The 56,645-nt window shown below is 71.6% G+C and carries 53 protein-coding genes (1 of these 53 running past the window's edge); 35 read left to right on the top strand and 18 right to left on the bottom strand.

Translation table 11 applies throughout. The annotated features are described in order from the left end of the window. Window positions 1–725, top strand: the 3' portion of a protein-coding gene (locus C2L58_RS06590; protein WP_103336645.1) for a carbohydrate ABC transporter permease. It extends 115 nt beyond the left edge of the window; the window shows 725 of its 840 coding nt (coding positions 116–840); the start codon falls outside the window, past its left edge; the stop codon is at window positions 723–725. A gap of 4 nt (window positions 726–729) precedes the next feature. Continuing rightward, window positions 730–1,911 (top strand): ABC transporter ATP-binding protein, encoded by a 1,182-nt coding sequence (locus C2L58_RS06585; RefSeq protein WP_103336644.1) that lies wholly within the window; start codon window positions 730–732, stop codon window positions 1,909–1,911. A gap of 62 nt (window positions 1,912–1,973) precedes the next feature. On the opposite strand, the gene C2L58_RS06580 is transcribed toward C2L58_RS06585, so the two are convergent. Then, window positions 1,974–2,837: a hypothetical protein gene (locus C2L58_RS06580; protein WP_103336658.1), complete on the bottom strand. Its 864-nt coding sequence runs from the start codon at window positions 2,835–2,837 to the stop codon at window positions 1,974–1,976. Window positions 2,838–3,122: 285 nt separating this feature from the next. Between C2L58_RS06580 and C2L58_RS06575 the strand changes: the two genes are divergently transcribed. Further along, on the top strand, window positions 3,123–3,317 hold the full coding sequence (locus C2L58_RS06575) for a PspC domain-containing protein (protein ID WP_093948666.1): 195 nt from the start codon (window positions 3,123–3,125) through the stop codon (window positions 3,315–3,317). Between the two features lie 198 nt (window positions 3,318–3,515). Here C2L58_RS06575 and C2L58_RS06570 read toward each other — a convergent pair whose 3' ends face one another. Beyond that, window positions 3,516–4,181, bottom strand: coding sequence for a TetR/AcrR family transcriptional regulator (locus C2L58_RS06570; RefSeq protein ID WP_103336643.1), 666 nt, complete (start codon window positions 4,179–4,181; stop codon window positions 3,516–3,518). A 118-nt stretch (window positions 4,182–4,299) separates the two neighbouring features. On the opposite strand from C2L58_RS06570, the gene C2L58_RS06565 reads away from it, so the two are divergent. Next, window positions 4,300–5,799 (top strand): MFS transporter, encoded by a 1,500-nt coding sequence (locus tag C2L58_RS06565; protein ID WP_103336642.1) that lies wholly within the window; start codon window positions 4,300–4,302, stop codon window positions 5,797–5,799. Window positions 5,800–5,838: 39 nt separating this feature from the next. Here the strand turns inward: C2L58_RS06565 and C2L58_RS06560 are convergent, their stop codons facing one another. From C2L58_RS06560 to C2L58_RS06550, 3 genes are read right to left on the bottom strand one after another with little or no spacing between them, the layout of a single operon-like run. Next, entirely contained in the window at window positions 5,839–6,498 is a 660-nt protein-coding gene (locus tag C2L58_RS06560) for a response regulator (RefSeq protein WP_103336657.1), read from the bottom strand. Continuing rightward, the gene (locus C2L58_RS06555; protein ID WP_103336641.1) at window positions 6,495–7,631 is read right to left on the bottom strand and encodes a sensor histidine kinase; all 1,137 of its coding nucleotides are present in this window, start codon (window positions 7,629–7,631) and stop codon (window positions 6,495–6,497) included. Before C2L58_RS06555 ends, C2L58_RS06560 begins: the two co-directional genes overlap by 4 nt. After that, complete coding sequence (locus C2L58_RS06550; RefSeq protein ID WP_103336640.1) at window positions 7,628–8,461, bottom strand: CPBP family intramembrane glutamic endopeptidase; 834 nt, start codon at window positions 8,459–8,461, stop codon at window positions 7,628–7,630. The genes C2L58_RS06555 and C2L58_RS06550 overlap by 4 nt, the downstream gene beginning before the upstream one ends. 173 nt (window positions 8,462–8,634) lie before the next feature. Between C2L58_RS06550 and C2L58_RS06545 the strand changes: the two genes are divergently transcribed. After that, entirely contained in the window at window positions 8,635–9,123 is a 489-nt protein-coding gene (locus tag C2L58_RS06545; RefSeq protein WP_103336639.1) for a SigE family RNA polymerase sigma factor, read from the top strand. Continuing rightward, window positions 9,123–9,866, top strand: a complete 744-nt coding sequence (locus C2L58_RS06540) for a hypothetical protein (protein WP_103336638.1) — start codon at window positions 9,123–9,125, stop codon at window positions 9,864–9,866. Before C2L58_RS06545 ends, C2L58_RS06540 begins: the two co-directional genes overlap by 1 nt. A 61-nt stretch (window positions 9,867–9,927) precedes the next feature. Here C2L58_RS06540 and C2L58_RS06535 read toward each other — a convergent pair whose 3' ends face one another. The 3 genes from C2L58_RS06535 to corA all read right to left on the bottom strand — a co-directional run bounded on the left by C2L58_RS06535 (window position 9,928) and on the right by corA (window position 12,677). Beyond that, complete coding sequence (locus C2L58_RS06535) at window positions 9,928–10,767, bottom strand: chromosome partitioning protein ParB (RefSeq protein ID WP_103336637.1); 840 nt, start codon at window positions 10,765–10,767, stop codon at window positions 9,928–9,930. Next, window positions 10,764–11,414, bottom strand: a complete 651-nt coding sequence (locus C2L58_RS06530; RefSeq protein WP_103336636.1) for a metallophosphoesterase family protein — start codon at window positions 11,412–11,414, stop codon at window positions 10,764–10,766. The genes C2L58_RS06535 and C2L58_RS06530 overlap by 4 nt, the downstream gene beginning before the upstream one ends. A 180-nt stretch (window positions 11,415–11,594) precedes the next feature. Next, window positions 11,595–12,677, bottom strand: coding sequence for a magnesium/cobalt transporter CorA (gene corA, locus C2L58_RS06525; RefSeq protein WP_103336635.1), 1,083 nt, complete (start codon window positions 12,675–12,677; stop codon window positions 11,595–11,597). Window positions 12,678–12,994: 317 nt separating this feature from the next. On the opposite strand from corA, the gene C2L58_RS06520 reads away from it, so the two are divergent. Together C2L58_RS06520 and C2L58_RS06515 are read left to right on the top strand one after the other, a co-directional pair. Further along, complete coding sequence (locus C2L58_RS06520) at window positions 12,995–13,498, top strand: MaoC family dehydratase (protein WP_013223004.1); 504 nt, start codon at window positions 12,995–12,997, stop codon at window positions 13,496–13,498. Between the two features lie 7 nt (window positions 13,499–13,505). Beyond that, a complete protein-coding gene (locus tag C2L58_RS06515) occupies window positions 13,506–14,600 on the top strand; it encodes a DUF2332 domain-containing protein (RefSeq protein WP_103336634.1) in 1,095 nt (364 codons plus the stop codon). A 1-nt stretch (window position 14,601) separates the two neighbouring features. Here C2L58_RS06515 and C2L58_RS06510 read toward each other — a convergent pair whose 3' ends face one another. After that, window positions 14,602–15,015 carry an NUDIX hydrolase gene (locus C2L58_RS06510; protein ID WP_103336633.1) on the bottom strand — a complete coding sequence of 138 codons (414 nt, stop codon included), beginning with the start codon at window positions 15,013–15,015 and terminating at the stop codon, window positions 14,602–14,604. 196 nt (window positions 15,016–15,211) lie between these two features. On the opposite strand from C2L58_RS06510, the gene C2L58_RS06505 reads away from it, so the two are divergent. The 7 genes from C2L58_RS06505 (at window position 15,212) to C2L58_RS06475 (ending at window position 21,791) form a co-directional block, all read left to right on the top strand. Continuing rightward, a complete protein-coding gene (locus C2L58_RS06505; protein WP_199191129.1) occupies window positions 15,212–15,376 on the top strand; it encodes a hypothetical protein in 165 nt (54 codons plus the stop codon). Between the two features lie 20 nt (window positions 15,377–15,396). After that, entirely contained in the window at window positions 15,397–15,957 is a 561-nt protein-coding gene (locus C2L58_RS06500) for a PH domain-containing protein (protein ID WP_003095467.1), read from the top strand. Between the two features lie 49 nt (window positions 15,958–16,006). Next, window positions 16,007–16,879 (top strand): PHP domain-containing protein, encoded by an 873-nt coding sequence (locus tag C2L58_RS06495; RefSeq protein ID WP_103336631.1) that lies wholly within the window; start codon window positions 16,007–16,009, stop codon window positions 16,877–16,879. Between the two features lies 1 nt (window position 16,880). Beyond that, a complete protein-coding gene (locus C2L58_RS06490; RefSeq protein WP_013223009.1) occupies window positions 16,881–17,510 on the top strand; it encodes a MarC family protein in 630 nt (209 codons plus the stop codon). A gap of 124 nt (window positions 17,511–17,634) precedes the next feature. Beyond that, window positions 17,635–20,097, top strand: a complete 2,463-nt coding sequence (locus C2L58_RS06485) for an alpha-L-rhamnosidase-related protein (RefSeq protein ID WP_103336630.1) — start codon at window positions 17,635–17,637, stop codon at window positions 20,095–20,097. A 146-nt stretch (window positions 20,098–20,243) separates the two neighbouring features. Further along, on the top strand, window positions 20,244–21,095 hold the full coding sequence (locus C2L58_RS06480) for a RecB family exonuclease (RefSeq protein WP_199191132.1): 852 nt from the start codon (window positions 20,244–20,246) through the stop codon (window positions 21,093–21,095). A 12-nt stretch (window positions 21,096–21,107) separates the two neighbouring features. Further along, on the top strand, window positions 21,108–21,791 hold the full coding sequence (locus C2L58_RS06475; RefSeq protein ID WP_103336628.1) for a hypothetical protein: 684 nt from the start codon (window positions 21,108–21,110) through the stop codon (window positions 21,789–21,791). Window positions 21,792–21,933: 142 nt separating this feature from the next. Here the strand turns inward: C2L58_RS06475 and C2L58_RS06470 are convergent, their stop codons facing one another. Together C2L58_RS06470 and C2L58_RS06465 are read right to left on the bottom strand one after the other, a co-directional pair. Next, window positions 21,934–23,247, bottom strand: a complete 1,314-nt coding sequence (locus C2L58_RS06470) for an Rv3212 family protein (RefSeq protein WP_199191128.1) — start codon at window positions 23,245–23,247, stop codon at window positions 21,934–21,936. Between the two features lie 26 nt (window positions 23,248–23,273). Further along, the gene (locus C2L58_RS06465; protein WP_103336626.1) at window positions 23,274–25,079 is read right to left on the bottom strand and encodes a DEAD/DEAH box helicase; all 1,806 of its coding nucleotides are present in this window, start codon (window positions 25,077–25,079) and stop codon (window positions 23,274–23,276) included. 230 nt (window positions 25,080–25,309) lie between these two features. Between C2L58_RS06465 and C2L58_RS06460 the strand changes: the two genes are divergently transcribed. The 3 genes from C2L58_RS06460 (at window position 25,310) to C2L58_RS06450 (ending at window position 26,896) form a co-directional block, all read left to right on the top strand. Beyond that, window positions 25,310–25,963 carry a ferritin-like fold-containing protein gene (locus tag C2L58_RS06460; RefSeq protein ID WP_103336625.1) on the top strand — a complete coding sequence of 218 codons (654 nt, stop codon included), beginning with the start codon at window positions 25,310–25,312 and terminating at the stop codon, window positions 25,961–25,963. 119 nt (window positions 25,964–26,082) lie between these two features. Then, a complete protein-coding gene (locus C2L58_RS06455) occupies window positions 26,083–26,313 on the top strand; it encodes a DUF3107 domain-containing protein (RefSeq protein WP_013223016.1) in 231 nt (76 codons plus the stop codon). A gap of 121 nt (window positions 26,314–26,434) precedes the next feature. Further along, window positions 26,435–26,896, top strand: a complete 462-nt coding sequence (locus C2L58_RS06450; RefSeq protein WP_233225588.1) for a pyridoxamine 5'-phosphate oxidase family protein — start codon at window positions 26,435–26,437, stop codon at window positions 26,894–26,896. Window positions 26,897–26,935: 39 nt separating this feature from the next. Here the strand turns inward: C2L58_RS06450 and C2L58_RS06445 are convergent, their stop codons facing one another. Together C2L58_RS06445 and C2L58_RS06440 are read right to left on the bottom strand one after the other, a co-directional pair. Next, a complete protein-coding gene (locus C2L58_RS06445; RefSeq protein ID WP_103336624.1) occupies window positions 26,936–27,253 on the bottom strand; it encodes a DUF4873 domain-containing protein in 318 nt (105 codons plus the stop codon). Then, window positions 27,250–28,020 (bottom strand): TetR/AcrR family transcriptional regulator, encoded by a 771-nt coding sequence (locus tag C2L58_RS06440; protein ID WP_103336623.1) that lies wholly within the window; start codon window positions 28,018–28,020, stop codon window positions 27,250–27,252. The genes C2L58_RS06445 and C2L58_RS06440 overlap by 4 nt, the downstream gene beginning before the upstream one ends. A 55-nt stretch (window positions 28,021–28,075) precedes the next feature. Between C2L58_RS06440 and C2L58_RS06435 the strand changes: the two genes are divergently transcribed. Together C2L58_RS06435 and C2L58_RS06430 are read left to right on the top strand one after the other, a co-directional pair. After that, entirely contained in the window at window positions 28,076–28,984 is a 909-nt protein-coding gene (locus tag C2L58_RS06435) for an AurF N-oxygenase family protein (protein WP_199191127.1), read from the top strand. Beyond that, window positions 28,981–29,874: an alpha/beta fold hydrolase gene (locus C2L58_RS06430; RefSeq protein ID WP_103336621.1), complete on the top strand. Its 894-nt coding sequence runs from the start codon at window positions 28,981–28,983 to the stop codon at window positions 29,872–29,874. The genes C2L58_RS06435 and C2L58_RS06430 overlap by 4 nt, the downstream gene beginning before the upstream one ends. 46 nt (window positions 29,875–29,920) lie before the next feature. Here the strand turns inward: C2L58_RS06430 and C2L58_RS06425 are convergent, their stop codons facing one another. After that, on the bottom strand, window positions 29,921–30,547 hold the full coding sequence (locus tag C2L58_RS06425; RefSeq protein WP_103336620.1) for a TetR/AcrR family transcriptional regulator: 627 nt from the start codon (window positions 30,545–30,547) through the stop codon (window positions 29,921–29,923). Window positions 30,548–30,660: 113 nt separating this feature from the next. Between C2L58_RS06425 and C2L58_RS06420 the strand changes: the two genes are divergently transcribed. The 11 genes from C2L58_RS06420 to C2L58_RS06370 all read left to right on the top strand — a co-directional run bounded on the left by C2L58_RS06420 (window position 30,661) and on the right by C2L58_RS06370 (window position 44,958). Continuing rightward, window positions 30,661–31,638 (top strand): alpha/beta fold hydrolase, encoded by a 978-nt coding sequence (locus tag C2L58_RS06420; RefSeq protein ID WP_103336619.1) that lies wholly within the window; start codon window positions 30,661–30,663, stop codon window positions 31,636–31,638. An 81-nt stretch (window positions 31,639–31,719) separates the two neighbouring features. Beyond that, a complete protein-coding gene (locus tag C2L58_RS06415) occupies window positions 31,720–32,886 on the top strand; it encodes a DUF3152 domain-containing protein (protein ID WP_103336618.1) in 1,167 nt (388 codons plus the stop codon). 92 nt (window positions 32,887–32,978) lie between these two features. Then, window positions 32,979–34,154 carry an adenylyltransferase/sulfurtransferase MoeZ gene (gene moeZ / locus C2L58_RS06410; RefSeq protein WP_093948636.1) on the top strand — a complete coding sequence of 392 codons (1,176 nt, stop codon included), beginning with the start codon at window positions 32,979–32,981 and terminating at the stop codon, window positions 34,152–34,154. Between the two features lie 130 nt (window positions 34,155–34,284). After that, window positions 34,285–35,082, top strand: coding sequence for a TIGR02569 family protein (locus C2L58_RS06405; RefSeq protein WP_103336617.1), 798 nt, complete (start codon window positions 34,285–34,287; stop codon window positions 35,080–35,082). Between the two features lie 266 nt (window positions 35,083–35,348). Next, window positions 35,349–37,397, top strand: coding sequence for a molybdopterin oxidoreductase family protein (locus C2L58_RS06400; RefSeq protein ID WP_103336616.1), 2,049 nt, complete (start codon window positions 35,349–35,351; stop codon window positions 37,395–37,397). Beyond that, the gene (locus tag C2L58_RS06395) at window positions 37,394–38,821 is read left to right on the top strand and encodes an FAD-dependent oxidoreductase (RefSeq protein ID WP_103336615.1); all 1,428 of its coding nucleotides are present in this window, start codon (window positions 37,394–37,396) and stop codon (window positions 38,819–38,821) included. Before C2L58_RS06400 ends, C2L58_RS06395 begins: the two co-directional genes overlap by 4 nt. A gap of 59 nt (window positions 38,822–38,880) precedes the next feature. Beyond that, window positions 38,881–40,239, top strand: coding sequence for a nitrate/nitrite transporter (locus C2L58_RS06390; protein WP_199191126.1), 1,359 nt, complete (start codon window positions 38,881–38,883; stop codon window positions 40,237–40,239). A gap of 1 nt (window position 40,240) precedes the next feature. Then, window positions 40,241–42,763 (top strand): nitrite reductase large subunit NirB, encoded by a 2,523-nt coding sequence (gene nirB / locus C2L58_RS06385; protein ID WP_103336613.1) that lies wholly within the window; start codon window positions 40,241–40,243, stop codon window positions 42,761–42,763. After that, window positions 42,760–43,101, top strand: a complete 342-nt coding sequence (nirD, locus tag C2L58_RS06380) for a nitrite reductase small subunit NirD (RefSeq protein WP_103336612.1) — start codon at window positions 42,760–42,762, stop codon at window positions 43,099–43,101. Before nirB ends, nirD begins: the two co-directional genes overlap by 4 nt. Next, a complete protein-coding gene (locus C2L58_RS06375; protein ID WP_103336611.1) occupies window positions 43,098–44,201 on the top strand; it encodes a uroporphyrinogen-III synthase in 1,104 nt (367 codons plus the stop codon). The genes nirD and C2L58_RS06375 overlap by 4 nt, the downstream gene beginning before the upstream one ends. Window positions 44,202–44,295: 94 nt before the next feature. After that, the gene (locus tag C2L58_RS06370) at window positions 44,296–44,958 is read left to right on the top strand and encodes a DUF4097 family beta strand repeat-containing protein (RefSeq protein ID WP_103336610.1); all 663 of its coding nucleotides are present in this window, start codon (window positions 44,296–44,298) and stop codon (window positions 44,956–44,958) included. Window positions 44,959–45,167: 209 nt separating this feature from the next. On the opposite strand, the gene C2L58_RS06365 is transcribed toward C2L58_RS06370, so the two are convergent. Next, the gene (locus C2L58_RS06365) at window positions 45,168–46,271 is read right to left on the bottom strand and encodes a DNA glycosylase AlkZ-like family protein (RefSeq protein ID WP_103336609.1); all 1,104 of its coding nucleotides are present in this window, start codon (window positions 46,269–46,271) and stop codon (window positions 45,168–45,170) included. Between the two features lie 9 nt (window positions 46,272–46,280). Beyond that, entirely contained in the window at window positions 46,281–46,679 is a 399-nt protein-coding gene (locus C2L58_RS06360; RefSeq protein WP_199191125.1) for a DUF3224 domain-containing protein, read from the bottom strand. A gap of 63 nt (window positions 46,680–46,742) precedes the next feature. On the opposite strand from C2L58_RS06360, the gene C2L58_RS06355 reads away from it, so the two are divergent. Together C2L58_RS06355 and C2L58_RS06350 are read left to right on the top strand one after the other, a co-directional pair. After that, the gene (locus tag C2L58_RS06355) at window positions 46,743–47,711 is read left to right on the top strand and encodes a helix-turn-helix transcriptional regulator (protein WP_103336607.1); all 969 of its coding nucleotides are present in this window, start codon (window positions 46,743–46,745) and stop codon (window positions 47,709–47,711) included. Beyond that, complete coding sequence (locus C2L58_RS06350) at window positions 47,704–48,513, top strand: uroporphyrinogen-III synthase (RefSeq protein ID WP_103336606.1); 810 nt, start codon at window positions 47,704–47,706, stop codon at window positions 48,511–48,513. The genes C2L58_RS06355 and C2L58_RS06350 overlap by 8 nt, the downstream gene beginning before the upstream one ends. Here the strand turns inward: C2L58_RS06350 and C2L58_RS06345 are convergent, their stop codons facing one another. Together C2L58_RS06345 and C2L58_RS06340 are read right to left on the bottom strand one after the other, a co-directional pair. Continuing rightward, on the bottom strand, window positions 48,514–49,329 hold the full coding sequence (locus tag C2L58_RS06345) for a siderophore-interacting protein (protein WP_103336605.1): 816 nt from the start codon (window positions 49,327–49,329) through the stop codon (window positions 48,514–48,516). It abuts the gene before it with no gap. Window positions 49,330–49,357: 28 nt separating this feature from the next. After that, entirely contained in the window at window positions 49,358–49,681 is a 324-nt protein-coding gene (locus tag C2L58_RS06340) for an MGMT family protein (protein ID WP_103336604.1), read from the bottom strand. A gap of 235 nt (window positions 49,682–49,916) precedes the next feature. On the opposite strand from C2L58_RS06340, the gene C2L58_RS06335 reads away from it, so the two are divergent. Beyond that, window positions 49,917–53,090, top strand: coding sequence for an ATP-dependent helicase (locus tag C2L58_RS06335; RefSeq protein WP_103336655.1), 3,174 nt, complete (start codon window positions 49,917–49,919; stop codon window positions 53,088–53,090). 76 nt (window positions 53,091–53,166) lie between these two features. Further along, window positions 53,167–56,409, top strand: coding sequence for an ATP-dependent helicase (locus C2L58_RS06330; RefSeq protein WP_103336603.1), 3,243 nt, complete (start codon window positions 53,167–53,169; stop codon window positions 56,407–56,409). Window positions 56,410–56,645 lie beyond the last annotated feature (236 nt).

Genomic DNA, 56,645 nt, shown 5'->3' with positions numbered 1-56,645 from the left:
CCAAGGACACGATCACCGACGGGAGCTTCATCCCGCAGGCGTGGACCTGGCAGAACTACGCGGACATCTTCCAGACGTCGGAATTCCTGCTGGCGCTGGTCAACTCGATCGGCATCGCGATCATCTCGACGGTGATCGCGGTGGTGCTGGGCACGATGGCCGCGTACGCGGTCGCCCGGCTGGACTTCCCCGGCAAGCAGGTGCTCGTCGGGCTGTCGCTGCTGATCGCGATGTTCCCGCAGGTGTCGCTGGTGACGCCGTTGTTCAACATCGAGCGGAACATCGGGCTGTTCGACACGTGGCCGGGGCTGATCCTGCCCTACATCACGTTCGCGCTGCCGCTGTCGATCTACACGCTGTCGGCGTTCTTCCGGGAAATCCCGTGGGAGCTGGAAAAGGCGGCGAAGATGGACGGCGCGACGCCGGCACAGGCGTTCCGCCGGGTGATCGCGCCGCTGGCCGCACCGGGCGTGTTCACCACGGCGATCCTGGTGTTCATCTTCTGCTGGAACGACTTCCTGTTCGCCATCTCGCTGACGTCGACCACGGCGTCGCGCACGGTGCCGGCCGCGTTGTCGTTCTTCACCGGGTCCTCGCAGTTCGAGGACCCGACCGGGCAGGTGAGCGCGGCCGCGGTCGTCATCACCATCCCGATCATCGTTTTCGTCTTGTTCTTCCAGCGTCGCATCGTGGCGGGGCTGACCTCCGGTGCGGTGAAGGGGTAGCGCTATGGCAGAGATCGTGCTCGACAAGGTGTCGAAGAAGTACCCCGACGGCGCCCTCGCCGTGTCCGAAGTGGACATCATCATCGCCGACGGCGAGTTCATCATCCTGGTCGGCCCGTCCGGCTGCGGGAAGTCGACGACGCTGAACATGGTGGCCGGCCTGGAGGACATCTCCTCCGGCGAGCTGCGGATCGACGGGCAGCGCGTCAACGAGAAGGCGCCGAAGGACCGGGACATCGCGATGGTGTTCCAGTCCTACGCGCTCTACCCGCACATGAGCGTCCGGGAGAACATGGCCTTCCCGCTGCGGCTGGCCAAGGTCGACGACAAGACCGTGCGGGCGAAGGTGGAGGAAGCGGCGACGATCCTCGACCTGACCCCGCACCTGGACCGCAAGCCGGCCAACCTCTCCGGTGGCCAGCGCCAGCGCGTCGCGATGGGCCGGGCGATCGTCCGCAACCCCAAGGCGTTCCTGATGGACGAGCCGCTGTCCAACCTGGACGCCAAGCTGCGCGGCCAGATGCGCACGTCGGTGTCGAAGATCCAGAAGCAGCTCGGCACGACGACGCTGTACGTGACGCACGACCAGACCGAGGCCATGACCCTGGGCGACCGGGTCGTGGTGCTGCGGGGCGGGTACGTGCAGCAGATCGGCTCGCCGCAGTTCCTCTACGACAACCCGGCGAACCTGTTCGTGGCCGGGTTCATCGGCTCGCCGTCGATGAACTTCGTCCCGGCGACGATGGAGAACAACGAGCTGCGCAGCGCACTGGGCGCGACGCCGCTGACCGACCGCGTCCGGCGGCTGGTGGAGCGGGCGAACGCGCCCCGCGACGTCATCGTCGGCATCCGGCCGGAGCACTTCGAGGACGCGGCGCTGGTCGAGGCCGGGCAGAAGACGGGCGGCGGCACGTTCACCGCGCACATCGACGTGCTCGAGTCGATGGGCTCGGAGAAGTTCGCCCACTTCACGCTGGAAGGCGAAGCCGCCACCGCGGCGGAGCTGGCCGAACTGGCCGCGGACAGCGGGTCCGCGGACGTGCCGGGCGCGGAGTCCCAGGTCGTGGCCCGCCTTTCGGCGGAGTCGTCGGCGGCGGAGAACGCCGACCTAGAGATCTGGTACGACGCGGACAAGATCAAGCTGTTCGACCCGTCGAACGGCAAGAACCTCACCTACGAGGACTAGGTCTGCCGCAGCGGTCGTGAGTGGTAAGACGGGTTCTAACCCGCCTTACCACTCACGACCCGTCAGGGCGTGGGGAGGCGGGGAAGGATCGACGCCGCCGCGGTGCGGGCTGCGGCACACGTGCCGTCGCCCGCCATGCCGGCCGTCTCCACGACGCTGATCTCGGCCAGTTCACGGCGTCCCGGCAGGCCCGGGGCCGGCTGGGTGGTGTCGACCACGCAGAACGCCTCGGCCAGCCGGACGCGGGCGTCGCGGCCGCCGAGCTGCTCGGCCGGACCGTCCGGGGGCGTCGTCTCCACCGTCAGCTTCAGGCTCACCTTGCCGCGGATGCAGCTGTGCCCGGACAGCCCGGTCGCCGGCTGGCTGCCGGGCCCGGCGGCCGCGTCGAGTTGGTGGTCGTCGAGCAGGGCGCAGGGCGCCACCCGGCCCCACGAGCGGTCGGGGAACGTCAGCCGGCCGACCCGGTGCGCGGTGATCGCGGCCAGCGCCGAGCCGACGGCGGCGTCCGCCACCTCGCAGCGGGCGGCCTGGTCGCCGGTGTCGTCGGTGACCGAGAGGTCGAGCCGGTTGCCGTCGGCGAAGGTGATCGCGCGGGTGCAGGCGCTGCGGTCGTTGAACATCGACTGCTGGACCGCGACGCCGTCGGGCACCGGCCCGGCGTAGTCGTAGGGCTGGATGTTCGGGTCGGAGTCGAAGGCCAGCGGCCCGACGAGGATCGTGCGCGGGCCGGCGGTGGCGTGGCAGCTCTCGAACGTCGGGACGGCGACCGCACCGGGCGCCACCTTGGGCACGTTCAGCAGGCTGCAGTAGTCGACGTCGCCGAAGTCCCCGAGCGCGCCGGCGGCGGTCAGCGGCGTGGGCCCGGAATCCCGCTCGGGCGCGGCCTGGGTGGTGGTGCACCCAGCGGCGAGGAGGGCGCAGAGCATCGCGACGGCCAAGCTTTTCGGACGCGGGTACACGGGGTGCAAGTATCACCACATCGCGCGGAAAAACCAGCCCTGACGGGGACATCTCTCAATATTCTCCGGATCGCTCCGGCCGAACCCGCAGTTCAGGCGGATTTCGGAGCGGGGGAGCGGGTTTCGCCGCCGTCCCGAATCATTTTCGGCTTTGCCGTCCCCTAAGGGAACGATCCATCGCGCGAGCGATGCGGAAGCGGGTACCCGAGTGGTGAAGTGGAGCTATCGAACTTCGAGGAAAAGGAAACGACGATGAGCGCACCGGTCACCCGACGACTGTCCCGTCCCCGCCACGGTCGCATGATCGGCGGCGTCTGCGCGGGCCTGGCCCAGCGGTACGGCATGAAGACCGGCACCGTGCGGCTGCTGGCCGTGCTGTCGTGCCTGCTGCCCGGGCCGCAGTTCGTGGCCTACCTGATCATGTGGGCGGTCATCCCGTCCGAGTGATGCCGCATTGTCTGGGGCGCCGGTGATCCGAGGGGTCGCCGGCGTAATGCTGCTCGGCGTGCGTTTCCCGCCGGGTAGAACGCCTAGTGTGTTCCGGCCGCTGAGGCGGCTGCGTATCGGTCCGGCAGGGGGTGTGGCCCAAGGGCGGGCCCGTGGTGCGGCTGTGTGCGGGAGGTCCCGCTGGAATGCGGCCTCCGGTCAGGGGCGCCAGCAGGACATCGCCTCGTCGACCTCGTCCACCCCGAGCGGTGGCCTCGGCAGCTTCGATGGCTTGCCGGGCTGTGCGCGCAGGCCGTCGAGGAGCATTGCCAGGCAGCGGCGCCACAGGTCCGGTTCGACCGCCGACGTGAACTCGATCACCGAGCCGATCATCATGTGCAGCAGCGGGGTGTCCGTCGGGGAGAAGTCGGCGCGCAGGCCGCCCGCCTCCTGGGCCCGCTCGACGAGCCGTGTGATCAACGGCACCAAGCGCGCTTTTTCCTCCGCCACGTGCTCGTGGCCGAACTTGTTCGACAGCATGATCTCGCGCAGGCCGCGGTCGCCCGAATGAAGTTCGATCGACTTCCAGGTGAAGCCGACGAACGCCTGCCAGGCGTCCTCGGCCTTCAGCGCTTCCTCCGCCAGCGTGGAGATTTCCTCCATCCGCTCGGCGAACATCGCTTCGACCAGGTGTTCCTTGCTGGGGAAGCGGCGGTAGACCGTGCCGACGCCGAGGCCGGCGTGGTGCGCGATGTCGTCCAGCGTGGCCTCGAGCCCGCGCCGGCCGAACACCTCGCGGGCCGACGCCAGGATGCGACGGCGGTTGAGTTCAGCGTCACGCCGCAGCGGCCGCGCCGGTGCGGCGGGACCAGCGTCCCGTGCCATGCACCCAGTCTAACCCGAGAAGTAGAGGCGCCCTCTCCGGTTCTTGTGTACCTTGGGGCGAGTAAGGGGAGATACCTACTCCACATAGTCTTTTGATCACTTTCTGTGAGGACACTCCATGCCCGAGTCCACACTTGCCGTCGCGCCGTCGGGGGACACGCGCGCCGGCGAAAACCCGCACCACGCCAGACGCTGGCTGATCCTGGTGATGATCGGCGTCGCGCAGCTGATGGTCGTGCTGGACGCGACCGTCGTGAACATCGCGCTGCCCTCGGCCCAGGTCGACCTGGGCTTCTCCAACGACGCCCGGCAGTGGGTCGTCACCGCCTACGCGCTCGCGTTCGGCAGCCTGCTGCTGCTCGGCGGCCGGCTCGCCGACCTCTTCGGCCGCAAGAACACCCTCCTCGTCGGCCTGGCCGGCTTCGCCGCGGTGTCCGCGCTCGGCGGCTTCGCGACCAACATCGAGATGCTGCTGGTCGCCCGCGCGGCACAGGGCGTGTTCGGCGCGCTGCTCGCGCCCGCCACGCTTTCGCTGCTGACCACGACGTTCACCGACCCGAAGGAGCGCGGCCGCGCGTTCGGCGTGTTCGGCGCCATCGGCGGTGGCGGCGCGGCGGTCGGGCTGCTGCTCGGCGGCGTGCTCACCGAGTACCTCGACTGGCGCTGGTGCATGTTCGTCAACATCATCTTCGCCGTCATCGCGTTCGCCGGCAGCTCGGTGCTGCTGCGCAACCAGCGGGACGCCGGCCCGCGGCCGAAGCTCGACCTGCCGGGCACGGTGACGGCGTCGGCCGGCCTGTTCGCGCTGGTCTACGGCTTCGCCAACGCCGAGTCGGACTCGTGGTCGTCGGTGTCGGTCTGGGGCTTCCTGGTCGCGGGGGTGGCGCTGCTGGGCGTGTTCGTCTGGCTGCAGCAGCGCGTGGCGCACCCGCTGCTGCCGCTGCGCGTGCTGCTCGACCGGGACCGCGGCGGCTCCTACCTGGCGATGTTCCTGCTCGCCATCGGGATGTTCGCGATCTTCTTGTTCCTGACGTTCTACGTGCAGCAGAACCTGCAGTTCACGCCGATCCAGAGCGGCCTCGGGTTCCTGCCGATGGTGGCGACGCTGATGCTGGCCGCCACCTCGGCGACGGCCGTGCTGCTGCCGCGGTTCGGCCCCCGGCCGCTGGTGCCGACCGGCATGGCGATCGCCGCCGGCGGCCTCTTCTGGCTGAGCGGGATCGGCCTGGACAGCACGTACGCGTCCGGTGTCCTGGGCCCGCTGCTGGTGATGGGCTTCGGCATCGGGCTGGCGATGGCGCCGGCGATGAGCGTCGCGACGTTCGGCGTCGAGGCGCACGACGCGGGCGTCGCGTCGGCCGCGGTGAACACGATGCAGCAGGTCGGCGGTTCGATCGGCACGGCGCTGCTGAGCACGCTGGCCGGCAACGCGGCCGCGGCCTACATCGAGGGCAAGACCCCGACGCCGCAGCTGGCGGCCGAGGCGTCGATCGAGAGCTACACGACGGCGTTCACCTGGGCCGCGGTGATCTACGTGGCGGGTGCGGTGCTCAGCGGCCTGCTGCTGCGCCCGGGCGTCCCGAAGGGCGAAGCGGCGCCGGGCGCCGTGCACATGTAGTTCCTCCCGTCGAACGGGCCTCCCTCCGGGGAGGCCCGTTCACGTCGCCAGGCCGTGGCGGTAGGCGTAGACGACCGCCTGGACACGGTCGCGCAGGTCCAGTTTGGTGAGGATGCGCGACACGAACGTCTTGACGGTTTCCTGGCTGATCACCAGCCGCTCGGCGATTTCGCTGTTGGACAGGCCCTCGGCGAGCAGGCGCAGGACCTCCAGCTCGCGGGGCGTCAGCGGGACCTCCGGCGCGGCACCCGGCGCCGGCCGGATCCGGGCGGCGTGCCGGCCCACCAGCCGGCGCGTCACCTCCGGGTCCAGCAGCGCCGCGCCCGTGGCCACGGTCCGGATCCCGTGCAGCAGCCGGTCCGGCGGCGCGTCCTTGAGCAGGAACCCGCTGGCGCCCGCGCGCAGCGCTTCGTAGACGTACTCGTCGAGGTTGAACGTCGTCAGCACGAGCACCTTGACCGGGTGCGGCACGCCGGCCCCGGCCAGCAGGCGGGTGGCCTCGATGCCGTCGAGCACCGGCATCCGCACGTCCATCACGACGACGTCCGGGTGCAGCCGGCCGGCGAGGTCGACCGCGGCCCGGCCGTCGCCGCACTCGCCGACCACCTCGAAGCCGGGCTGGGCGCCGATGATCGTCACCAGCCCGGTGCGGATCAGCATCTGGTCGTCGCAGACGAGGACCCGCAGCGGCGCGCTCACGCCGGGTTCCCGGTGGGGATCCGGGCGCACACGGTGAAACCGGCGCCGTCGCGGTCCGCGCTGAAGTCGCCGCCCAGGACGCCGACCCGTTCCCGGAGCCCGGCGAGACCGCGGCCACTCCCGCCGGGTGACGTGCTCCCGGAACCGGCCGTGCTGACCGCCACGGCGATTTCGCGTTCGCCGTGGTGCACCTCGACGGAGGTGCGGCTGCCGCGGGCGTGCTTCAGGGCGTTCGTCAGGGCTTCCTGCACGACTCGGTAGGCGACCAGGTCGGCGCTGCCGGCGGACTCCGCGGGCGTGCCCTCCTCGGTGAACTCCACCGGCTGCCCGGCCTGGCGGGCCTGCTCGACGAGGGCGAGCAGGCCGCCTTCGGCCGGTGCCTTGGCCTCGTGGTCGGGGTTGAGCAGGTCGAGCAGGTGCCGGAGGTCGGTGATGGCCCGCCGGCCGGTGTCGGTGATCGCCGTCAGGGTCCGGTCGAGCCGGTCCGGTGCGGCGGTCAGGTACCGGGCCGCTTCGGCCTGCACGACCATCGCCGTCACGTGGTGGGTGACGACGTCGTGGAGCTCCCGGGCGATGCGGGTGCGTTCCGCGGCGAGCGTGTCCTCGGCGACGCGGCGGCGGCGGTCCGCTTCCGCGACCCGGGTGGAGCGCAGCCAGGCGCCGATGCCCCACGCGAACGCCAGCAGGAGGTAGAACGTGCCGAACTCCACCAGCGGCTCGGAACCGAACCGGAAGAGAACGACCGAGAGAAGCACGTACGCCGCGGAAAACAGCAGTGCGGTGGTGTGCCGGCGCCGGTTCACGTAGGCGCCCGCGCTCACCAGGGCGACGGCGAGCGCGGTGCCCGCGACCGAGTGGTAGCCGCGGAGCTGGTCGAGGGCGAAGCCGAGGGAGACCAGGGCGAGGCACAGCACCGGCCACCGCCGGCGCCCGGCGAGCGGGAGGGTTTCGAGGAGGAGCACCCCGATGGCCGGCGCGTCGAAGGACCGGGCCGGCAGGCCGCCGAGCTCCGTCCCGTGGTTGCGCAGCGCGGGCACGAACGCCGACGCCAGGAACAGCAGGCCGAGCGGGAGATCGCGGAGCACGGGGTCCGGCCGGCGCCAGCGTGCCAGGAGCCGCCGGTGATCGATCACGGGGCGAGTGTAGTGACGGTGTCGACCCGCTCGGCGCGCTTGCGGCGGGGGACCAGGAGGCCGCGCCGGCGCGCGAGCCACAGGAACGCGCACGTCGCCAGGACGCAGACCAGCACCGAGTACAGGCTTCCTTCCGGACCGAAGTCGCCGCCGGTGACGACCGGCGACCCGGACGTCACGGCGTCGAGAAGTCCTTGCGGGGTGCCGTTGCCCGAGACCTCCGTGCCGAAGAGCCCGGCCGCGGCGAAGTTCCAGCCGAAGTGCACGCCGATCGGCACCCACAGCCGGCGCGTCGCCACGTACGCGGCGGTCAGCAGGCCGCCGGCTTCAATGCCGATGGCGATCGCGCCCCAGAGGCTGGCGTGTGGGTTGAACAGGTGCGAAAGCCCGAACAGCACGCCGGTCAGCACCAGCGCGATCCCGGTGCCGGTGCGCTCCTCGACGATCCGGAACAGGATGCCGCGGAACAGCAGCTCCTCCGTCACCGCGGCGGCGGCCATGAAGCCGAGCAGACCCACCGCGCCCGGAACGGAGCCCCAGCCGCGGACCTGGTAGTCGCCGAGGAGGGCGATGTTCGCGATGACCGCGCCGAAGAGCGCGAGCCCGATCAGCACCCCGCGCCCGGTCGCGAGCCCGGCGCCCGGCCGAGCGAGCTCGGTGACCGGCCGGTGCTCGGTCCGCCGCACCACCCACCGGTAGACGACCACCGCGAGCACGGCGGTCAGGCCACCGAAGACCAGCGTGAACCACGGGTTGTCCACCGCGGCAATGCCTTGACTGCCGGCGAACGCGACCGCCGCCACGGCCAGCAGCTGCCAAACGACCCTCATGAAAACCCCTTCGTCCCACCCGCGGCGTCCGCCCCGCGGTCTGTGCCGAACGCTAGGGCCGCGGCGCGCGGGAATCGTCCCCATCGGGTGGGCACCTGCGCGTAGCTCGCACGGGGGACGCTTGAACCTTTCCGGCCCTTCGCGCACTAGTAAGGGGGGAGAAGGAGGGTGGGGTGCCGAGAGACCTCGATTTCAGCGAGTACTTCGCCGCGCGGGTCCAGCGGTTCCGCCGCGTGGCGTTCGCGCTCTGCGGGGACTGGCACGCGGCCGAAGACCTGGTCCAGGCGATGTTCGTCCAGCTGTACCGGCGCTGGCGCCGGATCCGGCCGGGCACGGTCGACGCCTACGCGCGCCGCATCCTGCTGAACCTGTTCCTGGCCGGGCGGCGGGTTTCCGGGCGCGAGTACGTGACGTCGTCGGTGCCGGAGCGGGAGTCGCCGTCGGGCCGGGACACGTCGTTGCGCCTCGACGTGGAGCGCGCGCTGGCCGGGCTGACGCCCCGGCAGCGGGCGATGGTGGTGTTGCGGTTCCTCGAAGACCTTCCGGTGAGCGAGGTCGCGACGCTGCTGGGGATCGCGGAAGGGACGGTCAAGTCCCAGACGGCCCGCGGGGTCGAAGCGTTGCGTGCGGTCCTGCCGTCGCAGACCGGAGAGGAGTGGTGATGGAAGAGGTCCGGTCGTTGCTGACGGCGTACGTGACCGAGGACGAGCCCCCGATCGGCCTGTCCGGGGCGGCGGTGCTCGCCGCGGCCCGCCGGTCCCGCCGGCAGCACCTGCTCACGGCGGCGGTGGCCGTGGCCGTCATCGTGCTGGCACTGGGACTGGCGGTGGTGGTGCTGCCGCACCGGGGCGGGGTCGCGAACGCGCCCTGCCCGACGGCTTCGGACACGCGCGCGGCCCTGGTCGACCGGCTGAGCTGCGCGGTGGGGCGCGCGGTGCGCTCGCTGCTGCCGCCGGACGCGCAGATCACCCGGCTGACGGTCCCGGGGGAGACCCCGCCGGCGGACCCGTTCCACCTGATCGCCGACCCGGCCGGGGACGCGCCCCGGGACGCGTTGTTCCACATGGGGGTCCGGGTGACCGACGCACGCGGCTCCGGATCGGTGTACCTCGTGATCGTGCCCAGCCCCAACTCGGGCGGCCCGCCGTGCAAAGAACCGGAGGAGATCCTCTGCCGCACGGAACCGACCCCGCAGGGCCTGCTGTGGCTGTCGACGCTCAGTTCCGGCGACATCCTGACCCACCGCGTGGCACTGGCCACGCCGGAGGCGGTCGTGCAGTTCTGGTCGAACAACAGCGGAGTCTTGGACCGCGCCGGCGTCCGGTTGCCGAAGCAGCGCCCGGAGCCGACGCTGACCCTCGACCAGGTTCGGCGGCTGGCGTTGACGCCGGGGTTGGGTTTCTAGGACGTGTCTGGCATTGCGGCCGCGGTAGCCCGTCGAGGTGGTGCCCTTTGGTGCTCCACGCCTAGTGCTCCCGCGACCGCAGCTTCTCGATCACGTCGTCGTCCCAGCGGTGGGTCCGGATCAGCCGGTACCGCTCCGCCGCCACCCACATGTACGCCTCGGCGTCCGTCCGGTTGCCGATCAGGTCCGCCTGGCGCAGCATGCCCACCACCGGGACGAACTCCTCCTCGAACCAGCGCTGCGCCACGCTCGGCCGGTCGCTGAACTTGCCCTCGTCCTGCATCAGCCGGAAACCCCAGGCCTCCACGTGCTCGCCCAGCTTCGCGTAGTCCCACGGGTCCGACACGATCACCGACGCGCGCGCGTGGCCGGTCAGCGGCACGCGCTCCAGGAACAGCCTCCGGTAGTCCTTGACGATCAGGTCACCGCGGTGGCGGATGCCGCTCGGGTCCAGTTTGGTGCGGACCACCGTCACGAATGCCTCTATTGTGGACAGTCCCTGCGCGAGCGCGACCGACACGCGGTGGTGGCCGTCGATGATGAAGTGCAGTTCGCCGACGCGGTAGACCTCGATCGGCGGGATCTCCTCGCCGCGGCGGGCGGCCAGGGCCAGGCGTTCCCAGCGCTCGCGGACGCGGGCCGACGTCGGGCGGAAGCGGCGGTCGAAGTCGCGGCTGCGGTCGACCGTGCCGACGATCGACTCCAGCTTGATCACCCGCAGCCCGATCCGGTGCTCGCCGAGGTAGCCGAGCGCCTCCACCACCTCGTGGAACGGCAGCGTGATGTTGACGTCGTCGGGCTCGCGGCGCAGCCACGTCGAAAGCCGCGAGAGCACTTGGCTCCGGCGCGCGCGGAGGAAGTCGTTTTCCGCGTCGGCGCGGGGGAATCCCGTCTCTTTCATGAGAACTCCATGATCCGGTGGCCCACCACGTTGCGGATCCGGGTCGTGCCGACGACCCGGTCCGGCACCGGCTCGCCGTGGGGGTGGATGTGCCCGTGCAGCAGCCACTTCGGACGCAGCGCCGCGATCGTGGGGTGCAGGCACTTGAAGCCGCGGTGCGGCGGGTCCGGGCGGTCGCCCAGGTCCAGCGGCGGCGAGTGGGTCAGCAGGACGTCGACGTCCCGCCCGTCGCGCCACCGCCGCAGCCGGGCGCGCCGGACCAGCCCGCGGGCGCGCCGCGCCTGCTGGCGCTGCGTCCACTGGTTCGGCCCGTCGTTGTAGCGGATCGAGCCGCCGAGCCCGGCGAACCGGAGCCCGGCGACGTCGACGAGCCGGCCGTCGGCGTTGATGCCGCCCGCCGGGCCGGGCCACAATGTGGGGAAACCGTCCTTCATGGACAGCCCGCCGTAGCGGGTGTAGCCGCTCAGGTCCGGGTCGTGGTTGCCGGGCACGAACACGCACGGCACGTCGAGCGCGCTCGCCAGGAACGCCAGGTAGTCGTAGGGCAGGTCGCCGGCGGCGATGACCAGGTCGACGGAGACGGTGCGGACCGCGTCGGTCCACAACCGCTCGTCGACCTCGTCGGAGACGACCAGCGCTTTCGGCATGGACCCAGGGTACGACCCCGGGACGTCACTTCATGCCGTGCGCGAACCCCGGGTCGGCGACGATGACGAAAGTGATGACGAAGATCCAGACGAGGCTGAGCGCGAGCGCCCAGAACTTCAAGTTGGACAGCATGCGAGGCATCACGAATTCTCCGAATCCGGTGGGAAAGAAAGGGGGACCTAGAGCCAGCCGTTCTTCCGGAATATTCGGTACAGCAACAGGCAGATCGCCAGGATCACGGTGATGACCAGCGGGTACCCGAACTTCCAGTGCAGCTCGGGCAGGTAGTCGAAGTTCATCCCGTAGATGCCCGCGATCATCGTCGGCACGGTGATGATCGCCGCCCACGACGTGATTTTGCGCATATCGGTGTTCTGCTGCAGCGAAATCTTCGCGACGGTCGCGTCGACCAGGGTGGACAGCAGTTCGTCGAACGCCGCGACCCGTTCGGACACGGTCGTGAGGTGGTCGGCGACGTCGCGGAAGTACGAGCGGACGTCGTCCGGCACCAGCCGCGTGTAGCCCTCGGCCAGGCGCTGGATCGGCGTGGCCAGCGGCATCACCGCCCGGCGCAGCTCGAGGACCTCCCGCTTCATCAGGTAGATCTGCTCGGCGCTGACCTGCGAGCGGGGCGCGAAGACCTGCGCCTCCATGACGTCGATGTCGTTTTCGATCCGGCCCGTGACGTCGAGGTAGTGGTCGACGACGTGGTCGGTGATCGCGTGCACGACCGCGGACGGGCCCAGCTGCAGCCGCTCCGGGTCCTCGTCCAGTTCGCGGCGCAGCCGCGCCAGTCCCGAGTGGTTCCCGTGGCGCACGGTGATCACGAAGTCGCGGCCGAGGAACACCATCAGCTCGCCGGTCTCGACGATCTCGTTCGCCGTCGTCGGCGACTCGTGCTCGACGTACCGCACGGTCTTGACCACCAGGAACAGCGTGTCGTCGTAGCGCTCCAGCTTCGGCCGCTGGTGCGCTTCGAGCGCGTCCTCGACCGCCAGCTCGTGCAGGCCGAACGTGTCCGCGACGCCCTGGATCTGCTGGGCGTCCGGCTCGTGCAGGCCGATCCAGACGAACCCTTCGTGCCGCTTCCGGACCTCCTTGATCGCCTCGGAGTGGGTCCAGCGGCCGGGCAGGCGCTCACCGCCGACGTACACCGCGCAATCGACGACGTACGCGGACAGCGGCACCGGAATCGGGCGGACCGGGCCGGCGCTCTTGTTGCCGCGGCCGCGAAGGCCGCCGAGCGAGGGAATGGCAGGCATGGGATCTCCTGGTGTCGTGCGTGGTCGTGCGAGACGACGGACCAGGGGCGGGAAACGCGTCCGCCCGGCGACACACCAGCGTTCCCGGAGGAGAAGGCCTACCGAGAGATGAGCCGGCCGGCCGGTGAGGTGGGAACGCTGGGACTACTAGGGAGCGGACTATCGCCACTACTCATCGAGTTCCTCACCTCCTTCGGTCGGGCGGCAACAGTGGTGGGGCTCGCGTTGACGCGCGAACACCGATGGTTGAGGGTACTCCTCACTACGGATGCGTGTCGTACCAGCCTCACACGGCGTTACGGGGACGGAGAGAACGAGTGCAGTTCGGCCGGTACTACGAGGAGTTCGAGGTCGGTGCGGTCTACAAGCACTGGCCGGGCAAAACGGTCACCGAATACGACGACCACCTGTTCTGCCTGATCACCATGAACCACCACCCGCTGCACCTCGACGCGCACTACGCGGAAGAGACGACCGACTTCGGGAAGAACGTCGTGGTCGGCAACTACGTCTACTCGCTGCTGCTGGGGATGTCGGTGCCCGACGTCTCCGGCAAGGCCATCGCGAACCTCGAGGTCGAGTCGCTCAAGCACGTCAAGCCGACCTTCCACGGCGACACGATCTACGGCGAGACCGAGGTGCTCGACAAGACGCCGTCGAAGTCCAAGGACGACCGTGGCGTCGTGTACGTCGAGACGCGCGGCTACAAGCAGGACGGCCTGATCGTGTGCACTTTCCGGCGGAAGGTGATGGTGCCGAAGCGCTCGTACGGGGAGACTCGGGGCGGCGAGCAGCCGGGCCGGCCGGTGCCGCACGAATGAGGCTCTGATGGACCTGGACGGGATCAAGGGAATACTCCGCACGTTCGCGGAAGTCGAGGCCCGCGGGGTCTCGCCGCTGTACGAGCACCTCGCGCTGCAGGCCGCCGCGGACGACGACGTCGCCGGGTTGCTGTCGGTCGCGCGCGACGGCGAGGTGCGCGGGACGCTGCTGATGGCGGTCGCCCACCGCCTCGTGCAGGCCGACCCCATCCACCCGCTCTCGCGCTACTACCCGTCGCTGGGCGGCTTCGACGGCGTCGACTCGGAGACCTGGCCGCTGTTCCGCTCGTTCCTGCTGGAGCGGGCCGAGAAGGCCCGGGCGCTGATTTCGGCGCGCTACACGCAGACCAACGAGGTTCGCCGGGCGGCGCTGCTGTACCCGGGCGTGGCGCGGGCGGCGAAGGAAGCGGGCGGGAAGGTTTCCCTGCTGGAGGTCGGCTGCAGCGCGGGCTTGCTGCTGGGCCTGGACCGGTTCGGCTACCGCTACCAGTGCGACGGCGGCGACCAGCTGACGGCGGGGCCGGCCAAGGCGGCGGTCGGCTTGCACTGCGCGCTCGACCTGGCGCCGTGTGCGGTGGTGCCGAAGCTGCCGAAGAAGCTGGCCCTGCTCGACCGGGCGGGCCTCGACCGGGCGCCGGTGGACCTCTCGGACGAGGACGAGCTGGCGTGGCTGGAGGCGTGCGTCTGGGCGGACCAGCCGGACCGCATCCGGCTGTTGCGCACCGCGGCGGCCGAGCAGGCGAAGCACCGGCCGCGGTTGATCGCCGGGGACGGGGTCGACGACCTGGCCTCGGCGGCGGCGTCGCTGGACGGCCCGCTGGTGGTGCTCACGAGCCACGCCCTGGGGTACTTCCCGGCCGAGAAGCGGGCGGCGTTCGTCTCGGCGTTGGCCGAGCTGGCGTCCTCGCGGCCGGTGTGGTGGGTTTCGGAGGAGTTCTACGGGGCCGGGCTGGAGCTCGTGCTGCCGGGCCGCGACGAGCTTTCGGGCGCGGACGGGCTCGCGACGCTGGGCGTGGTGCGGTGGGAGGACGGGAAGGCCGAGGCGCACGCCTTGGCGCGGACCGCGCCGCACGGGCAGCGGATGACCTGGCTGCCGCTGTAGTTCAGGCGGCCGGGAGGGCATTCCAGTCGCGGAGCGTGACGTAGAGGAGGTCGACGAGCGCTCCGGCGGCCTCCAGCGCGGCAAGGTCTGCCGCATCGGACCAACGTGCCTCCGATGCGTCGTCACCGGCCGTGAGAACGCCGCCCTCGACCTCGCAGGCGTAGTCGAAGATCTCGTACGGCCCCCGCCGCACCGCGCCGACCAGTGTGCCGGGAATCACGTCCAGCCCGGTCTCCTCGGAAAGCTCCCGGACCACAGCCTCTTTGTCCGTTTCGCCCGGTTCGACTCGGCCACCCGGCAGCGACCATTGCCCCGAACCGGGGTTGTTCAAGCGCCGGATGAGCAGCAACCGGCCCTGCGGGTCGAACACGACCCCGCCGACGCAGCGGATTGTGGTGCCGGGAAGGCTCTCCATGTCCCGAAGGGTAGACGTGACCGAGTTGAAAACCGATGTCCTGTACACGGAGAGTAGCCATACGGTACACTTCGGACCGCGTGCTGACCCAAGCGCGGGACTTTCCTCCCCTGCGCCTGTTCAGTGCGGTACAACGTAAAAAGTCAAGTTCTCTGCAGTTGTCCGGTGTCACCGTAAGAGACGGGATTTGATCGCGGTGAACGTGAAGAAGATTGCGGGCCTCGCCGGTATCGCGTTGGTGCTGTTCTTCGTCATCGCCCAGCCTGGGCAGGCCGCCGGCCTCGTCGGCAACATCATCGAATTCCTCCGCAGCTCGGCCGAATCGGTGATCACCTTCGTCAGCAACGTGTTCAAGGGCTGATCGGGGGCTACCCTCGAACCATGTTCGCGCCACGCGACCCCGACGAGTACCTCCTCGACACCGAGCGGCGGGTCATCCGGATCCGCCGCCACTGGGCGGTGCTGCTCTGGGACACCTTCGAGGCGGCCGCGCTGCTGGCCGTCTGCGTGCTGGTGTCCTACCTGCTGCCACCGGCGCTGTACATCGGCCAGAACATCCTCTGGTACGTGGCGCTGCTCGTCGTGCTGCGGTTCGCCTACGTGGTGATGGAGTGGTGGGTCGAGCGCCTGGTGGTCACCGACAAGCGGTTCGTCATGACCACCGGCGTGTTCACCACCAAGGTGCTGATGATGCCGATCAGCAAGGTCACCGACCTCAGCTACGTCCGCACGGCCACCGGCCGCATGATGGGCTACGGCACGATGGTGGTCGAGTCGGCCGGTCAGATCCAGGCGCTGAACAAGATCGACTTCCTGCCGCGGCCCGAAGAGTTCTACGACACGATCTCCGAGCTGGTCTTCGGTGACAAGCAGAAGCAGGCCGAACGCTTCTCCATGATCAAGGCCCAGCGGGCCGCCCGGGGCAAGAAGCCGGTCGGGTGACGTGCGCCGGGGTGTCCCGGCCGCAGTGTGACGCACCGCATCGTCGACAATGGACACGATGCGCATCGACCTGCACGCCCACTCCACCGCTTCCGACGGCACCGACACGCCGGCCGGGCTCGTCGCCGCGGCCGCGAAAGCCGGGCTCGACGTCGTCGCGATCACCGACCACGACACCACCGCGGGCTGGGCGCCCGCTTCCGAAGCGGTGTCACCAGGCCTGACGCTGGTCCCCGGCGCCGAGCTCTCCACGGTGTCGATCGACCCCGAGACCGGCCGGCAAATCAGCGTCCACCTGCTCGCCTACCTCTTCGACCCGACGTCCGAGCCCGTCGTCACCGAGCAGACCCGGCTGCGGCTCGAGCGCCGCACGCGGCTGCGGCGGATGGCCGAGCGGATGGCCGCCGATGGCCTCCCGATCGACATTGACGAGATCTTCGGCCTGCTGCCCGAGGACTCCCCGCCCGGGCGCCCCCACCTGGCCCAGGCGCTGGTCCGGGCCGGGCTGGTCAAGTCCGTCGACGAGGCCTTCGCCGACTACCTCAGCCCCCGCCGCGGCTACTACGTCGCCCGGCGCGACACGCCGGTCGAAGAGGCCATCGACATGATCGCCGCGGCCGGCGGCGTCACGGTCGTCGCGCACCCCTTCGCCTTCAGCCGCGGCGCCACCATCAGCGAGGACACCCTCGCCGGGCTGGCCGCGCGCGGGCTCACCGGCGTCGAGGCCGACCACCCCAACCACGACGCGCCGACGCGGGCCCGCACCCGCGAGCTGGCCGGCGAGCTCGGGCTCGTCTTCACCGGGTCCAGCGACTACCACGGCACCAACAAGACGATCGCGCTCGGCGAGTGCACCACCGACCCCGGGCAGTTCGAGGAGCTCGCTTCACGCGCCACGGGGTTCCAGGTCGTGAAGGGCTGACATGGCGCTCGCCGACGTCTTCGACGCGAAGCTCTTCATGAGTGCGACGATCACCCTGATCGTCATCATGGACCCGCCCGGCACGGTGCCGGTGTTCCTCAGCCTCGTCGGCCGCAAGCCGGTGGCGACCCGGGCGCGCGCCGCCCGGCAGGCCGTCCTGGTGTCCCTGCTGGTCATCAGCCTGTTCGCGGTCGCGGGCCAGGCGATCCTGGCCTACCTCGGCATCGGCATCCCCGCGCTGCAGGGCGCGGGCGGGCTGCTGCTCCTGCTGATCGCCCTGCAGCTGCTCACCAGCAACGGCCACGAGCCCGAGGCGGCGGCCGAGGACGTCAACGTCGCCCTCGTGCCGCTCGGCACCCCGCTGCTGGCCGGGCCCGGCGCGATCGCCGCGACGATCGTGTTCGTCCGGCAGGCCGACGGCCACATCGGCGCGTACATCGCCCTGGCGCTCGCGATCGTCACCACCCACTTCGTCATCTACCTCTGCATGCGGTACTCCGGTCTCGTCATCCGGCTGATCAAGGAAAGCGGCATCACGCTGCTGGCGAAGGTGGCCGGCCTGCTGCTCGCGGCCATCGCCGTGGAGCTCGTCGCGAACTCCGTCCGCGGGTTCATCGCCGGCGGGAACTGACCCGCCACCCGGGTTGTCCTGCCGGACAGGATGCGCCCGGTTCGTTGACATCGTTGGCACCGCTGTCGCAGATTGAAGCTCAGCTCAGCGTTTGAAACGATTCAATGCGCCTGCGGAGGCCTCGATGAAGTGGCTCAGAGCAGTCCTGCCGGTCGCGGTACTGGTGGCGAGCGGCGTGGTCGCCGCGCCCGCCGACGCCGCGCCGGGCTGGCAAAAGTACGTCGTCGCACCGGCGAGCCGGGACGTCCGGCCGGTGAAGGTGCTGTCCACCACCGGAGACGTCGCGAACCCGAACGGCTTGCTCGGCCGCGGGGTGGCGACGTTCAAGCGGCAGGCGCCGCCGCCGAAGCCGGTGTGGCCCGCGGGCACCACCGCGGCCGCGTCGTCGTTCCACGCGCCGAACAACGGCGGGAACGGGCAGCCCCGGACCTACGACCCCGGCAACGCCGTCGACGGCAACACCGGGACGTTCTGGAACGACGACACGATCGGCGGCTACCCCGACGTCCTGACGATCACCGCGGGCGCGCCGGTCACGCTGCCGGGCGTCACCGTGCTGTCCAATGTGGACGGCGTGCCGCAGGACTTCACGGTCGAGGTGCTGGAGGCGGGCGCGTGGCGAGTGGCCGCCACAGTCAGCGGCAACACGGCGGTGCAGCGCGCGGTCACCTTCGACCGGCCGGCGCCGGCCGCGCAGGTCCGGATCACCGTGACCAAGGACCAGAACACCCCGTCCGGCGAGTTCAGCCGCGTCGCCGAGGTGTGGCCCGGCGTGGTCGCCGACCCGCCGGTGCCGACCGCCGTCGTCGACTTCGGCCAGGTGGTCGCGGGATACCCGAAGATCGCGTTCGCGGGCGCCTCGGCGAACCGGCCGGGCGTGCGGCTGGCGTTCTCGGAGACCCTCCAGTACCTGGGCGAACGCTCCGACTTCACCCGCTCGGACTTCTCCGGCGGGCCGGGCACGGACCAGTTCGCCGTGCCCTCGACGCCGACGGTCTGGCGGGACACGAAGGGCTGCGCTTCGGGAACGCAGGTGTGCGCGGACGGCTTGCACGGCTTCCGCTACCTGCGGATCAGCCTCGACGCGCTGGCCTCGGACGCGCCGTCGGCTCAGCCGTCCGGCGAGGTGCGGATCAGCGGCGTCTCGCTCGACTTCACGCCGTTCCTCGGCACGCCGTCGACCTACCGCGGCTGGTTCGAGTCGTCCGACGAGCAGCTCAACCAATACTGGTACGCGGCGTCCTACACGAACGAGCTGGGCATGGACACCTTCCGGGAGTCCGATGTGGACCCGCGGGGCGCGTTCTCGCCGTCGCTGGACGGGAAGCTGGTGCTGCACGACGGCGCGAAACGCGACCGGGACCCGTACGTCGGCGACGTCGCGGTTTCCGGCCTGACGCAGTACCTGACGCACCAGGACGGCACGGCGGCGCGCAACGTCCTCGCCGACCTGGCCGACCACCAGCGCGCGGACGGCTGGATCCCGCCCGCGTCGATCAACGGCTACACGCTGCCGCTGTTCGACTATCCGCTCTGGTGGGTGACCTCGAGCTGGGACTACGTCCTCTACACGGGCGACAACGCGTACGCGGCTTCGTACTACTCGCACCTCGTGAAGACGCTCGACAGCTGGTATCCGTCGGTGACTGATTCGCGCGGGTTGCTCGCGAAGGGCCTCAACGGCACCGGCGGCTACGGCGACTACGCCTTCCTGCCGCGTACGGGCGAGGTGACGTACTACAACGCGTTGTACGTCCGGGCGCTGCAGGGCGCGGCCGGCCTGGCGCGCGCGACGGGGCACCCGGCCGACGCGGATCGGTGGCTTTCGCGGGCTTCGGGCGTCTCGGCGGCGGTGAACCAGTACTTGTGGGACCCGGCGGCGGGCGCGTACCTCGATTCGGCAACGGGCGCGGTGCGCCACGGCCAGGACGGCAACAGCCACGCTGTTCTGGCCGGGATCGCGTCTCCCGCGCAGGCCACTTCGGCGCTGGCGCGGCTCGCGGCGGGTGCGTTGCCGTACGGGAACCCGTTCATGGACAACGACACCTTGGTCGGCGACGGCACGAAGCGCGTGTACGCGTTCACGTCGTTCCCCGAGCTGCAGGCGCGGTTCCGGACCGGGCAGACGGCGTCCGCGATCGACCAGATCAAGCGGACGTACGGCTGGATGGCCACGCACGACCCGGGCATCACGGCGTGGGAGGGCATCGGCGAGGGCGGTTCACACTACGAGCAGGGGTACACCTCGGCCGCGCACGGCTGGTCGACCGGGGTCGTGCCCGCGCTGACGAACGAGCTGCTGGGCGTCTCGCCGACGTCGCCGGGCTTCGCGACCTGGACGGTTTCGCCGCACCCGGGCCCGGTTTCGTGGGCGCGAGGGGCGGTGCCGACGCCGAAGGGCGCGTTGTCGGCTTCGTGGTCTCAGCAGGGTTCGGTGTTTTCGTTGACGGTGACCGCGCCGCGCGGGACCTCCGGTTCGCTGGTGGTGCCCGGTGGCCGGTTGGTGCTGCTGGATGGGCGTCCGCTTCGCGCGGCGGGTCTGCTGACGGTTTCCGGCGGGACGCACACGGTGCTCGTCGTGCGGTGAACCGGCTTTCCGCGCGGGGCAGGCTCGCCCCGCGCGGAAAGTGGCTGTGACATCTGGGGCTTCGCCCCAGGTCGGGGGCTCCGCCACCCGAACCCCCGAAAAAAGTGTCGGTGGTGGTGCGTAGCGTGGGCGCAGTGAGAGACCAGATGGGCTTCGACTTCGGCGTCGCGCAACCGGTGCGGCTCACGAAGGTTTCGCCGGCGCGGCTGGCGACCTTCGACGACTGCCCGCGCCGGTACAGGCTCGCGTACCTCGAACGGCCGACACCGCAGCGCACCGGGCCGTGGGCGCACAGCACGCTGGGTGCGGTGGTGCACAACGCGCTGCGGGCGCTGTTCGACCTGCCCGTGCTCAAGCGGGTGCCGCAGCGCGCGGTGGCGCTGGTGGCCGAGTTCTGGAAGGACGCGGGCTTCGAGACCGAAGAGCAGGCGGCGCGGTACCGGGCAAGGGCGAAGGGGTGGGTGGCGGAGTACGTCGAGGACAACGACGTCTCGCACGACCCGGTGGGGCTGGAGCGGTGGGTGTCGGCGCCGGTCAGCGGGACACCGGGGGAGCGGCCTTCGATGATCATCGAGGGCCGCACGGACCGGATCGACGCGCGCGACGGCTCGCTGGTGATCGTCGACTACAAGACGGGCCGCCGGCCGCCGGACGAGTACGAAGCCCGCGCGTCGCAAGCGCTTGCGCTGTACGCGGTGGCGGCGTCGCGCACGTTGCGGATGCCGTGCACGGCGGTGGAGCTGCACCACCTGCCGACAGGCACGATCGCGGCGGCGGAGCACACCCCGGAGAGCTTGCAGCGGCACCTGCAGCGCGCGGAAGAGACCGCCGGAGACCTACGCCTGGCCACGGATACCCTGGACGCGGGCGGCGACGGGGACGTGTTGTTCCCACCCCGCCCGGACCGCCGCTGCGCCTGGTGCGACTTCAGGCCGAGCTGCGCGGCGGGCCAGGAAGCGGCCCCGCAGGCGCAGCCGTGGGACCTGCTCGCGCCCTGAACGGGAGGGAACGTGGCTTCACCGGACACCGACGAACTGGCGACAGTGCCGTTGCCCGCGGGACAGCCCGAAGCCGGTCAGGTGCCGGCCCGCAGAGCTGCGCCGGAGCCGCGCGAGGCCGGAGCGGTGGGGTCGGAGCTGACCGAGGCGGGTGCGGAGCTGACCGAGGCGGGTGCGGAGCTGACCGAGGCGGCGCCGCGCGAGGCTGAGCGCGCCCGACCTGGGGAACTTCGCGAGGTTGCGGCTGCCCGGCCTGAGGCACTTCGGGAGGCTGAGGGCGCCCGATCCGAGGCGCTCGGTGCGGCCGACGAGCCGACCGTCGAGCAGGAGCGGGTCGCCCCTGAGCGGATCGAGCCGGAGGCTACCGGCTCGGAGGTTACGGCCCCGGAGGCCGAGGCGAGTGCGCCGGCCGGGCCCGCGAAAGACCGCGGCCGCTGGTGGCGCGGGTTCACCGGCTCCCTGGCGGCCGGGCTCACGGTCCTCGCGATCGGCGTGCTCGCGGTGGCGGGCATCTGCCTGTTCACGGGAGCCCCCGGCCCCGGCCCAATGCTGCTGGTCGGCCACCCGGTGGCGGCGGTGCTGGCCCTGCTGGCTCAGCGAGTCGCCGACCGCCGCACCGGCCTCCCGGCAGTGGGAGCAGGCGTGGCGGTGGTCCTGTTCACGGTCTCCGCCCTGACCCTTTTCTGGCTCACCTGACCGCACCCGCCCAAGCACGCCAGTCCCGCCTCCCCGCACGCGACCGGAACTCGCTCGCAGGCCGATCTCGCGTGATCAGGCAGCCATCACGCGTGACTGGAGAGTCATCTCGCGTGATTGGGGAGTCGACACGCGGGGCGGGCTACTTCAGGGCGGTCAAGGTGGCGCCGCGCTGCTCGAGCAGGACCGGGCCGGCCGCGGCCAACCGGACCGCTCCCGGATAGCCGCGGCGCTCGACGCCCACCGTGCGGATCGTGGACCCGTCGTTCTCGTTCAGCACCGCCAAGCCGCCCTTGATGGGGACCACCAGCTGCTGGGCGTACGTGACCCCCGGGCCCAGTGCACTGCTCAGCGTCCAGCGGGGCGAAAGGTCGTCGCGGGACAGGGCCACCACCTTCGACCCGCTGAACCAGTACATGTTCGCCGCCGTCTGGGTGGTTGCCTCGACTCCGGACGGCGGGTCGGCCGCCAGGTCGGCCGCCGGGAGGTCCAGGGGGTACGCCGCGCGCTGGGTGCCGTCGCCGTTGAACGTCACCAGGAGCTTCTGGTCCGGGAGGACCACCGCCGTCAGGTCGCCCGACATCGCGATCACGCGGGCGCGCTTGCCCGCCAGCACCGAACTGAAGCTGACCTGCGGCTCGTCGTCCTTTTCCGGGGCCGCTTTGTACACCGTCAGGCGGTCGGCCGGGTCGCCCGGGCAGCGCTCGATCACGCCGATCTTGCCCGATGCCGCCGCGACCGTGCCGTACGTGCAGCCCGTGCGGGGCTGCTTGCCCGCGTTGACCAGCGCCGGGACCTGGCCGTACTCGGCGCTCTGGACCAGGTCGTCGCGCCAGGTCGTGAGGAGCGTCTTGCCCGTGGCTGTCACGTGGGAGCCGTCGTCGATCAGCTGGGTGCCCAGCTCCGCGTTGCCGTTGCGCTGGGCCGTGATCCGGCCCGTGGCCGGGTCCAGCTGCGTGACTTCGCTGCAGTTGCGGCTCTTGTGGTAGACGGCGTTCAGCCGCCCCCACACCTGGTCCAGCGTGCACAACGGCAGGTCACGCGAGTAGTGCCAGCGGATCTGCCCGGTCAGCGGGTCGCGGGTGGCGACCTCGCCGCCGTCCGCCGTGGCCACCGATTCGCCGGCCACGACCGGGATCGGCGTCGCGCCGCTGGGGGCGCTCCAGATCGCCGCCAGCGACCCGGGGACCTTGTCCGGGGCCGCGGGCAACGCCGGAGGGGGCGCCGCCTCGGTCCGGTCGGTGGCCGCGCTGTCGCTCGTCGTGCCGATGACCAGCGCGACGGCGACCACGGCCACCGCGATCAAGGCGGCGATCACCCTGTCCCGCCCGCGGTTCCAAGGCGAACGACGCGCCTTGACCCGCGGGGCGGGCGGAGTGCTCTCGGGAGCGTCTTCGAGCACGTCCTCGGACCCGTAGGCAGGCGTCTCTTCAGCCGCCTTCTCGACGTCGCTCACGTACCCGAACCCCCGATGGAGAAGCCTCAGTCTGCCGAAGCAGGTGTATCAGAAGTCGCGGCCGGACGGCGACGCCGGCGGCGGCGAGCCGGACGCTCGGCGTTCTCGCCGGCCTCCTTTTCGACGGCCGGGCCGGTCGCCTCCGGGGCGTTGCCGCTGCGGGTGCGGCGGCGGCTCCGGGTGCGGCCCTCCGACGCGGGTGCCTCGGCGTCCGGCGAAGCGGACGCGGCGGCGTTGTCCGCGGCCTCGACCGCTTCGGCCGCCCGCGAGCCACCGCGGGTCCGCTTGCGCGGGGTCCGGCTGCGCTTGCGCGGCGCCTCGTCCTCCGGCGCGGCGGCGGCTTCGCCGGTCCGGCCACGGCCGCGGCCGCGCTTCTTGCCGCCCAGGTCCTCTTCCTCCTCGGCGGCCAGGCCCGCACGGGTGCGGTTGGCCAGCGGCAGCCGCCCGGACGTGCCGGCCGGGATGCCCAGGTCCTCGAACAGGTGCGGCGACGACGAGTACGTCTCCACCGGCTCCGGCTTGTCGAGGCCGAGGGTGTCCGAGATCAGCTTCCAGCGCGGCATCTCGTCCCAGTCGACGAGGGTGACGGCGACGCCGGTCCGGCCCGCGCGGCCGGTGCGGCCGATGCGGTGGACGTAGGTCTTCTCGTCGTCCGGGCACTGGTAGTTGATGACGTGGGTGACGTCGTCGATGTCGATGCCGCGGGCCGCGACGTCGGTCGCGACCAGGACGTCGACCTTGCCGGAGCGGAACGCGCGCAGGGCCTGCTCGCGGGCGCCCTGGCCCAGGTCACCGTGCACGGCGGCGGCCGCGAAGCCGCGCTCGACCAGGTCGTCGGCCACCTTCTGCGCGGTGCGCTTGGTGCGGCTGAAGATCATCGTCAGGCCGCGGTCCTTCGCCTGCAGGACGCGGGCGATGACCTCGGGCTTGTCCATCGAGTGCGCCCGGTAGACGAACTGGGTGGTGCGCTCGTGGATCGCGCTCGCGTCGTTCTCTTCGGCGCGGATGTGCGTCGGCTGGCGCAGGAACGTGCGGGCCAGCGTGATGATCGGGCCCGGCATGGTGGCCGAGAACAGCATGGTCTGCCGCTCGTCCGGCACCATCCGGAGGATGCGCTCGATGTCGGGCAGGAAGCCCAGGTCGAGCATCTCGTCGGCCTCGTCCAGCACCAGGCCGCGGACCTTGCCGAGCACCAGGTGCTGCTGCTCGGCCAGGTCGAGCAGGCGGCCCGGGGTGCCGATCACGACGTCGATGCCCTTGCGGAGGGCCTCGATCTGCGGCTCGTAGGGGCGGCCGCCGTAGATGGCCAGGGTGCGGATGCCCAGGTGCTTGCCGGCGCCCTTGAGGTCGTTGGCGACCTGGATGCACAGCTCGCGGGTCGGCACCACGACCAGCACCTGCGGGGTGCCGTCGCCCGGCACCTCCACGCGGTGCAGCAGCGGGACGCCGAAGCCCAGCGTCTTGCCCATGCCGGTGCGGGCCTGGCCGATGAGGTCGTCGCCGGCCATCGCCAGCGGCAGGGTGAGTTCCTGGATCGCGAAGGTGCGCTCGATGCCGGCCTCGCCGAGGGCCTTGACGATCTCCGGCTTGACGCCGAAGGACGCGAAGGTCGGGTTCTCGGGCTCGACCTCGACGCCCGCCTGCAGCGGGTGCGAGGTGTCGAGCGCGGCCGGGCCGGTCTCGCTGTGTTCCAGCGCGACGGCGGGGGTCTGTTCGGTTGTGGGAATTTCTGCGGTCAGGGTGATCGCCTCTCTCGTGACCAGCGCGCACAGCCGTGGGTCCGCTCGACACTCGACCGGGAGTAAACCCTGGTCCCTGGCGCTGATCTTCAAGCGCGGAACCGGTCCGCCCCGGGAATGCCGGAAGAGGCGTGCACGCACATTGCAGTACGTCGGCAAGCCGCGTGACCTGCCTGTTCCCGTCGCCGGTATGGCGTACGGAAGCTTGTTATCGCACGCCAGTGTACCTGGTCAGCAGTTTTTCGACAGTACCCGGCGCGCCGGAACCAGTGTGATCGGTCTCGTCCCGACACGCCCGGGTGCTTCGGCGATACCCTGCCCCCGTGACCGAGCCCCAAGAGATCTCCGAAGGCGTAGTAGACCTTCTGGGTGTGATCGCCTACCTCGAACTGTCCGCGTTCGACCGGCTGGCGGAGGACGCGCGCAGCGCCCCCACGCTGGCCGGCCGTGCCGCGCTGGCGACCATGGCGGCCGCCGAGATCGGTCACTACGGGCTGCTCGCCCAGCACCTGGCCGCCCAGGACGTCAAGATCGAGGACGCGATGGCGCCGTTCGTCGCCCAGGTCGACGCCTGGCACGCGTCGACGCCCCCGAAGTCGTGGCTGGAGTCGCTGGTCAAGGCCTACGTCGGGGACGGACTGGCCGCCGACCTCTACCGCGAGATCGCCAGCTGGCTCGACCCGGAGACCAAGGACCTGGTGCTGACCGTGCTGGCCGACACCGGCCACTCGGCCTTCGCCGAACGCGAGGTCGCGGCCGGCATCGAGGCCGACCCCAAGACCCGCGACAAGCTCGCCCTGTGGGGCCGCCGCCTGCTCGGCGAGGCCCTGACCCAGGCCCAGTACGTCGTCGCCGAGCGCGACGGGCTGGCCGAGCTCATCGTCGGCGGCTCGGGCGACCTCTCCGGAATTGCCGCGCTGTTCCGGCGGTTGCAACAAGGGCACACGAAGCGCATGCAGGCGCTCGGCCTGGGCTGAACCCGATGGAGTACCCGGAAGTGACAACGCGGTCGGGCGCGGACATGCGCCACCGGAACGAGCCGGTTCGGTTAGCCTTGGCCGGCACATCCCTTACGAATTTCCAGCGGAGGTCCCACGTGGAGGTCAAGATCGGCATCAAGGACACGCCGCGCGAGCTGGTGGTGTCCAGTGGCCAGTCTCCCGAAGAGGTGGAGAAGCTGGTCGCCGAGGCCCTGACGGCCGGTGACGGGCTCTTCCGCATCAACGACGAGAAGGGGCGCAAGTACATCGTCCCCTCCGACCGCATCGCGTACGTCGAGATCGCCCCGTCCGACGTCCGCAAGGTCGGCTTCGGCGTCGGCGACTGACCCACCAGCCCGCAAGAGCCACCTCGGGGCGTTCCCGGGGTGGCTTTCGCGTGCCCGGAGGTTTCACCGGATTGTGGTGTTCTGCTTGGAGTGTCGCTTTTCGGCCGCCTAGCTTCGGCCGGTGACCACTCTCGAACCGACCGCCGTCGCGGATCTCGTGCGGAACACCCTCGCCGCGCACAAGTCGCTGTTCCTCGCCACCGCGGGCAGCACCGGGCCCTGGGTCGGCGGGGTGTACTTCGCCGAACGCGGCGAGTTCACCCTGGACCTCGTGCTCGAGGACCGCGGCCGGACGCTGGCCGCGATCCGGGAGAACCCGGTGGTCTCGGTCGTGGTCTCGACGGGCTCGCCGATGCAGCCGTTCCTGCAGGCCCAGGCGTTCGCCGAGGTCGTCGGCGGTGATATCGGCGGTGATGAGGACGCGCGGGTGCGCGAGCTGCTCGTCGCGAAGGTCCCGGAGGCCGCGGCGTTCCTGGGGGCCCCGGTCACGGCGGTCCGGCTGACCGTGCCGAAGTGGCGGGCCACGGACATCGCGAACGGGGTGCTGCCGGGCGTGGAGCTGCCGGGCCCGCGCATGCCCTGAGCCACCCGGGTCGGCCGCCGCGCGGTGGCCGGGCCGGCGTTATGCGTTCAGCTCCTCCAGCGTCGTCGGCACGTGGAACGGTGGCGTGCTCGTGCCCATGATCCGGTACCGGCCCCACGGGTCCGGATCGGAAAGCTCGCCCGCGGCCGAGTGCGAGCCCGTCTGGAGGGACACGGCCTTCTTCTTGCCGCCCGCCAACCGGGTCAGCTCCTCGTTCACCGCCACCCGGCCGTACCAGCGGTAATAGCCGTCGATCGGCTGGAAGTAGCCGCGCAGCTCGACCGTCACCGGCAGCGACACGCCGTCGACCACCAGGGTGGCCGGTCCGCGGTAACCGTCTTCGTCGTGCTCGCTCATGACGTTTCCTCCAACGACTCGGGGGCGCGGCCCAGCTGGACCACCTTGTTGGCTTCCAGGGGCAGGTTCGGGTCGATGACCACGCCGTTCTGGCGGGTCAGCCCGTCGATGGCCGCCCAGATGATCTGGGTCAGGTACTCGACGACCGCGTCGCGGCTCATCGAACGGCGGTCCAGCCACCACTCGCCGGTGTTCTGGACCATGCCGACGATGCCGTGCGCCCACGGCTCGGCCGCACCGGAGTCCATGTTGAACATCCGCATGTAGTCGCCGAGCAGCGCGGTCAGGGCCGTCGCGATCAGTTCCTTGTCCTCGGCCACGACGTCCGACGACACCGGCTTCTCCGGCCGCCCGTGCGCCAGCAGCCGGTAGAGGTTCGGGTGCTCCTCGATCACGGTGAAGAACGCGTCGAGCGCCATCCGGATCCTCGGCACCGGGGCCAGTTCGGCGTTGATCGCCGGGATCAGGCGCTCGAAGAGGATTTCCGTGCCGCGCTGGCCGAGGGCGACGTACAGGTCGGCCTTGTCGTCGAAGTGCCGGTACAGCACCGGTTTGGTGACGCCGGCTTCCGCGGCGACGTCCTCCATGCCCAGGTCCGGGCCGTGCGTGTCGAGCGCCCGCAGGGCCGCCTCGACGAACTCCTTGCGCCGGGCGATCCGGTGCTTGCGCCAGCGGTCGCGCCGGGCGTCGCCGGTCGCCTCCTCGCCGCGGGAGGACCTGCTGGACGGCTTGCCGGAGCGCTTGACACGTTCGATCACGAGGGTCATGCTACGCACAGGTAACTGTTACCTCAAGTTACATGTCGCGGAAGGGGTGTCGGCGATGACGCGGACGCTGAAGGAACCGGATCGCGAGAAGACCGCGGACCGCCTGCTGAAGTCGTCGGCCAACAAGTTCTACGACCCCGACGTCGACATCGACTGGGCCGCGCCGCTGGTCGAGGGCAAGCGGTTCATCCTCGACGAGCGGTCCTCGCTCTACGGGACCGAACTCTGGGAAAAACTGACCCCCGAGCAGCGCATCGAGCTCGGCAAGCACGAGGTCGCGAGCGTCGCCACCACCGGCCTGTGGTTCGAGATCCTCCTGATGCAGATGCTGCTCAAGGAGGTCTACGAGCAGGACCCGACGTCCGCGCACGCCCAGTTCGCGCTCACCGAAATCGCCGACGAATGCCGGCACTCGACGATGTTCGCGCGGATGGCGTCGCGGATCGGCTGCCCCGCCTACGGCCCGGTGCCGTGGCTGCGGCGCCTCGCGAAGCTGATGCCGACGATCTCCTACGGCCCGGCGCGCTACGGCGCGATCCTGGTCGCCGAGGAAGTGCTGGACCGGCTGCAGCGCGAGCAGATGAACGACGAAGGCGTCCAGCCGCTGGTCCGGATGGTCAACCGGATCCACGTCCTGGAAGAGGCCCGGCACGTCACCTTCGCCCGCGAAGAGGTCACGCGCGGCATGGCGAAGCTGTCGAAGGCCGAGATCGGCTACCAGCAGTTCATCATCGCGGTCATCTCGTACTTCGTGACGCGGGCGTTCATCAACCCGGACGTCTACAAGGCGGTCGGCATCCGGCCGCGCGACGGCGTCGAAGCGGCGCTGAACAACCCGCACTGGCAGGGCACGATCGCGTGGGCGGGGGAGAAGATCATGCCGTTCCTCGAGGAGTCCGGCCTGGTCGGGCTGCCCGGCAAGTACTTCTGGCGCAAGTCGTTCCTGCTCCCGGCGGGCCGATGACCACCGTCCTCTCGCCGGGGCACCGGTTCGTCGCGAGCGACGGCGCCGCGCTGCACGTCACGCAGTCCGGGCCGGCCGATTCGGCCGTGACCCTGGTGCTCGTCCACGGCTGGACGCAGGACCACCGGACGTGGGACTTCGTGCTCCCGCACCTCGACCCCGGCCTGCGCGTGCTCCGCTACGACCTGCGCGGCCACGGCGGCTCGGCGCCGGCCCGGCGCGGCGGCGCCACGATCGCCCGGCTCGCCGACGACCTCGCCGAGCTGATCGCCGAGCGCGTCCCGGCGGGGCCGCTGGTGCTGGCCGGGCACTCGATGGGCGGCATGACGCTGATGGTGCTCGCCGAGCGGCACCCGGCGCTGGTCGCCGACCGGCTGGCGGGCGCGGCGTTCGTGGCGACGTCGTCGGGCGACATGAACCAGCTGACGCTGGGGTTCCCGGGCCTGGTCGGCCGGGGCGTGACCCGCTTCGAGCCACGCCTGGCCCAGCTGCTGGCCCGCCTGCGGAGCGACACGCTGCGGCTGCGGCCGGGGATGGTCCGCTCGGGCGCGCGACGGCTCGTGTTCGGCCTCCACCCGGGGCGCGCACAGGTGGACAGCGTCGTCGAGCAGCTGCTGGCGGTGCACCCGGCGAGCGCCGGCATGTTCCTGGACGCGATCGCGTCGCATCGGGGAATCGGCGGGCTGGGCGCCCTGTGCGACGTGCCGTCGGTGGTGCTGGCGGGGGAGAAGGACCGGCTGTGCCCGCTGCCGCACGCGAAGGTGATCGCGGACGAGCTGCCGCACGCGGAGTTCGTCCGGTTCCCGGGCGCCGGGCACATGCTGCCGCAGGAACGCCCGTACGAAGTGGCCCGCCGGATCAGCGCGCTGGTCCGCGCCGCCGTCCGCTGACCCCCGCCGGAGGCGGCACTCTCGGGAGAGTGCCGCCTCCGGCCGGTCAGCCGTCCTTGAGGGGGAAGCCGCCGCCGATGCCGCGCCAGGCCAGGTTGGCCGTCAGGGCAACCGCTTCCTCGCGGCTCATCGACTGGTGGTGGGCCAGCCAGAACCGCGCGCTGACCTGGCTCATCCCGACCAGCCCGACCGCCAGCAGCCGCGCCTTGTCCTCGTCGAGGCCCGCGTCCGCGGTGATCGTCTCCGTGATCGCGTCCACGCTCGCCGTCGTCGCCCGGTCGACCGCTTCCTGGACCGCCGGCTCGCCGCGCAGGTCGGACTCGAACACCATCCGGAACGCGCCCGCGTCGTTGCTGACGAAGTCGAAGAACGCGCCGACCGTCGCCGGGACGCGCTGCTTGTTCTCCGTCGTCGAGTCCAAGGCGTTCTGGACCCGCTTGACCAGCTCGTCGACGTGGCTTTCCAGCAGCGCGATGTACAGGTCCAGCTTGCCGGGGAAGTGCTGGTACAGCACCGGCTTCGAGACGCCCGCGACCTCGGCGATCTCGTCCATCGCGGCGGCGTGGTAGCCGTTCTCGGCGAAGACCCGCTGCGCCGCGGCGAGGAGCTGAGCCCGGCGCTCGGTCCGGGGCAGCCGCACCCCACGTTGCTGCAGGCGCGTCATCTCCGTCATGCTCATCCTCCCGTCATCGCTTCTTCGACGGGCGGGGTCGCCACCGCGTGAAGTCGCCCTGAAGATTACTCGCCGGTACGTGTGCCGCGCCAAGGGTCGGGCATTCTGGATCCGTGAACACCCCCGTGCGAGCCCGGCCGCCACTGACCCACGTGCCGCTGTCGAACCGGGCCCTGCCGTCGCTCGACCCGGTCCCGCCGCCCTGGCCGGCGGCGTTCGAAGAGGTCGGCACCGCCCGGCTGCACGTCCGCCGCACGCCCGGCCCGGACGGCGTGCCCGCCGTCTACGTGCACGGCCTCGGCGGCTCGTCGACGAACTGGACCGACCTGGCCGCGCTGCTCGCGCCGGTCGCCGGCGGCACGGCACCCGACCTGCCCGGATTCGGCTACTCCGAGCCCGAAGAGGGCTTCGACTTCACCCTTCAAGCGCACGCTGACGTCGTCGTGAAGCACATCGAGGCCGTGGGCGGACCGGTGCACCTGTTCGGCAATTCGATGGGCGGCGCGATCGCCCTGCTGGTCGCCGCCCAGAAGCCGGAGCTGGTGAAGACGCTGACGCTGATTTCGCCGGCCGTGCCGGACCTGCGCCTCGACCCGCGGCGGCTGTCGGACCCGCGGATGGCGCTCGCCTACCTGCCGCTGGTCGGCGCGCGCGTGCGGGCCCAGCTGGCCGCGCTCGGGCCGCGGGAACGCGCCGCGCAGGTCATCAAGCTGTGCTTCGCCGATCCGTCGCGGTTCCCGGAGAGCCGGCTCGACGAGCTGACCGAGGAGCACGGCGCCCGCGCCGGGTTCGCCTGGGCCGCGCCCGCGATGGCGCGCAGCACGTTCGCCATCTTCCGGGCCTGGTCGACGCTCGGGAAGGCGTCGCTGTGGTCGGTCGCGCCGCGCGTCAAGGCGCCGACCCTGGTCGTCTGGGGCCGGGAGGACCGCGTCATCTCCGTGAAACGCGCCGTGCGGACCGCGCGGGCGATCCCGCGGGCCCGGCTGCTCGTGCTCCCGCGCACCGGGCACGTGGCTCAGATGGAGCGTCCGGTCGTCGTCGCGAAGGCCGTGCTGGGCATGTGGGAGCACGTCGAAGCGGGCACCTGGTAGCCCGATCGGGCGGTGGCGAGTTCACTCGATGATCCGCCAGTCGGCGAGAGCGGTGCCCCGCCGCTGTGGCACCCTGGTGCGGTGGACCGGGTGAAGCACGACGCGCGAGGCGAAGATCGCCGGACGCCCCACCGCGCCTCGGCCCGCCGGACGACGGACGCCGAGGACCACCCCCGCACGGGGCAGTACCGCCCGTCGTCGAAGGCGCCGGCCCAGCGCGTCGAGGAGGACCGCTACCGCCCCGGTGGCCGGCGGACCAGTGCCGAGCCGCTGAGCGCCTCCTGGAAGCCGCACGTCGAAACCCCGCGCGAGAAGCCGGCCGAGGCGACGCCGAAGCCGGGCATCGCCCAGCTCACGAAGACCTACGGCTGGCGCGTCTACGCGCTGCCGATCCTGGTCGTGCTGACCGTGCTCGTCGTGGTCAACACCGCCAACAGCCCGGCCCAGCCGATCGCCGAGCAGGGCACGGGTACCGGGTCCGGCATCGACCCGGCGGGTGGCGACACCTCCGGCGGCGGCGCCATCGACGGCAACGGCGAGCAGCCCATCCCGGAGAACCCGGCCACCCCGGTCGACCTCAAGGTGCCGACCGCGGACCTGCCGAACGGCATCCCGTTCACCCAGGCCGGCGCCGGCAAGTGGCACGTCGTGCCGGGCAGCGGCCCGAAGATCGGCAACGGGAAGCTGTTCACCTACACCATCGAGGTCGAAGACGGCGTCGACCCGGCGAGCTACGCCGGTGACGACGCCTTCGCTTCGACCGTCGAGGGCACGCTGTCGAACCCGACCCAGGGCTGGACCTGGGACGGCAAGATCGCGTTCCAGCGGGTGGACGCCACCTTCCCGAACCCGTCCTTCCGGGTGAGCCTGACCACGCCGGAGACCACCCACCGGCCGGACGCCTGCGGGTTCCAGATCAAGTTCGAGGCGTCCTGCTACCGCAAGAGCCTGGGCCGCGTGCTGATCAACCTGGCCCGCTGGGTGCGGGGCGCCAAGGCCTACGGCCCCGACATGACCGGGTACCGGCAGTACGCCATCAACCACGAGGTCGGGCACGCCCTGGGCAACCAGCACGTCGGCTGCCCCGGCACCGACCAGCCGGCGCCGGTGATGATGCAGCAGTCCTTCGGCGTCTCGGACGACTACGTGTCGATGCTCAACGACATCCCCGGCGGCGACAAGGGCAAGGTCGCCAAGGACGGCAACATCTGCAAGACCAACTCCTGGCCCAACCCCACCCCGCAGTAGGGAGTTGTCCCACCATCCGGACGTGGGAAGGCTTGTTTGCCTGAGCGCGTTGTGCATAGTGGGATGGACGCGATCCGCGAGATGGAGGACCCATGTCAGCACTGCCGCCGCTCGTCGAGCCGGCTGCCGAGCTCACCAAGGAAGAGGTGGCCCGGTACAGCCGTCACCTGATCATCCCGGACGTCGGGGTGAACGGGCAGAAGCGGCTGAAGAACGCCAAGGTCCTGGTGATCGGGGCCGGCGGCCTCGGCAGCCCCGCGTTGCTGTACCTGGCCGCCGCCGGGGTCGGCACGCTCGGCATCGTCGACTTCGACGTCGTGGACGAGTCGAACCTGCAGCGCCAGGTCATCCACGGCCAGTCCGACGTCGGCAAGCTCAAGGCCGCGTCCGCGCAGGAGTCGATCGCGGAAATCAACCCGCTGGTCAAGGTGCACCTGCACACCGACCGGCTGGACTCGTCGAACGCGCTGGAGATCTTCGAGCAGTACGACCTGATCGTCGACGGCACCGACAACTTCGCCACCCGCTACCTGGTCAACGACGCCGCGGTGCTGCTGGGCAAGCCGTACGTCTGGGGTTCGATCTTCCGGTTCGAAGGCCAGGTCAGCGTGTTCTGGGAGGACGCGCCGAACGGCAAGGGCCTCAACTACCGCGACCTCTACCCGGAGCCGCCGCCCCCGGGCATGGTCCCCTCCTGCGCCGAGGGTGGCGTGCTGGGCGTGCTGTGCGCGTCCATCGGCTCGATCATGGTGACCGAGGCGATCAAGCTCCTCACCGGCATCGGCGAGCCGCTGCTCGGCCGCCTGATCAGCTACGACGCGCTGGACATGAAGTACCGCGAGGTCAAGATCCGCAAGGACCCGGACACGCCGAAGATCACCGAACTGATCGACTACGAGGCGTTCTGCGGGGTCGTTTCGGACGAGGCGGCGCAGGCGGCGTCGGGGAGCACGATCACGCCGGCCGAGCTCAAGGCCAAGTTCGACAGCGGCGAGAACTTCGCGCTGATCGACGTCCGCGAGCCGCACGAGTACGAGATCGTCAACATCAAGGGCGCGACGCTGATCCCGAAGGACCGGATCCTCTCGGGCGAGGCGCTGGCCGAGCTGCCGCAGGACAAGCCGATCGTCCTGCACTGCAAGTCGGGTGCCCGGTCCGCCGAGGCCCTCGCCGCCCTGCACGCGGCCGGTTTCAAGGACGCGACGCACCTCGGCGGCGGCGTGCTCGCCTGGGCCAAGCAGATCGACCCGAGCCTGCCGACCTACTGACAGTGGTGCCCGTGAAGGCCGTCTCCGGCTCCGGAGGCGGCCTTCACGGCATTTCGGGCGCTCGGCAAAACCGTGTGTGACCAGCGCGTCTTCTCGATCGAGGAACACCCGCCCGGGTAACCTCACGGCCGTGCGGTCAACCCTCGAACGTCCTCCGGCGCACGTTTGCGCCGCCTTCGGCGGCCCCGCCGACGGCAGCGAACGCCTGCCGGACTCGACGGCGTGGCGCTGCGGCGACCTCGTGCTCAAGCCGGCCACCGACAAGGTCAGGACGCTGTGGACCGCCCACGCGCTCGACTACGTCCGCGAGCCGGGGCTGCGGGTCGGAAAGCCGGTCCGCTCCACCGACGGCCGCTGGATCGTCGGCGGCTGGACGGCGTCACGGTTCATCCCCGGCACACCGGAACACCGCGGCGACCCATCGGTGCTGGCGGCGGTGAAGCTCCACCGGGCCACGGCCGGCCTGCCCCGCCCGGACTTCCTCGACGCGCGCACGGACGTCGACGCGGTCGCCGACCGCATCGCCTGGGAGGAGCTCGAGGTCCCCCTGGACGAAACCAAGGGCGGCCGCTGGTTCGAGGTCCTCGCGGGCGCCCGCCGCCGCATCACCCTCCCGCACCAGGTAGCCCACGGCGAGCTGCTGGCCGGCCTCCTGTTCGACGGCGACGACATCCCGGGTGTAGTCGACTTCGTGCCGTACTACCGCCCGGGCGAGTACGGCGCGGCGATCGTCGCGGTGGACGCGCTCGCCTGGGGCGGCGCAGGCCGCGACTTGCTCGAACGCTGGGCCCACCTGCCGGAGTGGCCCCAGCTGCTGCTGCGCGCGGTCCTGTTCCGCCTGGCGTCCAACGCACTGAACCCGAGATCGACACAGGCATCACTGGACGGCCTGCGCGCGGCGGCCCGCGAGGTCTCCGGCGTCTTGTGACCGCCACGCCCTCTCCCAGACCCCCCGCAACCCCGATCCGAAGCCAGAACACGGCCGGACCCTTGTGACCCACGTCGCAAGCCCCTTCGTCGTCACTTCGGACAACTCCTCGCTGACCTCGGAACTCCCGGCAGCTGGACGCCGATCTCACCGACCGGGCGCCGCGTAAACCGCCGCAATGTCAACTGCCTGAAACATTCGGTCGAATCCGGTTAACACGGCCTCCTTAGCGTCAGGGCAAGCCCGAACCGCCGAGGAGGTGCCCGATGCCGCAGGTCGACACCCACTGCCCGTACTGCGCGCTGCAGTGCGGGATGAGCCTCGAGGGCACCCGCGTGACGCCGCGGGACTTCCCGGTCAACGCCGGCGGCCTGTGCCAGAAGGGCTGGACCTCGGGCAGCCTCCTCACGAGCCCGAAGCGGCTGACCACCCCGATGCTGCGCGTGAACGGCGCGCTCGAGCCGGTCGGCTGGGACTTCGCCCTCGACCACGTCGCCCGGAAACTCGCCGAACTCCAGGCCGAACACGGCCCGGACGGGGTCGCGATCTTCGGCGGCGGCGGGCTGACCAACGAAAAGGCCTACCTGCTCGGCAAGTTCGCCCGCGTCGCGCTCGGCACCTCGCAGATCGACTACAACGGCCGGTTCTGCATGTCCTCGGCCGCCGCGGCCGGGATCAAGGCCTTCGGGGCCGATCGCGGGATGCCGTTCCCCGTCACGGATCTGAAGAACGCCGACGTCGTGCTGCTCGCCGGCGCGAACCCGGCCGAGACGATGCCGCCGTTCATCCAGCACCTGCGCGGTACCGACCTGATCGTCGTCGACCCGCGGCGCACCCCGACCGCGGAGCTGGCGAGCCTGCACCTCGCCCCCGCCCCCGGCACGGATCTCGCGCTGGCCCTGGGCATCCTGCACGCCGTCGTCGAAGGCGGCCACCTCGACCAGTCCTATGTGGACGACCGGACGAGCGGGTTCGCCGAGGTGTGGCGGATCGCCGCGAGCTGGTGGCCGGAGCGCGCCGAGCGCGTCACCGGCGTCTCGGCCGCCGACATGCGCCTCGCCGCGGAGAAACTCGCCGCCGCCCGCAACGCCTACATCCTCACCGCCCGCGGCACCGAGCAGCACGCCACCGGGACCGCGACCGTCGGCGCCTGGATCAACCTCGCGCTGAGCCTCGGCCTGCCCGGCCGCGCGGGCTCCGGCTACGGCTGCCTCACCGGGCAGGGCAACGGCCAGGGCGGCCGCGAGCACGGCCAGAAGGCCGACCAGCTGCCCGGCTACCGCAAGCTCGACGACCCGGCCGCGCGCGAGTACGTCGCCGGCGTGTGGGGCGTCGACGCGGACAGCCTGCCCGGCCCCGGCCGCTCGGCCACCGAGCTGCTCGAAGCGCTCGGCCAGGAGAACGGCCCGAAGGCGCTGATGGTGTTCGGCAGCAACGTGGTCGTCTCGGCCCCGCGCTCGCAGCGCGTCCAAGATCGGCTGTCCGAACTGGACTTCCTGGTCGTCGCCGACTTCGTGCTGTCGGAGACCGCGGCGCTCGCCGACGTCGTCCTGCCGGTGACCCAGTGGGCCGAAGAGGACGGCACGCTCACCAACCTCGAAGGCCGGATCCTGCTGCGGCGCAAGGCGTTGACGCCGCCACCGGGGGTCCGGTCCGACCTCGACGTCCTCAACGGGCTCGCGCTCCGGCTGGGACAGCCCGAAGATCGCTTCCCGACCGACGCCGAGACCGTGTTCGAAGAGCTGCGGATCGCGTCCAAGGGTGGGATCGCCGACTACTCCGGCGTCAGCTACGACCGGCTGCGCGCGGGGGAGGCCCTGCACTGGCCGGTCCCCGGGAACGACCACCCCGGCACCCCGCGGATGTTCCTCGACGCCTTCGCCCACCCGGACGGCCGCGCGCGGTTCGTGCCGGTCGAGCACACCGGTCCGGCCGAGCTGCCCGATGACGAGTTCCCGTTGCAGGCCACCACCGGCCGCGTGCTGCAGCACTACCAATCGGGCGCGCAGACCCGTCTCGTGCAAGAGCTCAACGAAGTCGTCCCGGAGGCGTTCGTCGAGGTCCACCCGGACACCGCCAAGCGCGCCGGGCTCGAAGAAGGCGACCGTGCGGTGGTCCGATCGCGGCGGGGCGAAACCGTTGCGCGAGTGCGATTCGCTCAGAGCCTCAAGCCCGACCTGATCTTCCTGCCGTTCCACTTCCCCGGTGAGCAGCGCGCCAACCTGTTCACCAACCCGGCGCTCGACCCGGTCAGCCGGATGCCGGAGTTCAAGGTGTGTGCCGTGTCCCTGTCTACTGTGGATGGTGCCGCATGAGCCCCCGTGAAGTCGTCATCGTCGGGTACGGGATGGCCGGCGCCCGGCTGGCCGACGAGATCCGCCGCCGCGACCCGATCGCCGAGCGGGTGCGGCTGACCGTGCTCGGTGCCGAAAAGCACGCGGCCTACAACCGGGTGCTGCTGTCCGCTGTCGTCGCGGGCGGGATGAGCGCCGAAAGCGTCCGCCTGCACGACGACGAGTGGGCCCAGCGGCACAACATCGACCTGCGGCTCGGCGTCGACGTCGCCCGCATCGACCGCGAGAAGCGCTGCGTCGAACTCGACGACGGGGCATGCGTGGACTACGACGCGCTCGTCCTCGCCACCGGCGCGAACCCGTGGATCCCGCCGGTCGAAGGCCTCGAAGCCGGGCCCGGCGTGGTCGCCTTCCGCAGCCTCGACGACTGCGCCAAGATCCTCGACGCGGCCCGCTTCGGCGCGCCGGTCGCCGTGCTCGGGGGTGGCCTGCTCGGCCTCGAAGCCGCCCGCGGCCTGGCCGGGCGCGGCAACCAGGTGACCGTCGTGCACCCGCTGGGGCACGTCATGGAACGCCAGCTCGACCCGGCCGCCGGGCACGTGCTCGCCCGGCAGCTCACCGACATGGGCGTGACGTTCAAGTTCGGCGCCACCGCCGCCCGCTACCTGCCCGGCGACGGGCTCAAGCTCGATGACGGCAGCCTCGTCCCGGCCGACCTGGTCGTGGTCGCCGCCGGCGTCCGCGCCGAAACGAGCCTGGCCATCGAAGCCGGCCTCGACGTCGACAGGGGAATCCTCGTCGACGACACCCTGCGGACCAGCGACGGCCGCATCCACGCTCTCGGCGACTGCGCCCGCCACCCCGGCGCCCCGGCCGGGCTGATCCAGCCCGCGTGGGAACAGGCGTCGGTGCTGGCCGACGTCCTGACCGGTACGAACGCGGCCGCCCGCTACCGCGGCACGACCGCCGTCACCCGGCTCAAGGCCCGCGGCATCGACCTGGCTGCCTTGGGCGAGACCCAGCTCGAAGCATCCGACGCCGGTGCCGAGGTGCTGACGTTCAACGACCCCACCGGCGGCCGGTACGGCAAGCTCGTCGTCCGCGAAAACCGCGTCACCGGGGCGATCCTGCTCGGCCTGCCCGACGCGGCCGCGACCATCACCCAGTTCCACGACCGCGGGACGCTGCTGCCCGAGGACCGGCTCGCCGTCCTGCTCGGCCGGGCGCTGCCCACCGGCAGTACCCCGGCGGCCAGCCCCGCCGACCTGCCCGCGACGGCGGTGATCTGCCGCTGCAACAACGTCACCAAGGGCCGGCTGATCGAGGCCTGGAAGGCCGGGGCGACCGACACACCCGCACTGGCGCGGGCCACGCGAGCCACCACGGGATGCGGCGGGTGCTCCGACACCGTCGGCGGCATCGCGAACTGGCTCGCCGCGCAGTGACCGACCCCAGTCACCGATTCCCACAGCCCACCACGAACCGCCGCACGAAGGAGCACGCCGTGGCCCACCAAGGTAAGCACTGGATCGAACACTGGGAACCCGAGAACGACGAGTTCTGGGAGTCCACGGGCAAGAAGATCGCCCGTCGCAACCTCTGGTTCTCGGTCTTCGCCGAGCACATCGGCTTCTCGATCTGGACCCTCTGGTCGGTCATCGTCCTGTTCATGGGCAAGGACTACGGCTTCTCCGCCGCCGACAAGTTCCTCCTCGTCTCGACGCCGACGCTGATCGGCGGCCTGATGCGGCTGCCCTACACCTTCGCCGTGGCCAAGTTCGGCGGCCGCAACTGGACCGTCGTGTCCGCCGTGCTGCTGCTGATCCCGGCCACGCTGGCCGCGATCGTGCTGCACCCCGGCACATCGCTCGGTACGTTCCTGCTGGTGGCGGCGCTCGGCGGGGTCGGCGGCGGCAACTTCGCGTCGTCGATGACGAACATCAACACCTTCTACCCCGAGAAGCACAAGGGCTGGGCGCTGGGCCTCAACGCCGGTGGCGGCAACCTCGGCGTCGCGGCCATCCAGCTGATCGGCCTCCTGGTGATCGGCACGGCGGGCGCGACCGCCCCGCGGCTGGTGCTCTACATCTACATCCCGCTGATCGTGGTCGCCGCCGTGCTCGCGTACCTCTACATGGACAACCTCGCCACCGTGAAGGGCGACACCAAGGCGATGCGCGAGGTCGTCAAGGAGCCGCACACCTGGGTGATGTCGTTCCTCTACATCGGCACGTTCGGTTCCTTCATCGGCTACAGCTTCGCCTTCGGCCTGGTGCTGCAGAACCAGTTCGGCCGCACCCCGCTGCAGGCGGCCGCGGTGACGTTCCTCGGCCCGCTGCTCGGCTCGCTCTCGCGGCCGCTGGGCGGCTGGCTGGCCGACCGGATCGGCGGCGGCAAGATCACCTTCTTCACGTTCATCGGGATGGCGCTGGCCACGGTCGTGCTGATCCTGGCCTCGACCTCGAAGTCGCTCGTGCTGTTCACGGTCGCGTTCGTGGTGCTGTTCGTGCTCGCCGGGGTCGGCAACGGCTCGACGTACAAGATGATCCCGGCGATCTTCCGCGCCAAGGCGAAGGTGGCGATCGCGAACGGCGCCGAAGAGGCGGCCGAGCTGCTCAAGGCACGACGGCTGTCCGGCGCGCTGATCGGCCTGGCCGGCGCGATCGGTGCCGAAGGTGGTCTGTTCATCAACCTCGCGTTCCGGCAGTCGTTCGCCGACGCCAAGAGCGGGGTGCCCGCCTTCATCGGATTCCTGGTCTTCTACGGGCTCTGCTTCGCCGTCACCTGGGCGGTTTACCTGCGCAAGCCCGCCGAACAGCCCACGAGTGAGCGCGGTCTGGCGCTCGCGGGAGCGGAGGTCTGAGATGCCCACCTTGGTCGTCGCCGGACACGGCATGGTCGCCCACCGGCTCGTGGAGGCGGTGCGCGCGGAAGACCCTTCGGGTAACTGGCACATCGTCGTCCTGTCCGAGGAGCCGCGCCCGGCGTACGACCGGGTGGCGCTCACCTCCTACGTGGACAGCTGGGACCCGGCCGCGCTGGCCCTGCCCGGCTCGGACTACGCGGGCGACGCGCACGTCGACCTGCGGCTCGGTGAGCTGGCCGTGTCGGTCGACCGGGACGCTCGCACGGTCACCACGGCGTCCGGCGAGGTCGTCTCGTACGACGCGCTGGTGCTGGCCACCGGCTCGCGGCCGTTCGTGCCGCCGGTGCCCGGGCACGACCTGGACGGCTGTTTCGTCTACCGGACCATCGAAGACCTCGACGCGATCCGCGCGGCGGCCGTCGACAAGCCGGGCCGCGGCCGGCGCTCGGCCGTCGTCATCGGCGGTGGCCTGCTCGGCCTGGAGGCCGCGAAGGCGCTGCGGGACATGGGCTTGTCCCCGCACGTCGTCGAGATGGCGCCGCGGCTGATGCCGCTGCAGGTCGACGAGGGCGGCGGGTCGATGCTCCGCCGGATGATCACGGCGCTGGACGTCACCGTCCACACGGGAACGTCCACCGACGCCATCGAGGCCGACGGCTCGCGGCTGCTGGCCAAGCTGGGCAACGGCACCGAGCTCGACGTCGACCTCGTCGTGTTCTCCGCCGGCGTCCGGCCGCGCGACGACCTCGCCCGGCAGTCCGGCCTGGACCTCGGCCCGCGCGGCGGTGTCCTCACGGATGCGTCCTGCCGGACCAGCGACCCGGCGATCTACGCGATCGGCGAGTGCGCGGCGGTCGACGGCAAGGTGTACGGCATCGTGGCGCCCGGCTACGCGATGGCGGAGATCGTCGCCGCGCAGCTCACCGGCGGGGGCGGGACGTTCCCGGAGCCGGACACCTCCACGAAGCTGAAGCTGATGGGCGTCGACGTCGCTTCCTTCGGTGACGCGCACGCGAAGACCGAAGGCGCTCTGGAAGTCGCCGTCAACGACGCGGTCGCCGGGACGTACAAGAAGCTCGTGGTCACCGACGACGGCAAGACGCTGCTCGGCGGCGTGCTCGTCGGCGACGCGACCGAGTACAACACCCTGCGTGCGCTGGTCGGGCGTCCGCTGCCGGCCGAGCCGGGCGCGATCCTCGCCCCGGCGGGTGGCGGCGCCGCGGTCGGCGTCGACGCGCTGCCCGACGCGGCCCAGATCTGCTCGTGCAACGCGGTGTCCAAAGGCACGATTACCCAGGCCATCCACGAGGACGGCTGCGACACCGTCGGCAAGCTGAAGGCGTGCACCCGGGCGGGCACCGCCTGCGGCTCGTGCGTCCCGCTGCTGGGCAGGCTGCTCAGCGCGGCCGGCGTCGAGCAGTCGAAGGCCGTCTGCGAGCACTTCCCGCAGTCGCGCGCGGAGCTGTTCGAGATCGTCCAGGCCACCCGGATCACGACGTTCAGCGAGCTGATCGGCCGGTACGGCACGGGCAGCGGCTGCGCGATCTGCAAGCCCGCGGTGGCGTCGATCCTGGCCACCCTCGGCAACGGGCACGTGCTCGGCGGCGAGCAGATGACCCTGCAGGACACCAACGACCGGTACCTGGCGAACCTGCAGCGCAACGGCACCTACTCGGTGGTGCCGCGGATCCCCGGCGGCGAGATCACGCCGGACAAGCTGATCGTGATCGGCGAGGTGGCGCGCGACTTCGGGCTGTACACCAAGATCACCGGCGGCCAGCGGATCGACCTGTTCGGGGCGACGGTGGACCAGCTGCCGCTCATCTGGCGGCGGCTCGTCGACGCCGGGTTCGAGTCCGGGCACGCCTACGGCAAGGCGCTGCGCACGGTGAAGTCGTGCGTCGGGTCGACGTGGTGCCGCTACGGCGTCCAGGACAGCGTCGGGCTGGCGATCGAGCTGGAGCTGCGTTACCGCGGCCTGCGTTCGCCCCACAAGCTCAAGTCCGCGGTTTCGGGCTGCGCCCGGGAGTGCGCAGAGGCGCGGAGCAAGGACTTCGGCATCATCGCCACGGAGAACGGCTGGAACCTCTACGTCGGCGGCAACGGCGGCACCACCCCGCGCCACGCCGACCTGCTGGTGTCCGATGTGGACAGCGAGACGCTGATCCGCACGATCGACCGGTTCCTGATGTTCTACGTGCGCACCGCCGACCGGCTGCAGCGGACCGCGCCCTGGATCGAGGAGCTGGACGGTGGCCTCGACCACCTGCGCGCGGTGATCGTCGACGACTCCCTCGGCATCTGCGAAGACCTCGACGCGGCGATGGCCAAGCACGTCGACAACTACGCCGACGAGTGGAAGGGCGTCCTGGAGGACCCGGAGAAGCTGGCCCGGTTCACCTCCTTCGTCAACGCTCCGGGCGCGCCCGACCCGGCGATCTCCTTCCGCGAGGAGCGGCAGCAGAAAGTGCCCGTGATGCTGGGAGTTCCGGGCTTTTCGAACAGCGAGGTGCGGCGATGACCACGTCGATCGAACGAACCTGGACGGCGGTGTGCGCGGCGGAGGTCGTGCCGGAGTACTCGGGGGTCGCCGCGCTGCTGGACGGCGTGCAGGTGGCCATCTTCCGGCTGCCGGGCGACCGGTGGTACGCGCTGTCCAACTGGGACCCGTGCAGTGGCGCGGCGGTGCTCTCGCGCGGCATCGTCGGCGACGCGGGCGGTGTTCCGGTGGTGGCTTCGCCGGTCTACAAGGAACGGTTCGCCCTCGACAGTGGACAGTGCCTCGACACTCCGGACGTTTCGGTGCCGGTGTACGAGGTGCGGGTGCGAGAGGGCGTGGTCGAAGTGGAGAGCCCGTGACCGATGTGCTCCCACTGGCCGGTTTCGTGATCGGCATCACCGCGGCGCGCCGGGCTGACGAGCTCGGCGCGCTGCTGGTGCGCAAGGGGGCGAGCGTCCGGTACGGCCCGGCGATCCGGATCGTGCCGCTGACGGACGACACCGAACTGCACGCGGCGACGTCACGGCTGCTGGAAGCGCCGGTGGACGCGGTGGTGGCGACGACGGGCATCGGCTTCCGCGGCTGGCTCGAAGCGGCCGAGGGGTGGGGACTGGGGGATTCCCTGCTTTCGCGGCTTTCGACGGCGTCGCTGTTGGCGCGGGGGCCGAAGGTGACCGGCGCACTGCGGGCGGCCGGGCTTTCGGAGTCGTATTCGCCCGCCTCGGAAAGCAACGCGGAGCTGCTGCAGCACCTGCTCTCGGCGGGGGTCGACGGGCAGCGGATCGCGGTCCAGCTGCACGGCGAGCCGCTGCCGTACTTCGTCGACACGCTGCGGGCGTCCGGTGCGGAGGTCATCGAGATCCCGGTGTACCGCTGGGTCGGCCCGGTCGACCCGGGCCCGGTGGACCGGCTCCTGGACGGCGTCCTGGACGGCTCGATCCACGCACTGCCGTTCACGAGCGCGCCGGCGGCGGCGTCACTCATCGCCCTGGCCCGGCGCACGGGCCGGCTGCCGGGGCTCGTCACGGCGCTGTCCGGCCCGGTGGTGGCGGCGTGCGTCGGCCCGATCACGGCCGGCCCGCTGGCCGCATTGGGGGTGCCGACGGTCCAGCCGCACCGCGCCCGCATCGGCGCGCTGGCCCGGACGGTGGCGGAGACCCTGGTGGCCCGCTCCCCGCGCCTCCGGGCGGGCGGTCACTCGATCGAGCTGCGCGGCCAGGCGGCCATCGTGGACGGCGAGTGGCGCGAAGTGGCCCCGGCACCGATGGCGTTGCTGCGTGCTCTGGCGGCGTCGCCGGGGCGGGTGGTGTCGCGGCGCGAGCTGATCTCGGCGTTGCCGGGAGGCGGCGAGGAGCACGCGGTCGAGACGGCGATCGGGCGGCTGCGGACGTCCCTGGGCGGCGGGAAGGTCGTCCAGACGGTGGTGAAGCGGGGATACCGGCTGGCTGTCGACGCCTGAGGGGGTGTCAGCGGCCGTGTCAGGGCGGTGGCCTTCCGGTGTCAGCGCGCCCGGCGATGGTGGGTTCACACACCGAGCCACCAGGGAGAATCCGATGCAGAAGTTCACCACCCCCGCCCCGATCGCCACCGTCCTCGACATCCCCGCCGGCCGCGTGCGGTTCGTCGCTTCCCTTCGCGAGGACACCGCCGTTCAGGTTCTTCCCGCCGACCCGGCGAAGAGCCGCGACGTGAAGGCGGCTTCGCAGGCGTCAGTGTCGTTCGACGACGGCGTCCTGCGGATTTCGCTCGAGGCCAAGAACCAGTACTTCGGTCCGTCCGGTGCCCTCGACGTGACCGTTTCGCTGCCCGAGGGTTCGTCGGTCGAGGCCAAGGCCGCCAGCGTGGAGCTGCGGGGCGTCGGCCGCCTCGGCGACGTCACGGTCGAGGGTGCCCACGGCGAGGTGGTCTTCGACGAGGCCGCGAGCCTCCGGTTGCGGGCCCACGCGGGCGACGTGTCGATCGGCCGCTTGACCGGCCCGGCGGAGATCACCACGGGCAAGGGCGACATCCGCATCGCCGAGGCAGCGAGCGGCGAACTGGTGCTGAGCACCCAGGCGGGAGACATCACGGTCGGCGTGGCATCTGGGGTCTCGGCGTCGCTCGACGCCGGGACGACGTACGGCCGGATCCGCAACGCGCTGAAGAACGAGGGCCCGGCGGCGTTGGTCATCCAGGCGACCACGTCCTACGGCGACATCGACGCGCACAGCCTGTGAGGTCGGGAGCACCGGCCGCGGGGACCGTTCCGGACGGTCCCCGCGGGCCGGTGTCAGCGGGGTTCCGGCGGCCGGAATTGTCGGTGCTTGCGGGTAAAGTGGAATTCGGGGGGCGCCCCGCGGCCCGGGGGCTGCATCGCTTGGAGCGCCTGGAATTGTCGGTGCCTTCCGGTAGCGTGGAAAACGGGGGGCGCCCCCGCGGGCCGGGGTCAGCCGGCCCAGGTGACCGCGTGCTTCTCGAAGCCCCGCGCCGCCGCCACCCGGGCCGCCTCGGCTTCCGCTTCCTCGCGCGCCGCCGGGCGCAGCGGGTCGAAGGCCGTCAGCGTGAACGTCAGCTTCGCGCCGCTGCCCTTCGTACGCCAGGTTCCCGCGACGTCGCCGTCCGCCAGCAATACTCCCGGGTTGCCGAGCATCCTCCAGACTTCCTTGCGCCGCGCCGGATCCGGGACCAGCAGGGCCTTGTCGCGGGCCTGGATGAACGGGTCCAGCGGCGGCAGCAGCCGCACCAGGTCCGGCTCCGGCGGGTTCTCCAGGGCCGAGAGGCGGTCCTCCGGCAGGTAGCGGGTCTTGCCTTCGACCCGCACCGAAGCCAAGCCGGAAGGCCACGTCCGGTCGACCACCGCCCGGGCCGTGCCCGCGAACTCCGCCGCCTCGCCCGGGGACGCCGGGCCGTTGAGCCGCAGGTACCGCTCGATCACCGCCGTCGCCGCGGCCGGGTCCGGAGTCTTTCGCAGCCGGCCGCGGCCCTCCAGCGGGGCCAGCGTCGCCGGCGATGCCCCCGCCACCAGGCGGACTCCGGCGTGCGGAGTCGCGATGCGCATCAGCTGCTCCTGGATGTGCGTCGCCTGGCAACCCCGGCACCACCGCGAGAACGACGGCGGCAGCGCCTTCGTGACCGCCGTCGAAACCGCGCCCTTCGTCATCGGCTTCGTGACGACCTTCCGGAGCGCGGCGGCCGCCGTGAAGACCACCTCGGTCGCGGCGAGGCCGGTCGCCGCCATTTCCTTGCGCTGCCACAGCATCCGGGCCAGCGCGTCCGCGTCGTCCAGCGGCACCAGCGCGCGGATCGCCTCGGGCAGATCGGAACGCAGGTGGTAGTGCGGCGCACCCCGCAACGTCCAGGCCAGGACCAGCCGCTCGTCGTCCTCGGGGGACGCCGGGACGTCGAGCCGGGCGGCGAGGGCGAGCAGCGCGGTGTCCCGCATGCTGTCCTGCAGCCCGGCCCGGACGACGGCGAGGTCGGCGACGTCCCGCGCCGAGCGGTGCAGGCCGTGCTCGGCGATGCGGTGGGCGAGTACCTGACGGCGGTCCACGTGCGGCTCCTAGAACGTGTACTCGAAGGTGTAGGCCACCCTGTCCTCGCCCATGGCGCCCCCGGCGGTGCCGCTGCCGGTGATCCCGGCCAGCTCGCCGGTGCCGGAGCCCGGGACGACGGTGAACGTCGAGGCGATGCCCTTGGCGTCGAACGTGTACTCGTGGCGCACGATGAACGTCCCTTCGCGACCGTCGACTTTGCCCTCGAAGCGCTCGAAGCACGGCGACGTCGTCTGGCCGCTGTCGTACCCTTCGCCCGCGTAGTACAGCAGAAGGTCGCAGATCGACTCAGCCTCGATGACGCCTTCGTACGCGAAGGTGGCGTGCGCGTAGGCCACCCGGGGGCCGCTGCCCTCGGTGCCGCTGACGATCTTCTCTTCCCAGTTCTTGGTGGTGAATGCGTTCATGGGGACCACTCTGCCGGGCATACCTGTCAGCTTGTGTCAGGTATTTCTGCCAGAATCCGAGGCATGCGCGCGAGCCGCCTCCTGTCCGTCCTCCTACTGCTGCAGAACCGCGGCCGGATGACGGCCGAGGAGCTGGCCGAAGAGCTCGAGGTCTCGGTGCGGACGGTCTACCGGGACATCGACGCGCTCTCGGCGTCCGGCGTCCCGGTGTACGCCGATCGCGGCCGGACCGGCGGCTACCGGCTGGTCGACGGCTACCGCACCCGGCTCACCGGGATGACCGAGGAAGAGGCCCAGTCGCTGTCGCTGGCCGGGCTGCCGGTGGCCGCGGCCGAGCTGGGGCTCGGCACGGTGCTGGCGGCGGCGCAGCTCAAGCTGTACGCGGCGCTGCCCGCCGAGCTGCGCGACCGCGCCGGGCGCGTCGCCGAGCGGTTCTACCTGGACGTCCCCGGCTGGCACCGGGGTATCGAAAGCCTGCCCACGCTGTCGGCGATCGCCGACGCCGTGTGGTCGTCGCACCGGATCCGGATCCGCTACGAACGGTGGGGGCAGCGGGTCGTCGAGCGGGAGCTGGAGCCGCTCGGGCTGATCCTCAAGGCGGGCAACTGGTACCTCGCGGGCCGTTGCGACGGCACCGACCGGACGTACCGCATTTCGCGGGTGCTGGAGCTGACCGACCTCGGCGAGGTGTTCGAGCGGCCGGCCGGGTTCGACCTCGCGCGGTACTGGCAGGAGTGGTCCGAGCAGTTCGAACGCCGGATGTACCCGCGCGTCGCGGTGGTGCGGCTTTCCCCTCGGGCGCAGGCTCTCGTAACGTTCTACGCAGGTTCCGTCGGCGCCCGCGCGTTGCGCGACTGCCGCAACGAGCCCGACGCGGACGGCTGGCTCACCGTGGAGCTGCCGGTGGAGCCGGGCGAACCGGCCATCGGCGAGCTGCTGCGCTTCGGGCCGCACCTGGAGGTCCTCGAACCGGCGGACCTGCGGGCGGAGCTGGCCGGAGCGATCGAAGAGATGGGCGCGTTCTATGGGTGAGCTGAACGGCATCGCCATCGGGGTCACGGCCGAGCGGCGAGCGGACGAATTCATCGCGGCCCTCGAACGCTACGGCGCCGACGTCCGCCACGCGCCGACGATCACCATCGTGCCCCTGGACGCCGACCCCGAGCTGCGCGCGGGCACCGAAGCCGCGCTGGCGGCCCCGGTCGGGTTCACGGTGGTCACGACGGGTGCGGGCTTCCGCGGCTGGCTCGACGCGGCCGAAGGCTGGGACCTGCGCGATCGGCTCGTGGCGGCGCTGGGGGCGTCCCGGATCTACGCCCGCGGTCCGAAGGCGGTGGGCGCCGTCCGCGGTGCCGGCCTGCGCGAGTCCTTTTCGGCCGCCTCGGAGAGCAACGCGGAACTGTTCGAAGCGCTGACCGCGGCCGGGGTCGCCGGCGAGCGGGTCGCCGTCCAGCTGCACGGAACGCCGCTGCCGGAACTCACCGATCCGCTGGTGCGGGCCGGCGCATCCCTGGTGCAGGTGCAGCCGTACCGCTGGCATTCGCCGCCGGACGTGACCCCCGTGCACGAGCTGATCGACGCGATCGTGGCGGGCGAGCTGGCCGCACTGGCCTTCACGAGCGCCCCGGCCGCGGCGAACTTCCTGACGCTGGCCCGCACGTCCGGCCACTACGACGAGCTGTTGGCGGCGCTGCGCGGCCCGCTGGTGGTGGCGTGCGTCGGCCCGGTGACCGCGGCCCCGCTGGAGGCGGCGGGCATCGAGACGCTGCAGCCGGACCGCCAGCGCCTGGGCGCGCTGGTGAAGCTGCTGGTCACGAAGCTCGGCAAGGGGTAGTCAGGCCCGCACGGCTTCCCGGGCCACGGCTTCTTCGCTCATCCCTTGCCGCCAGTACCCCGTGAAGCAGATCAGCCGCTTGCCGACCTCGCGCTCGCGCACCAGGTGGCGCCGCACCGACTTCACCACGCCCGCCTCGCCGGACACCCACGCGTACGGCGTCCCACCCGGGAACACCGCTCCACGCAACGCCTCCAGCAACGCCTCGCCCAGCGGCCGCGAGCCGCGCAGGATCCAGTGGATCTCCACCGCTCCGCGCGTCTCGAACGTCTGCCGCGCCGCGCGGTCCGCCAGCTCGACGTACACCGAAGCCCGTGCGCCCGGCGGGAGTCGCTCGATGATCGCGCCGATCGCCGGCAGCGCCGTCTCGTCGCCCACCAGCAGCTGCCAGTCGCAGGTCTCAGACGGCGCGTACAGCCCGTACGGCCCGGCGAACGTCACCCGGTCGCCCGGTGCCGCCCGCGACGCCCACGCCGAGGCCGGCCCCGAATCGCCGTGCAGCACGAAGTCGACGTCGATCTCCGCCGCTTCCGGGCGGTGGGCCCGAACCGTGTACGTGCGCATCGGCGGGCGGACGTCGTCCGGCATCGCCAGGTACGTCCGGTACCAGGACATGACGTCGGAGCCGGTTTCCGGCAGCACCGGCGCGTCCTGCCCCGGCAGCGGGAAGAACACCTTGACGTACTGGTCGGGCGCCCCGGCCGGCACGTCGCGGAAACTCTCCGCGGCGAAGGTCGCCCGCACCATGTGCGGGGTGACCAGCCGGACCGCGCTTACCCGGGCACGGTGGTAGGTCAAAGCCTCCTGCGTCGTCATTAGGCGAGGCTAACCTAATAATATGGAGTTAGAACAGCCGTTCGGGTCCCGTTTCCTCCTCTCCGTCCGGTTTCCACCGGTACTTCCGCAGGTCGACGCGCTGACCATCGGCCAGGACACCCTCCGCGCGCAGCCGCTCCAGCTGGTCGTGGACCAGGTGCGGCGCCGGGGTGCCGTTCGCGCGCAGGATCCGGTGCCACGGCAGGTCGTGCCCGTCCTCGGCCAGGATGGCGCCGACCATCCGCGGCGACGGCGCACCGGCGAGGGCCGCGATGTCGCCGTACGTCGCGACCGTGCCGGCCGGCACGGACTCGATGATTTCCCGCACGCGCTCGTGCAGAACGTCGTCCATGCGAACACTGTGCACCACGGGTACGACATTTTTTCGGGGGTTCGGGTGGCGGAGCCCCCGACTTGGGGCGGAGCCCCGGATGTCACCGACACTTTCCGCAGCCGTCCGCCGCACCGCCGGGCGCCTTCACCGAACGAAGCCCCGCTAAGCCGTGCCGGTGCGCCACCCGGGGGACCGGGCGTGGTTCCATCGCGGGGTGAACGGGAGGCGAACGGCGCAGGCGGACGCGCGGCTGGTGCGCACGCCGGTCACCGCCACACCCTCGTTCACCTGGGACGAAGGCGCCCGGCGCGTGCTCTCCGCACCCGGCGGGTTCCTCCGCGTGCTCGGCGGCCCGGGCACCGGCAAGACGGCGCTGCTGGCCTCGGCCGCCACCCGCCGCATCGCCGAGGGCGCCGACCCGGAGAGCGTGCTCGTGCTCACCACGTCCCGCAAGTCCGCCGACGCGCTGCGCGCCGACATCACGCGGCGGCTCACCGCCGATCCCGACCTGGCGCGGCCGCTGCCCCGGACCGTCCGCGAGCCGCTCGTGCGCACCGTGCACTCCTACGCGTATTCGCTGCTGCGGCTGGAGGCGAATGCCGAAGAGCTGCCGCCGCCGCGCCTGCTCGCCGGGGCCGAGCAGGACGTCGTCGTCCGCGAGCTCCTGGCCGGTGACCTCGACGAAGAGGCCGAGTACTGGCCCGAGCAGCTGCGGCCGGCCCTGATGGTCCCCGGCTTCGCCGAAGAGCTGCGCGACCTGCTGATGCGTGCGGCCGAGCGCGGGCTCGGCCCCGAGGACCTCGCCGAGCTGGGCCGCCGCCGCGGGCGCGAGGAGTGGATCGCCGCCGGGCAGTTCTGGGCGCAGTACGAAGAAGTCACGCAGCTGCAGGGCGCGGGCGGCAACGCCCTGGGCGTGGCGAGCGCGCCCGCGCTGGACGCCGCCGAGCTGGTCACCTCCGCGCTGCTCGCCCTGGAAGACGACGACGAGCTGCGGATGCGCGAGCGCACCCGCGTCCGGCACCTGTTCGTCGACGACGCCCACCACCTCGACCCGCTGCAGACCGGCCTGGTCCGGATGATCGGGCACACCGCGGCCGAGTTCGTCGTGGCCGGCGACCCCGACCAGAACGTGTTCTCCTTCCGCGGCGCCGACGCGAGCCTGTTCGCCGACGCCGACCCGGACGGCAGCCGGACCGTCACCCTCACCACGGCGCACCGGCTCGCCCCGGCCGTGCGGCTCGCGGTGGCCAGGATCGGTGCGACGCTGCCGGGCGCGTCGGCGCACCGCAAGATCGTCCCGCCCGAGGGTGCTTCGGGCGGGAACGTCCGCGTCCGCGTGATGCCGACCCCGGCCGCCGAAGCGAGCTGGATCGCCGACCAGCTGCGTCGCGCGCACCTCGTCGACGGCGTGCCGTGGTCGGAGATCGCGGTGCTCGTCCGCTCGCCCGCGCGGACTTTCCTGGTGCTGCAACGCGCGTTGCGCGCCGCCGGCGTCCCGATCGGGTCGGCGACCGAGGAGCTGCCGCTGGCCAAGCAGCCCGCGGTGCGGCCGCTGCTGGCCGTGCTGAAGCTGGCGCCGTCGCCCGAACTGCTCGACATCGACCTCGCGGAAATGCTGCTTTCGTCCGCCCTCGGCGGCGCGGACCCCCTGGCGCTGCGGCGGTTGCGGCGCGGCCTGCGCCGGCTCGAACTGGCCGGCGGCGGGCAGCGCTCGAGCGACGAACTGCTCGTGGAAGCGTTGCGCGGCGGAGACATCCTGGCCGGGCTGGCCGACGCCGAAGCCGAGCCGGTGCGGCGCGTCGGCGGGCTGCTGCGCGTCACGCACCAGGCCGTGACGCGCGGCGAGGGTGTCGAGCAGGTGCTGTGGCAGCTGTGGCGGGAAAGCGGGCTCCAGGACAAGCTGCTGAAGCAGGTCGAGCGCGGCGGGTCGCTGGGGGCGCAGGCCGACCGCGACCTCGACGCCGTCGTCGCGCTGTTCGACGCCGCGGGCCGGTACGTCGACCGGCTGCCCCGGGCGAGCGTCGCCTCCTTCGCCGATTACCTTGGCGCGCAACGGATCGCGGGTGACACGCTGGCACCGGCGGCCGTCCCGTCCGACGGTGTCTCGCTGCTCACCGCGCACGCCGCCGCCGGTCGCGAGTGGACGGTCGTCGCCGTCGCCGGCGTCCAGGAGGGCGCGTGGCCGGACCTGCGGCTGCGGGGGTCCGTGCTCGGGGTGGAGCGGCTGAAGGACCTGATGGCCGGGGTCGACGACGACGCCGTCTCCCAGACCGCGCCGATCCTCGCCGAGGAACGGCGCCTGTTCTACCTCGCGATGAGCCGGGCGAAGCAGACGCTGCTGGTCACGGCGGTGTCGGGCGAGGACGAGCGGCCGTCCCGGTTCCTCGACGACCTGGAGGAGAACGGCGCCGACGACGGCGGGCTCGACTCGCGGATGAAGCCGCCGGGCCGGTCGCTGGTGCTCGCCGAGCTGGTGGGGGAGCTGCGCGAGGTCGTCTGCGACGACAAGGCCGACCCCGCACGCCGCCGCCGGGCGGCGAAGCAGCTGGCGCGGCTGGCCGAGGCGCGCGTCCCCGGCGCGCACCCGTCGACGTGGTACGGCCTGCTGCCGGCGTCCAGCGACGAGCCGGTGCACCCGCCGGGCGACCTCATCCGGATCTCACCGTCCACAGTGGAGATCCTGACGAAGTGCCCGCTGCGCTGGATGATCGAGCGCCACGGCGGCAGCGATCCGGCCCAGCTGGCGGCGGTGACGGGGACGCTCGTGCACGGGCTCGCGCAGGCGGTCGCTTCGGGGAGCACGGACGCGGAACTGCAGGCCGCGCTGGACGAGGCCTGGGTGCGCGTCGACGCGGGCGCGCCGTGGTTTTCCCGGCGGGAACGGCGTCGCGTCGAACAGATGCTGCGGAACTTCACGACCTGGCTGGAGCGCAGCCGCGCCGAGCTGAAGGAAGCCGGGGTCGAGCAGGACATCGAGGTCGAGCTGCCGGCGGGTGGTTCGGACGAGGTGCGGGTGCTGTTGCGCGGGCGGGTCGACCGGGTGGAGCTGGACGCTTCGGGTCGGCCGGTGATCGTGGACATCAAGACGGGCAAGGTCCCGGTGTCCGGCGCGGAGGCCGAGGCGCACCCGCAGCTGGCGGCGTACCAGCTGGCGGTGCTGCTGGGGGCGATCGAGGGCCGCACCGAGGCCGGCGGCGCGCGGCTGGTGTACGTCGCGAAGGCCAACAACAAGACGGGGGCGACGGAGCGGTCGCAGCCACCGCTCGACGAGGTGGGCGGCAAGCAGTGGCTGGAGCTGGTCCAGAAGGCGGCGGCCTCGGCGGCCGGGCCGGATTACCAGGCCCAGGAGAACCCGGACTGCGACCGGTGTCCCGCGCGCGGGTGCTGCCCGCTGCGCCCCGAGGGGCGGCAGGTGCCGGGGCCGTGACCCAGACGAAAGATGTCGTGAGTGGTAATGAGGGTTCTAACCCTCATTACCACTCACGACCGGCCGGGCGGTGTGCGTGAGCCCGCTCCTCATCGCCAACCCTGTCGAGCCTGCCGAACTCGCCGATGCCCTCGGGCTGCACCGCCCCACGCCCGAACAGGCCACCGTCATCGCCGCGCCCGTCGAACCCTCGCTCGTCGTTGCCGGGGCCGGGGCCGGGAAGACCGAAACCATGGCCGCGCGGGTCGTCTGGCTCGTCGCCAACGGCATCGTCAGCCCCGATCGCGTCCTCGGCCTCACCTTCACCCGCAAAGCCGCGCGCCAGCTCGGCGAGCGCGTCCGGGCCCGGCTCCGCCGCCTCGCCGGCTCGGGCCTGCTCGACCGGCTCGACCCGACCGGCGGCCTGCGGTCCACTGTGGTCGCCGGTGAACCGACCGTCCTCACCTACCACGCCTACGCCGGGCGCCTGCTGTCCGAACACGGCCTCCGCCTCCCGGTCCAGCCCGGCGTCCGGCTCCTCTCCGAAACGTCGTCGTGGCAGATCGCGCACCGCGTGGTGTCCACTTGGGACAACGAACTCGACACCGATCGCGTCCCGCCGACCGTGACCGCCGACGTGCTCACCCTGGCCGGGGAACTGGGCGAGCACCTCGTCTCCACCGAGCAGCTCGCCGAATACGCGACGTGGCTGTGCCGCGTCATCGAGAACGCGCCGCGCGCCAAGGGACAGCGGGCCGCGCTGCCGCAGAAGCTGACCGAAATCATGGCCGCGCAACACTTCCGGCTCGCGCTGCTGCCGCTCGTCGACGACTACCACCGCCGCAAGCGCAACGAAGGCGCGCTGGACTTCGCCGACCAGATGTCGCTCGCCGCCCAGCTGGCCGGTGGGTACCCGTCGGTCGTGCGCGGGGAACGTGAGCGCTACGGCGCCGTGCTCCTCGACGAGTACCAGGACACCGGACACGCCCAGCGCGTGCTGCTGCGGGCGCTGTTCGGCGGCGTCGAGAACCCGCCGATGCCGGTCACCGCCGTCGGCGACCCCGCGCAGGCCATCTACGGCTGGCGCGGTGCCAGCGCGGCCAACCTGCCCCGGTTCACCACGGACTTCCCGCGCTTCGACGGCGAACGGCTCGTCCCGGCGCACGAATTCGGGCTGCTGACCAGTTTCCGCAACCCGCCGGAAATCCTGGACCTCGCGAACGCGATCGCCGAACCGCTGCGCGCCCGCGGCCTCGGCGTCGAGCGGCTGCGGGCCCGCGAAGGCGCCGGACCGGCGGACATCGCGTGCGCGCTGCTGCCGGACATCCGCGCCGAGCGCGCGTGGGTCGCCGACGCGCTCGCCCGGCGCTGGTACGCCCACCAGGAACAGGCCGGCAAGCCGCCGACCGCCGCGGTGCTCGTCCGGCGCCGGGCCGACATGGCCCCGATCGCCGCCGAACTGCGGGCGCGCGGGCTGCCGGTCGAGGTCGTCGGGCTCGGCGGGCTGCTGGACGAGCCCGAGGTCGCGGACCTCGTTTCGACGCTGAAGGTGCTGGCCGACCCGCTGTCCGGGAGCGCCGCGGCCCGGCTGCTGACCGGTGCGCGCTGGCGGCTCTCGGCCGCCGACGTCGCCGCGCTGTGGCGGCGGGCCGGCGAGCTGTCCAGCCCGGAGAAGCCGGACACGCCGGAACTGGTCGTCGAGCGCGTCGAGCAGGCCGGGCTGATCGACGCCGTCGACGAGCCGGGCGACCCGGCGCGGTACTCCGAGGAGGGGTACAAGCGCATCCGGCGGATCGGCTGGGAGCTGGCCGCGCTGCGGCGGCGGCTCGACCAGTCGCTGCCGGAGCTCGTCGCCGACGTCGAACGCACGATGCTCCTGGACGTCGAATCCCTGGCCCGGCCGGGCTCCGCGGGGCGCGCGCACCTGGACGCGTTCGCCGAAGTCGTCACCGACTACGCCGAGACGGCGCCGACGGCGACCCTGTTGTCCTTTGTGGACTACCTGAACACCGCCGCGCACGCCGAAGACGGGCTCACGCCGGGCGAGGTCGAGGTCGTCCCGGACCGCGTGCAGGTGCTGACCGTGCACTCGGCGAAGGGGCTCGAGTGGGAAGTCGTCGCCGTGCCGCACCTGGTGCAGGACGTGTTCCCCGGGCGGCGGCGGTCGTCGTCGTGGCTGCGGACCGCGACGTCGCTGCCGGCGAAACTGCGCGGTGACGCCGAGGACCTGCCCGAGTTGCGGATCGCCGAGGGCTACGACCGCAAGGAAGTCCAAGAAGGACTCGAGCTGCACGAAGCCGGGTTCGTCGAGCGGGAGCAGGCGGAGGAACGGCGGCTCTGCTACGTCGCGCTGACGCGGTCCGAGCACGCGCTGCTCGTCTCCGGGCACTGGTGGAACGAAAGCAGCAGCCGGGCGAAGGGGCCGTCGGAGTTCCTCACCGAGATCGCCGGCGTCGTGCGCGAGACCGGCGCCGGGCAGCTCGCGGAGTGGGCGCCGGAACCCACCGAGGACGACGAAAACCCGCTCGTCTCGGACTCGCGGGCGGCGCGCTGGCCGGTCGATCCCCTCTCCGACCGCCGCACCGGCGTGCAGACCGGCGTGGAGCTCGTGTCCGAGGCGCTCGCCTCGCCGCCGGACGAGGAAGTGTCCGAAGAGGACGACGACCCGGACGGCTGGCTGACCGACACCGACGTCCTGCTGGAGGAGTGGGCGCGCAAGGACGACCACGTCAAGCTGGTCCCGTTGCCGTCGCGGCTTTCGGTGAGCCAGCTGGTCGCCCTGGCCGACGACGCCGCCCGGCTCGCCGCCGACCTGCGCCGGCCGCTCCCGGTGGAGCCCAACAGCTTCGCCCGCCGCGGCACGGAGTTCCACGGCTGGCTCGAACGCCGGTTCGCCGGCGACCAGCTCATCGAGATCGACGACCTCCCGGGCGCGGCCGACTTCGGCGAGGCCCCCGACGCGGACTTCGAGGAACTGCAGACGGAGTTCGAGAAGAGCGAGTGGGCGTCGCGGGTTCCGGTGGCGGTGGAGGTGACGTTCTCGGCCGACGTCGAAGGCCTCACCCTGCGCGGCCGCATGGACGCGGTCTTCGCCGACCCCGACGGCGGCTGGACGGTGGTCGACTGGAAGACCGGCGCGGTCCCGCCGGAGTCCCGGATCCCGGCCCTGTCGGTCCAGCTCGCGGCCTACCGGATGGCCTGGGCGGCCCTGAAGAACGTCCCGGTGGAGCAGGTCCGCGCGGCCTTCCACTACGTCCGCGCGAACCGCACGATCCGCCCGGCCGACCTCCTGGACCCGGAAGCCCTCCGCGGTTTGCTCCGCGACCTCCCCGAGGCGTGATCCGCGGGTCGACACGCGTGATTGAGAGGTCGACACGCGTGATTGGGGAGACGACGCGCGTGATCGGGGAGACGACGCGCTGGGTTGCGGCCGAGGCGTCGTGTCGACCCGTCAATCACGCGAGTTGACTCTTCAATCACGCGTGTCGACCGGCTGATCACGCGGGCTAGACGAGTAATGCGTAACTCGGTCAGTGGTCGTAGGCGGTCAGGGATCGGGTGATGGGTTGGCCGGTG

Origin of the sequence: Amycolatopsis sp. CA-126428 (assembly GCF_002904335.1) — a bacterium.
Taxonomy (GTDB): Bacteria; Actinomycetota; Actinomycetes; order Mycobacteriales; family Pseudonocardiaceae; genus Amycolatopsis.
The sequence above is the reverse complement of the archived record's forward strand: the minus strand, read 5'-3'. Positions and strand labels throughout refer to the sequence as shown.

Coding starts and splice junctions, on each gene's coding strand:
- C2L58_RS06585 (WP_103336644.1), top strand. CDS start 730: ATGGCAGAGATCGTGCTCGACAAGGTGTCGAAGAAGTACCCCGACGGC.
- C2L58_RS06580 (WP_103336658.1), bottom strand. CDS start 2,837: ATGCTCTGCGCCCTCCTCGCCGCTGGGTGCACCACCACCCAGGCCGCG.
- C2L58_RS06575 (WP_093948666.1), top strand. CDS start 3,123: ATGAGCGCACCGGTCACCCGACGACTGTCCCGTCCCCGCCACGGTCGC.
- C2L58_RS06570 (WP_103336643.1), bottom strand. CDS start 4,181: ATGGCACGGGACGCTGGTCCCGCCGCACCGGCGCGGCCGCTGCGGCGT.
- C2L58_RS06565 (WP_103336642.1), top strand. CDS start 4,300: ATGCCCGAGTCCACACTTGCCGTCGCGCCGTCGGGGGACACGCGCGCC.
- C2L58_RS06550 (WP_103336640.1), bottom strand. CDS start 8,461: ATGAGGGTCGTTTGGCAGCTGCTGGCCGTGGCGGCGGTCGCGTTCGCC.
- C2L58_RS06540 (WP_103336638.1), top strand. CDS start 9,123: ATGGAAGAGGTCCGGTCGTTGCTGACGGCGTACGTGACCGAGGACGAG.
- C2L58_RS06535 (WP_103336637.1), bottom strand. CDS start 10,767: ATGAAAGAGACGGGATTCCCCCGCGCCGACGCGGAAAACGACTTCCTC.
- C2L58_RS06530 (WP_103336636.1), bottom strand. CDS start 11,414: ATGCCGAAAGCGCTGGTCGTCTCCGACGAGGTCGACGAGCGGTTGTGG.
- corA (WP_103336635.1), bottom strand. CDS start 12,677: ATGCCTGCCATTCCCTCGCTCGGCGGCCTTCGCGGCCGCGGCAACAAG.
- C2L58_RS06515 (WP_103336634.1), top strand. CDS start 13,506: ATGGACCTGGACGGGATCAAGGGAATACTCCGCACGTTCGCGGAAGTC.
- C2L58_RS06510 (WP_103336633.1), bottom strand. CDS start 15,015: ATGGAGAGCCTTCCCGGCACCACAATCCGCTGCGTCGGCGGGGTCGTG.
- C2L58_RS06500 (WP_003095467.1), top strand. CDS start 15,397: ATGTTCGCGCCACGCGACCCCGACGAGTACCTCCTCGACACCGAGCGG.
- C2L58_RS06495 (WP_103336631.1), top strand. CDS start 16,007: ATGGACACGATGCGCATCGACCTGCACGCCCACTCCACCGCTTCCGAC.
- C2L58_RS06490 (WP_013223009.1), top strand. CDS start 16,881: ATGGCGCTCGCCGACGTCTTCGACGCGAAGCTCTTCATGAGTGCGACG.
- C2L58_RS06485 (WP_103336630.1), top strand. CDS start 17,635: ATGAAGTGGCTCAGAGCAGTCCTGCCGGTCGCGGTACTGGTGGCGAGC.
- C2L58_RS06480 (WP_199191132.1), top strand. CDS start 20,244: ATGGGCTTCGACTTCGGCGTCGCGCAACCGGTGCGGCTCACGAAGGTT.
- C2L58_RS06445 (WP_103336624.1), bottom strand. CDS start 27,253: ATGAGCGAGCACGACGAAGACGGTTACCGCGGACCGGCCACCCTGGTG.
- C2L58_RS06440 (WP_103336623.1), bottom strand. CDS start 28,020: ATGACCCTCGTGATCGAACGTGTCAAGCGCTCCGGCAAGCCGTCCAGC.
- C2L58_RS06435 (WP_199191127.1), top strand. CDS start 28,076: ATGACGCGGACGCTGAAGGAACCGGATCGCGAGAAGACCGCGGACCGC.
- C2L58_RS06430 (WP_103336621.1), top strand. CDS start 28,981: ATGACCACCGTCCTCTCGCCGGGGCACCGGTTCGTCGCGAGCGACGGC.
- C2L58_RS06425 (WP_103336620.1), bottom strand. CDS start 30,547: ATGACGGAGATGACGCGCCTGCAGCAACGTGGGGTGCGGCTGCCCCGG.
- moeZ (WP_093948636.1), top strand. CDS start 32,979: ATGTCAGCACTGCCGCCGCTCGTCGAGCCGGCTGCCGAGCTCACCAAG.
- C2L58_RS06400 (WP_103336616.1), top strand. CDS start 35,349: ATGCCGCAGGTCGACACCCACTGCCCGTACTGCGCGCTGCAGTGCGGG.
- C2L58_RS06395 (WP_103336615.1), top strand. CDS start 37,394: ATGAGCCCCCGTGAAGTCGTCATCGTCGGGTACGGGATGGCCGGCGCC.
- nirB (WP_103336613.1), top strand. CDS start 40,241: ATGCCCACCTTGGTCGTCGCCGGACACGGCATGGTCGCCCACCGGCTC.
- nirD (WP_103336612.1), top strand. CDS start 42,760: ATGACCACGTCGATCGAACGAACCTGGACGGCGGTGTGCGCGGCGGAG.
- C2L58_RS06370 (WP_103336610.1), top strand. CDS start 44,296: ATGCAGAAGTTCACCACCCCCGCCCCGATCGCCACCGTCCTCGACATC.
- C2L58_RS06360 (WP_199191125.1), bottom strand. CDS start 46,679: ATGAACGCATTCACCACCAAGAACTGGGAAGAGAAGATCGTCAGCGGC.
- C2L58_RS06355 (WP_103336607.1), top strand. CDS start 46,743: ATGCGCGCGAGCCGCCTCCTGTCCGTCCTCCTACTGCTGCAGAACCGC.
- C2L58_RS06350 (WP_103336606.1), top strand. CDS start 47,704: ATGGGTGAGCTGAACGGCATCGCCATCGGGGTCACGGCCGAGCGGCGA.
- C2L58_RS06345 (WP_103336605.1), bottom strand. CDS start 49,329: ATGACGACGCAGGAGGCTTTGACCTACCACCGTGCCCGGGTAAGCGCG.
- C2L58_RS06340 (WP_103336604.1), bottom strand. CDS start 49,681: ATGGACGACGTTCTGCACGAGCGCGTGCGGGAAATCATCGAGTCCGTG.